The sequence below is a fragment of the Klebsiella sp. K5-306 genome (assembly GCF_051835185.1).
Taxonomy (GTDB): Bacteria; Pseudomonadota; Gammaproteobacteria; order Enterobacterales; family Enterobacteriaceae; genus Klebsiella; species Klebsiella oxytoca.
In genome coordinates this window covers 1-57036 of the sequence record NZ_JAIFJY010000007.1, presented here as the reverse complement: position 1 = coordinate 57036, position 57036 = coordinate 1, and the positions used below count along the sequence as shown (strand labels likewise).

The following is a 57036-nucleotide window of genomic DNA, read 5'->3' as shown; positions in this document are numbered from 1 at the left end:
ACAACAGAGGCCCGCGATCGTCTAATCGTGGGCCTCTTTCTATTTAATGACGGCATAAATGATTTGGCTCAATAAATAGCCATTTCAGGCGCATTTTTCGTACAAAAAAAGTTAAGGTAAGGATAAATACTGAAGTCAGTAAAAAGCATATGACCAATCAGAACACCAACGGCTGAAGGAGTATGCGTATGAAGAATAAAGACATGTATTTAATGAAGAATTTTGATTTTCTGGCCCAGAGTTTCGCCAGAATGAACGCACAAGGTCAGCCCGTCGATCTTCAGGCCATTGTCGGCAATATGGATGAAGAGCATCGTGAATGGTTTTGTCAACGCTATGAACTTTACTGCCAGCAGGCGAATAAAGCCATGACCCCTGAAGCGGAGCTGGAGCACTAATCTACTTACCCTCAACCGATACGACAACGGGCCTGACGGCCCGTTGCTTATTTTTAGAGCTTCTCTTCGGCGTCCGGCGTCGCCGGCGCGTTTAGAGGACGATTTTCCAGCTCGCTCAGACGTTGCTCCAGAAGCGCCAGCTTTTCACGCGTGCGCAGCAGCACCTGCGTCTGCACGTCGAACTCTTCGCGGCTTACCAGGTCCAGGCGAGTTAACTGCGACTGGAGCACCTGACGAATTTTTTTCTCCACGTCTTCCCCCAGATCGCGGAGCCCCTTCGGCATCGATTCATGAACCTGGCGGGCGATTTGTTCAATTTTTTTCGGGTCAATCATGGTGGTTTCCTGCTCTGGTCGGTTATTCGCTCATTGTAGTGCGATCGGCGGTACCTATAAACCATAAATGTTTGAAGCTTATGCATTGCCGACGATAGTCAATAGCGTTATAGTTACTTCGCTTATTCTCAGGGCGGGGCGAAATTCCCCACCGGCGGTAAATCAACCATAGCGTTGAAAGCCCGCGAGCGCTTTCTGTAAATGCAGAAAGGTCAGCAGATCCGGTGTAATTCCGGGGCCGACGGTTAGAGTCCGGATGGGAGAGAGTAACGGCTCAGTCGGGTTTTCGCCCGCTTGCGTTGACTTTTGCCGCTAAACCGGCGCTCCTAAGACTGCCCTGATTCTGGTAACCATACAATTAATGAGGTTTATTTACCATGAATCAGACGCTACTTTCCTCTTTTGGTACCGCTTTTGAACGTGTGGAACGTGCTTTAGATGCACTGCGCGAAGGCCGCGGTGTGATGGTACTTGACGATGAAGACCGTGAAAACGAAGGCGATATGATTTTCGCCGCAGAAACCATGACCGTTGAGCAGATGGCGTTGACCATTCGCCACGGTAGCGGCATTGTCTGCCTGTGCCTGACGGAAGATCGTCGTAAACAGCTCGACCTGCCAATGATGGTAGAGAACAACACCAGCGCCTACGGTACCGGTTTTACCGTCACCATCGAAGCTGCTGAAGGCGTGACTACCGGCGTTTCCGCCGCTGACCGCGTAACGACCGTACGTGCGGCAATTGCCGATGGCGCGAAGCCGTCAGACCTGAACCGTCCTGGCCACGTTTTCCCGCTGCGCGCTCAGCCGGGCGGCGTTCTGACCCGCGGCGGCCACACCGAAGCTACAATCGATCTGGTCACCCTGGCTGGCCTCAAACCGGCGGGCGTACTGTGCGAACTGACTAACGACGACGGCTCTATGGCGCGTGCGCCGCAGTGCATTGAGTTTGCTAAACAGCACAATATGGAAGTAGTCACCATTGAAGATTTAGTGGCTTACCGTCGCGAACACGAGCGTAAAGCCAGCTAATTGCCGCTGGTTGCTGAATAAAGCCCGCCTTATGGTGGGCTTTATTGTTTTTAGCTTTTGTTTAGCCAATCCCTACCGTTTGCAAAACCACCAGGCTTAATCCCATTACCGACATTCCGCACAACACGCCATAGCTCGGGTTGCTTTGCGGATCGAGTTCTTTCGCCAGCGGCATGAGCTCATCAACCGATAGCGCAATCATAATACCGGCAACCGCGGCCATGACCGCGCCCATCATCACCGGAGAGATCACGCTGCCCAGTACCAGCCAGGCCAGCACGCCGCCGAAGATTTCCGCCATCCCGGAAAGCCCTGCCCAGAATACCGCTTTACTCCTGGAACCCGTGGCGGCATAGACCGGCCCTGCTACTGCCAGCCCTTCCGGGATGTTATGCAGCGCGACGGCTAACGCGACCCCCATGCCCAGCTCAAGGTTATTGCTGGCCGTCACAAAAGTGGCAATACCTTCAGGAAAGTTATGTAGGCTAATGCCTAACGTCAGCAATATCGCCGTACGTCGCAGATTTCGCGGGCGGGAGATGCCGGGGTTCATCAGATCTTGCGCATGGGCGTGAGGCAGCATGCGGTCAAGCGCAAAGTAGCCGAGAAGGCCGATGATAAACATGCCGTAGCCGAGCAGCGGCGACATGCCTTCAGTCGCCAGCGCAGCGGGCAGCATCTCCATTAAGGAAATGAGTAGCATGATCCCGGCGGCGAAACCCAGAGAGAAACCCAATAAGCGGTTCGAGGGTTTCTGGCCGAGCACGCCGAATATTGCCCCAATAAAGGTGGCGCTCCCTGCCAGCAGAGTCAAAATGATGGGTGAGGACAACATTCACCTCCTTATGAAAATGATTCTTATTGAGAATATCGCTATTCATAGACGATCGCGAGTGCACGGATTCACTCTTTACCGCCCCTTACATTCAAATTTTCTGACGATCATCATCATGCTTATCTGAGTTTATCCTGAATCAAAAGCGCGTAATGTAAATACATCAACTCTCTCTCAATCAAGGATATCACTATGTCCCGTATCCGCATGCCCGCGCTATTTTTAGGCCATGGCAGCCCGATGAACGTGCTGGAAGATAACATCTATACTCGCGCCTGGCGGCATCTGGGCGAGACTTTACCGCGGCCGAAAGCCATCGTGGTTATCTCCGCTCACTGGTTCACTCGCGGTACGGGAGTGACGGCGATGGAAGCGCCGAAAACGATTCATGATTTTGGCGGTTTTCCACAGGCGCTATACGATATGCATTATCCGGCTCCGGGTTCACCTGAACTGGCCCAGCGCCTGGTTGAGCTGCTGGCGCCGGTGCCGGTGACGCTGGATAAAGAAGCCTGGGGCTTTGACCATGGTTCATGGGGCGTGTTGATTAAAATGTATCCCGACGCCGATATTCCGATGGTGCAGCTAAGTATTGATAGCACGAAACCCGCCGCATGGCATTTCGAAATGGGGCGTAAGCTGGCTCAGCTGCGCGATGAAGGCATTATGCTGGTGGCAAGCGGCAACGTGGTGCATAACCTGCGCACCGCACGCTGGCACGGCGAGAATACGGCCTATCCCTGGGCGGAGTCGTTTAATAACTACGTGAAGGCGAACCTGGCATGGAAAGGCCCCGTGGCGGAACATCCGCTGGTGAATTACCTGACGCATGAAGGCGGATCGTTATCTAACCCAACGGCCGATCACTTCCTGCCGCTGCTGTACGTACTGGGGGCCTGGGACGGCGAGGAGCCGATTACGATCCCGGTAGAAGGAATGGAAATGGGATCCCTGAGCATGCTGTCAGTGGTGATTGGCGCTTGAGAACAGATAAACCCCGGCCGTACGCGATACTGCCGGGGTTAGAGGTTACTCAACGAAAATGTGCGGATAAAAACGCGATAGATCCTGGGTGATCATCGCCCGGTCTTCGCGAATGCCAATACCCGCCGGCTGGTCGTTAATCAGCCAGCTGCCGATGAGCGTGTAGCTGTCGCCAAACTTCGGCAACGGATAGAACTCCTGCACGATGGTGCCTTCTTCACCGTACGGACCTTCTACCGCCTCCAGCACTTTGCCGTTTTCAACAATAGAAATGTTAGCGCCTTCGCGGGAGAAAATGGGCTTGATAACGTACTTGTCCATTTCCGGGTGCGCATCTTCACTGAAATAAGCGGTCAGCAGGTTCGGATGGTTGGGGAACATCTCCCACAGCAGCGGCAGCAGCGCTTTGTTGGAGATGATGCTCTTCCAGGCCGGCTCCAGCCAGCGCACGCCTGCATCTTCCAGCTTGGTGGAGAACACCTCGCGCAGCATGTATTCCCACGGATAGAGCTTGAACAGATTACCAATCACCTGATCCTGGAGGTCGGTAAACTGGCCTTTTTCACCCAGTCCAATGTCTTCGATATAGAGAAACTCAGTAGCCACGCCCGCTTCTGCGGCGCAGTCCTGTAAATACTGCACGGTGCCACGGTCTTCAACGGTATCGCGGCAGCAGGCCATGTGGAGCAACTGGAAGCCGAACTGCTCGCGAAGCTCGCTGAAGCGATCGATCAGCTTCTCCTGCAGGCTGTTAAACTGATCGCTGCCCGCGGGCAGTTGACCGGCGTTCAGCTGATCTTCCATCCAGATCCACTGGAAGAATGCCGCTTCGTACAGCGAGGTCGGCGTATCGGCATTGTTCTCCAGCAGTTTCGGCTCACCGACGCCGTCCCACGCCAGATCGAGACGCGAATACAGCGAGGGCTGATGGGTTTTCCACGACTGACGCACGAATCCCCAGGTATGTTTGGGGATGCGGAATTTGGTCATTAAATCATCGCTGGCGATGACTTTTTCAACCGCCTGCAGACACATCTGGTGCAGTTCTGCCGTGACGTCTTCGAGCTTCTCAACCTGCGCCAGCGTCAGTTTGTAATAAGCTTCTTCGCTCCAGTACGGCTCGCCGTACATGGTGTGAAAGTTAAAACCATATTCTGTCGCTTTTTCACGCCAGTCCGGGCGCTCGGTAATGCTGATTCTTTCCATGTCGCTTAGCCGCCCATCGAGCGTGATGAAGAGGAGCTCGCCGAGCTGCGCTGCATTGTTGACTGCTTGGCGACCGAGTCGCCAAATCCGCCGCGCGTCACGGTGCTGGTGGTGGCCGGTTTTGGCGCCATTGCGGTTTTCGGCACGTTCATGGTACGGCCCGGCTGCGCTGCGCCGTAGCTCTTACCGCCAGCGTCGGTATATTTACCATAGGCCGGGCTGGCCGGGTTTTTTGAGCTGAACAGCGGCTGCTGAGCGCCCATTCCGCCGCCCATCATCCGGCCCATCATGTAGCCAGCCATCAGCGGCATCCAGAAGCTGCCGCTGCTTTGCGCCTGAGCCTGGTTTTCCGGAGCCATACCGGCCTGAGCCGGCGCCTGCTGGCACTGACCTTCACCGAACTCGGCGACGCAGTCTTCGCGGGAGGCGTATTTAGGGGCTGTACGTTCCGCTTCTTTAAGCGCGTTATTGTAGGCAGTGGTGCACTCTGCGGCTTTGCTCGGGTTGGCGGCAGAGCAGTCATCGGCGTTTTGATAAAGAGAAACCGTTTCATCGCTTTGTTCACAACCGGCGAGCATAAACACGGCCGTAACGGCAAGCGCAACGGGAGTTAAATGGCGCGCGCTCCAGCTTTTGCGAAAGGAGGCGTGATTAATATTTTTTGTCCGTTTCATGATTGTCTTCCTGGACCCAGTGGTATGCGTTTTGTTAACGCTCAGGATAGAGGATGAGTGGTGGAAAATGAAGCGAATAGGGGCGGAAAGCGGGAGATCTTTACGTTGCCTTACGTTTAACGCTTCGCTTACCCGTGTGGGTAAGCGAAGCGCGGACGACGCAAGCGGACTACTGGCGGAACGGGTTGCTGCCGCTGGTGCTGCGTGCTGATGCTGGTTTTGCCGCGGCGGTGTTGCTGTAGCCGTCGGCGCTGGCATCCTGCTGAGGATTTTCCGGCGCGACGCTATCCGGTGAAGTCGGAATAGACTTGCCCAGCGTATTGTTCAGCGCAACCAGATCCTGCTCGTTCAGCGTACCGAGTGCGGATTTGATGTTCAGCTCGTTAATCAGGTAGTTATAACGCGCGTTGGACAGTTGCTGTTTTGCGTTATACAGCGTAGTGGTCGCGTCCAGGACATCGACGATGGTACGCGTACCTACCGAATAACCCGCTTCCATAGCATCCAGGGAACTTTGCGCGGAAACCACGGCCTGTTTGTAGGCATTAATGCTGCTGATAGACGCGTTCACGTTGTTAAAAGATGAACGAACGGTCTGCACCACGCTACGGTGGGCGCTTTCCAGCTGTTCGCTGGCGCCGACAAAGTTGTACTGCGCCTGTTTAACCTGAGAGTTCACCATTCCGCCCTGATACAACGGCAGGGAGAAGCTAAGGCCGATTTTGTTCTGCCCTACGTCAGCGTCCTGTGAAATGCTCTTAGAGCCGCTGTAGCGGTTATTAGATACTCCGCTGGATGCGTTCAAATTCAGGGTCGGCAGATGCCCATCCTGCGCCTGGCGAATCTGCTCGCGCGCCAGATCCTGGCTCAGACGCGCCTGCAGCAGCGACAGGTTACGGCTTTCCGCTTCTTTCAGCAGCGCGTTAACGGCTGACGGTTTGTTGGTTTTAAAACCATCCACGTTGAGCGACGCCAGTTCTGGATAGTAGTTGCCGGTCACCTGGCGCAGTTCTTCGACGGCGTTATCGAGATCGTTGCGCGCGGTCACTTCGTTCGCCAGCACAGCATCGTACTGCGAGCGGGCGTTTTGTACGTCAGTGATGGCAACCAGGCCAACGTTAAAGCGCTGGGTGGTCTGATCTAACTGACGATAAATCGCCTGTTTCTGCGCTTCGGTATAGGAGAGCGTATCGATCGCGGCCAGCACTTTAAAATAGGCGGTTGCGGTATTGAGGATCAGCGTTTGCTGGTCCGTCTGGTAGGTGACGTCCTGAATACCGGCTTGTTTTTCCTGCAGCGTCAGCGCGCGCCACTTCGACATATCGAACAGGACCTGCGTGAGCTGTAGCGAGCCGCTGGTAACGTTAGAGTTCTGGTCTTTATAATCACGGAAACCGCTGGTATAGGTATAGTCCGCACCCAGACCGAGCTGCGGCAGTAATGGGCTACGCGCTTCGTTGATCTTCTCGAATGCGGCATCACGATCGGCTGCTGATTTACGCAGATCAGGGTTACTGATACGCGCCTGCTGATAAACCTGCAGCAGGTTTTCTGCCTGGCTCATGGCGCTGAAGCCAGTCAGGCCCAGGCCGATAAGGATGGGAAAGAGTTTCTTCATTTGCATTCCTTGTTGTGAAGCATTTAGCGCTACTCAAATTCTAAAAATAATCGCTGATTGTATAGAGTCTGTTACCGTAAAAAGTTGGCGTTATGTGCCATGGGGCGGTAATTTGCACCAATCTAACATACGCGCCATAAAACGGTAGCCACACCGTCTATAAATTCATAACTTCATATTCTACAGGATATCGAAATGAGTAATGTCAATCAGCAGGAGATTACCTTCTCTAAAAACGATGTAGAAATTATTGCACGCGAAACGCTCTATCGTGGTTTTTTTTCGCTCGATTTATATCGTTTCCGCCACCGCCTGTTTAACGGTGAGATGAGCGGCGAGGTGACCCGCGAAATTTTTGAGCGCGGTCACGCAGCAGTCTTGCTACCCTTTGACCCGGTGCGTGATGAAGTGGTGCTCGTCGAGCAGATCCGTATTGCGGCGTATGATACCAGTGAGAGCCCGTGGCTGCTCGAAATGGTCGCCGGCATGATTGAAGAAGGCGAGTCGCCTGAAGATGTCGCCCGCCGTGAGGCGGTAGAAGAAGCCGGGCTTAATGTCGGCCGTATTAAGCCGGTCCTGAGTTACCTGGCCAGCCCCGGCGGCACCAGCGAAAGGCTGTCTATTATGGTGGGTGAAGTCGATGCAACGACGGCAAAGGGGATTCACGGACTGGCCGATGAAAATGAGGATATTCGTGTCCATGTGGTAAGCCGGGAACAGGCTTATCGGTGGGTAGAAGAGGGGAAAATCGACAACGCAGCCTCTGTCATTGCGCTGCAATGGCTGCAACTGCATTATCACAATTTACGAAACGAGTGGACAAAATGAAGCGTTATACACCTGACTTCCCTGAAATGATGCGCCTGTGTGAAACCAATTTTGCTCAGCTGCGCCGCCTGTTGCCGCGAACGGATGCAGCGGGAGAAAAGGTGAGTTACCAGGTGGGCAATGCGCAATACCGATTAACGATCGTCGAATCGACCCGCTACACTACCTTAGTGGCGATTGAACAGACTCTGCCAGCGGTAAGCTACTGGAGTCTGCCGTCAATGACGGTACGGCTCTATCACGATGCAATGGTCGCTGAAGTGTGTTCAAGCCAGCAGATCTTTCGCTTCAAAGCGCGGTATGATTATCCTAATAAAAAGTTGCATCAACGCGACGAAAAGCATCAAATTAATCAGTTTCTGGCCGATTGGCTGCGATACTGTTTAGCACATGGAGCGATGGCGATTCCGGTTTGTTAGCGTCGTGAAACCTAAGGACACCATTTGGAAAGCCTGTTAAACCTACCTTTGGCTGGTGAGGCCAGAGTCAGGATATTACAAATTACTGATACTCACCTGTTTGCTGAAAAACACGAAACGCTGTTAGGTATCAATACCTGGGAAAGCTATCAGGCTGTACTGGATGCTATCCACGCCTCTCAGCGAGAATGCGACCTGATTGTTGCCACAGGCGATCTGGCGCAAGATCACTCCGCCGCGGCCTATCAGCATTTTGCTGAAGGCATCGCGAGTTTTGCTGCACCCTGCGTCTGGCTACCGGGCAATCATGATTTTCAACCGGCGATGTACAGCACGCTGCAGGAATCAGGCATCTCCCCCGCTAAACGCGTATTGCTGGGCGACCACTGGCAGATATTGCTGATGGACAGCCAGGTGTTCGGTGTGCCGCACGGCGAGCTGAGCGATTTCCAGCTGGAGTGGCTTGAGCAGAAGCTGACGGAGGTTCCTGAGCGTTACACGCTGCTGCTGTTACACCATCATCCTCTGCCGTCAGGCTGTAGCTGGCTGGATCAGCATAGCCTGCGCAATGCCGGGGCGCTTGATTGCGCGCTGGCTGCTTTTCCTCGCGTTAAGCATCTGCTGTGCGGTCATATTCACCAGGAGCTGGACCTTGACTGGAACGGGCGGCGAATGATGGCCACGCCATCCACCTGCGTGCAGTTTAAGCCGCACTGCGCTAACTTCACGCTCGATACCGTCTCCCCAGGCTGGCGCTGGCTGGAACTGCATCCTGACGGCACCTTGACCACTGAAGTTTGCCGCCTTGAAGGCGTGAAATTTCACCCGGATATCGCTTCAGAAGGATACTGATGTCTACGCTTCTCTACCTGCATGGTTTTAACAGCTCACCGCGGTCGGCAAAAGCGACTGCGCTGAAAGAGTGGCTGGCGCGGACTTATCCCCACATCTCTATGGTGATACCTGAGCTCCCGGTTTATCCTGCGCAAGCGGCGGAATATCTGGAGGCCCTCGTGCTGGAACACGGCGGCGAACCGCTGGGCGTTGTCGGCTCCTCGCTGGGGGGATATTATGCGACCTGGCTATCGCAGTGTTTTATGCTGCCCGCGGTGGTAGTGAACCCTGCGGTGCGCCCGTTCGAGCTGCTGAACAATTTCCTGGGCCCCAATGAGAATCCATACACGGGGCAGCAATATGTGCTAGAGTCACGCCATATTTACGATCTCAAAGTCATGCAAATTGACCCGCTGGAAGCGCCGGATTTAATCTGGTTATTACAGCAAACGGGCGATGAAGTGCTTGATTACCGCCAGGCCGTTGATTATTTCGCCTCCTGCCGACAAACGGTAGAGGAGGGCGGTAATCACGCATTTGTTGGCTTTGAAGATCATTTCACTCAGATTATCGATTTTCTGGGCCTGCGCTAAGCGGTTCGGAACGACCTACGAATACACACCATGACGCAATCTTCATATAACGCTGATGCCATTGAGGTACTCACCGGGCTAGAGCCGGTTCGCCGCCGTCCGGGAATGTACACGGATACCACACGACCAAACCATCTTGGTCAGGAAGTTATTGATAACAGCGTGGATGAGGCTCTGGCCGGTCACGCGAAACGCGTGGAGGTCATTCTCCATGCCGATCAGTCGCTGGAAGTTATCGACGATGGACGCGGAATGCCGGTAGATATCCACCCTGAAGAGGGGGTGCCGGCAGTTGAACTGATTCTTTGCCGCCTGCACGCGGGAGGGAAGTTCTCCAATAAGAACTACCAGTTCTCCGGCGGCCTGCACGGCGTCGGGATTTCAGTGGTCAACGCCTTATCGAAACGCGTTGAAGTGAACGTGCGCCGCGACGGTCAGGTCTATAGCATCGCCTTTGAAAACGGCGACAAAGTGGAAGATCTCCACGTGACCGGCACCTGCGGTAAGCGCAATACCGGGACCAGCGTCCATTTCTGGCCGGATGAAAGCTTTTTTGATAGCCCACGTTTTTCCGTCTCGCGCCTTTCGCATTTGTTAAAAGCCAAGGCCGTTCTTTGCCCGGGCGTAGAGATTGTTTTCCGCGATTTGGTCAACGACAGCGAGCAGCGCTGGTGCTACGCCGATGGCCTGACCGACTATCTTAGCGAAGCGGTTAACGGCCTGCCTCTGCTGCCGGAAAAACCGTTCGTCGGCACCTTCTCTGGCGATACCGAAGCGGTCGACTGGGCGCTGCTGTGGCTGCCGGAAGGCGGCGAGCTGTTGACCGAAAGCTACGTCAACCTGATTCCTACCATGCAGGGCGGAACCCACGTTAACGGCCTGCGCCAGGGCTTACTGGACGCCATGCGCGAGTTCTGCGAATACCGGAACATCCTGCCGCGCGGCGTGAAGCTGTCGGCGGAAGATATCTGGGAGCGCTGCGCCTACGTACTCTCCGTGAAGATGCAGGATCCGCAGTTTGCCGGGCAAACCAAAGAGCGCCTCTCTTCACGCCAGTGCGCCGCGTTTGTTTCCGGAGTCGTCAAAGATGCCTTCAGCCTGTGGCTAAACCAGAACGTCCAGTCGGCAGAGCTGCTGGCGGAAATGGCGATCTCCAGCGCCCAGCGTCGCCTGCGCGCGGCGAAAAAAGTGGTGCGCAAAAAGCTAACCAGCGGTCCGGCGCTGCCCGGCAAGCTGGCGGACTGCACCGCCCAGGATTTGAACCGAACCGAACTGTTCCTTGTGGAAGGGGATTCGGCGGGCGGTTCTGCCAAGCAGGCGCGCGATCGCGAATATCAGGCGATCATGCCGCTGAAAGGTAAAATCCTTAACACCTGGGAAGTCTCTTCCGATGAAGTACTGGCTTCACAGGAAGTGCATGACATTTCTGTCGCCATCGGTATCGACCCGGATAGCGACGACCTGAGCCAGCTGCGCTACGGCAAGATTTGTATTCTGGCGGATGCCGACTCCGACGGTCTGCATATCGCAACCCTGCTGTGCGCGCTGTTCGTCAGACACTTCCGTAATCTGGTTAAACACGGCCATGTTTACGTGGCGCTGCCGCCGCTATACCGTATCGACCTCGGTAAAGAGGTGTATTACGCGCTGACGGAAGAAGAGAAAACCGGCGTGCTGGAACAGCTTAAGCGGAAGAAGGGTAAGCCAAACGTACAGCGCTTTAAAGGGCTGGGCGAGATGAACCCGATGCAGCTGCGTGAGACGACGCTGGATCCGAATACCCGCCGTCTGGTGCAGCTGATTATCAACGATGAGGACGAACAGCAGACGACTGCCATGATGGACATGCTGTTAGCGAAGAAGCGTTCTGAAGATCGGCGTAACTGGCTACAAGAGAAGGGCGATTTGGCTGAGCTGGACGGGTAATAAAAAAATCGGCCAGGGAACTGGCCGATTTATTTTGTGCGCTTAAATACCGGATTCCAGAATACGGATATTCATCTCCAGCACGTCGCCTTTAACGGCTTCACCGTAGGCTTTCATGTGCGGAGTCTGCAGGTGCGCTTCAAGATGGGCGACGCTTTCCCACTGCTCGACCATGACAATGGAGTCCGGCGAGGTGGTCTGAAAACTGACGCCAGCGGCGTGATCCACCAGCGGCGCATAGCCGTGACAGCCCTCTTCCTGGAGAACGGTCGGGGTAATTTTTGCGAACTGATCCAGCACCGCCTGACGATGGTGTTGCCCCGGACGAGTGCGAATTTCAGCAATCACTGTCAACATGGTTAACTCAACTCCTTCTGTGTATTCTCATCATACTTCAAGCCGCCGCCAGAGTAGCCGCGCTTGTCGTCTTTTCATAACTCAGTACAGTTAACCAAAAATTTCCGCCAGATGCTTGCGATATTCTGCCGTATAACGCGGAACATCGGGCATTTTGATCACATCGTTGGCGATGAAGGTCGGCAGGGCGCTCATCCCAAGGAACTGGTTAGCCTTATGGAACGGCAGGTAAACGCCGTCGACGCCGACGCCGTGGAAAAACTGATCTTTCTCGGTGAAGGCTTCCATCGGCGCATTCCAGGTCAGGGACAGCATATATTTTTTGCCCTGAATCAGGCCGCCGGAACCATATTTCTTACTGGCATCGGAGCGGGTGCGGCCATCGCTGGCGTACAGCGCTCCGTGACCTTCGGTAAAGACGTCGTCGATGTACTTTTTCACCGTCCAGGGCGCGCCCATCCACCAGCCCGGCATCTGCCAGATAACCACGTCAGCCCAGAGAAAATTCTGCACCTCTTCTTTTACATCGTATTCGCTCTCGGCGCGGACGACCTTGACATCATGCCCGGCGTCGCGCAGATAACCATCCGCGACCTCGGTCAGGGTGTCGTTCAGTTGGCCGTTAGAGTGGGCGAATTTTTTCGCACCGTTGATAATCAGAATGTTGCTCATTTTTTATCCTCAACCTTTCAATTTTGTGAGTCATGTTACCCCGTCGGGCAGAGCGGTAAAATGAGCAAAATGTGCAAAGTCTTTTGCTTTTTTAGCAATAATAGCGCTACCAGCGAATGCGCGCTTCGAATCCGCCGTCCCGGGCGTTGCCGAAACTGGCTGTCATTCCGTGCAGCGCGGCGATACGTTTGACGATGGATAGCCCAAGACCGCTGCCGGGTTGTTCCTGTCCCGGCGGGCGATAAAAGCGCTCGCCGATACGCGCCAGGGCTTCGGCGCTAATGCCCGGGCCGTTATCGCGCACGCGAAATTCACCAGCTTCAAGCGTGATATCGACCTGGCTTCCGGCGGCGCTATAGCGTACGGCGTTATCTAAAAGATTGCGCACCAGCAGGCTTAACAGCAGCGGCTGGCCGGTGCGTGCGACGTTATCCGCATTCAGATGCAGACGCAGCTCAACGCCGGCCTGCTGAGCGGGGTGGTACATCTCCATCACCGCCGACTGCAGCAGGTCGTCCAGGGCGACGCGCTGGATATCGTCCAGCTGCGCCAGCGAATCCAGGCGCGACAAAGTCAGAAGCTGATCGACCAGGCGGGTTGCGCGATCGATACCCTGGTGAAGCTGCGCCAGCGCTTTATCCAGCCCCTGCGGATCGTCCTTCGAAAGCTGGGCTACTTCAGTTTGCACCTTCAGCGCCGCCAGTGGACTGCGCAGTTCGTGGGCCGCATCGGATGTGAAGCGACGCTCGCGGATCATGGCATCATGCGTGCGGATAAACAGCTGATTTAGCGCGTCGACCAGCGGGCGAACTTCATTGGGCACGTTTTTATTATTCAGCGTTTCGGCGGAATCCGGCGCCCGGGCGCGCAGCGTGTTGGCCAGCTTTTTCAGCGGCGCCAGTTCCCGGCTTAACAGCACGATGAGTAGCAAAAACATAAGCGGCAGCGCAATCAGCCAGGGCGTGAGCTGGCTGGTGACGATATCCAGCGCCATCTCGCGACGGTAATCCCACTCCTGGCCGACAACGATACGATGGCGGCCGTCGCGGGTGGTGAGCCACAGAAAACGCCACTCGTCGTCATCGCCGCGCAGATAGCCGTCGCTGAATCCCTCCCGATTGCGGCCCCACGGGATATCCTGGCCATTCTCGCCATCGTTAAGCACCATCTTGCCATCGGTGGTAAAGATAGCGAAAGCCAGCGCGTCGTCGTCGAGATGACCGTGCTTGACCTTCTTCTTCTCTCGCACCTGCGAAGAGAGAGTGTGAAGCTCGTCAAAATTCATTGCGCTAAGGCGGCGGGCGAATAGCAGCTGCTGGGTATCGAAGAGCTTATCCAGCTTATCGGTCGTTTGTTGCCAGGCCACAAAGCTGGCGATGCCCCATGCGGCGCTGGTCAGCAGCAGGAAAAGGAGCGTCAGGCGAACGCGCAGGCTCAGTTTGCCCAGTCGTTTCATGCGTCCCCCAGGGTGTAGCCGATACCGTGAACGGTGCGAATGAAACCGCTGCCGAGTTTACGGCGTAGATGGTGGACGTGCACCTCTATCGCATTGCTGGAAACGTCGTCATCCCAGCTGTAGAGTTTTTCTTCGATCAGCTTACGCGGCAGCACGCGTCCGGCGTTACGCATCATCAGCTCCAGCAGAGCAAACTCCTTTGGCTTGAGCGCCAGGCTTTCGCCGTTCAGGGTGGCCGTGAGCCGGCCCGGGTCGAGAACCACGCTGCCGTGCCGCAGCTCGCTGCTGCTCTGGCCGTGGGCGCGGCGCATCAGCGCTTCCAGACGGGCGGCGACTTCAATCAGCGCAAAGGGTTTGCATAGATAGTCATCGGCGCCGAGCCGAAGCCCTTCAACCCGCTGGCTTAGCGCGTCGCGGGCGGTAAGGATCAGTACCGGTTCATGGCGGCCTTTGTCGCGCCATTCGCGCAGGATATCCAGCCCATCAATGCCGGGAAGGGTCAGGTCCAGAATAATGGCGTCATAGGGGGCGTTGTACAATGCGGCTTTTCCTTCCTCACCGCGGGTAAACCAGTCGACGCTGAATCCCATTTTTGTCAGCCCTGCCTTGAGGCCGTCACCGATCAGTTTATCGTCTTCCACCAATAAAATGCGCATTCTCCTGCTCCTGTATCCCTCGGCTATTCCAGCAGTAAAGCGCGTTGCGGCGCGCCCTGTACAGGAATAAAATTTATTTTTTCCGCTTAAGAAGTTGTTAAGTTTTGCCCGGTGTAATAGTGACGATATAAACACAAAGGGAGAACACATCATGAAGAAAATCGCCGCAATGACCGCCATCATCGCTTTAGTTTCCATGCCGGTACTGGCTGCTGAACAGGGCGGATTTTCCGGCCCTGGCTCCACGCAAACCAGCCAGACAACCTCGCAAAATGGCGGGTTTATTGGCCCGAACGGGAGCGTAACGACGGTTGCGAATGCGAAAAGCCTGCGTGACGATACCTGGGTGACCCTGCGCGGTAAAATCGTGGAGCGTATTTCCGATGATCTGTATAAATTCCAGGACAGCTCCGGCACCGTCAACGTCGATATCGATCACAAGCGCTGGAACGGCGTGACCGTTACCCCGCAGGATACGGTAGAGATCCAGGGCGAAGTCGATAAAGACTGGAACTCAGTGGAGATCGATGTAAAGCAGATTCGTAAAATCACCCCCTAATTTGCGAATCGCCTTCAGCCATAACTGAAGGATGCTCACGGAATTCCTCAACCGGCCTAACGCCCTGTGACTCAGGGCGTCAGATAGGGTATTATCGCCGGTAGTTTTGCCGTCCGAACGGCCGGTACGCAGATTGAGGATTCACGATTAATGAGCGATATGGCAGAGCGCCTTGCGCTGCATGAATTTACGGAAAACGCCTACCTTAACTACTCCATGTACGTCATCATGGACAGGGCGCTGCCGTTTATTGGCGATGGCCTGAAGCCGGTCCAGCGTCGCATCGTCTATGCGATGTCTGAACTGGGTCTGAACGCCAGCGCGAAGTTCAAAAAGTCCGCCCGCACCGTCGGTGACGTGCTGGGTAAATACCATCCCCACGGCGACAGCGCGTGCTATGAAGCCATGGTGCTGATGGCTCAGCCCTTCTCCTACCGCTATCCGCTGGTTGACGGTCAGGGAAACTGGGGGGCGCCGGACGATCCTAAATCCTTCGCCGCAATGCGTTATACCGAATCCCGTTTGTCGAAGTATGCTGAACTGCTGCTGAGCGAACTGGGGCAAGGCACCGTTGACTGGGTACCAAACTTCGACGGCACTTTGCAGGAGCCGAAGATGCTGCCTGCGCGCCTGCCCAATATTCTGTTAAACGGTACTACCGGCATTGCCGTTGGGATGGCGACGGACATTCCGCCGCACAACCTGCGTGAAGTGGCCCGGGCGGCCATTACCCTGATTGAAAAGCCGCAAACTTCGCTGGATGACCTGCTGGATATCGTGCAGGGGCCGGATTACCCGACCGAAGCGGAAATCATTACCCCCCGTGCCGAAATCCGCAAAATCTACCAGAATGGCCGCGGTTCGGTGCGGATGCGCGCGGTATGGGCCAAAGAAGACGGCGCGGTGGTGATTAGCGCGCTGCCGCATCAGGTTTCCGGCGCCCGCGTGCTTGAGCAGATCGCCGCCCAGATGCGCAACAAAAAGCTGCCGATGGTGGATGATCTGCGCGACGAGTCGGATCACGAAAACCCGACTCGCCTGGTGATCGTCCCGCGCTCTAACCGCGTCGATATGGAGCAGGTGATGAACCACCTGTTCGCGACGACCGATCTGGAAAAGAGCTATCGTATCAACCTGAATATGATCGGGCTCGATAACCGTCCAGCGGTTAAAAACCTGCTGGAAATCCTCTCGGAATGGCTGACCTTCCGTCGCGATACCGTGCGCCGTCGTCTCAGCTACCGTCTGGAAAAGGTCCTCAAGCGCCTGCATATTCTTGAAGGTTTGCTGGTGGCGTTTCTGAATATCGATGAAGTTATCGAGATCATTCGTCACGAAGATGAGCCGAAACCGGCGCTGATGTCGCGCTTCGGCCTCAGCGAGACCCAGGCGGAAGCGATTCTGGAGTTAAAACTGCGCCATCTCGCCAAACTGGAAGAGATGAAGATTCGCGGCGAGCAGAACGAGCTGGAAAAAGAGCGCGACAACCTGCAGGCCATCCTGGCCTCTGAACGCAAGATGAATAACCTGCTGAAGAAAGAGCTGCAGGCCGACGCCGACGCCTTTGGCGACGATCGCCGTTCGCCGCTGCGCGAGCGCGAAGAAGCCAAGGCGATGAGCGAGCACGATATGCTGCCGTCTGAGCCGGTGACTATTGTTCTGTCGCAGAGCGGCTGGGTACGCAGCGCCAAAGGTCACGATATTGACGCGCCGGGGCTGAACTATAAAGCGGGCGACAGTTTTAAATCGGCCGTGAAAGGGAAGAGCAATCAGCCGGTGGTCTTTATTGACACTACCGGGCGCAGCTACGCGATTGACCCGATTACCCTGCCGTCCGCGCGCGGTCAGGGCGAGCCGCTCACCGGTAAGCTGACGCTGCCTCCGGGGGCGACGGTTGAACATATGCTGATGGAAGCCGATGATCAAAAACTGCTGCTGGCTTCTGACGCAGGCTACGGATTTATCTGTACTTTCAACGATCTGGTGGCGCGTAACCGCGCCGGTAAGACGCTGATTAGCCTTCCGGATAACGCGCACGTGATGCCGCCGCTGGTAATAGAAGACGAATCGGACATGCTGCTGGCCATTACCGCTGCCGGCCGCATGCTGATGTTCCCGGTCAGTGACTTGCCGCAGCTGTCGAAAGGTAAGGGCAACAAGATTATTAATATTCCGTCGGCGGAAGCGGCTGCGGGCCAGGATGGCCTGGCGCATCTGTTTGTCCTGCCGCCGCAAAGTACGCTGACTATTCATGTCGGTAAGCGGAAAATTAAACTCCGTCCGGAAGAGCTGCAAAAAGTGACCGGCGAGCGCGGCCGCCGCGGCTCTCTGATGCGCGGATTGCAGAAAATCGATCGGATAGAGATTGATTCTCCGCGTCGCGCCTCTGCGGGCGGTAGCGAAGAGTAAGATGCACCTCCCTCGCGGTGAGGCGGGGGAGGTGAATATTTACCGCAAAAACGTTGTTTATTCAGGCATTGCGATTAACAATGTGCTCCCAGGGAACCTGTGCCCGGCCTGAATTGCGCTATGGCGTCAATCATTTGCTAAACAGCGAGTATAATTCTAAGCGGTTTGGGTTTTAGAGGTAGCTATGCTATTTATTTTTCGACTAATTATCGTTGTCATTTACTGTATTCTGGTGTGCATCTTCGGCTGTATCTATTGTCTGTTCAGTCCGCGTAATCCTAAGCACGTCGCCACCTTCGGTCACCTTTTTGGCAAGCTGTCGCCGGTCTTCGGTCTGAAGGTTGAACTCCGCAAGCCTGCCGATGCCGAAAGCTACGGCAACGCTATCTATATCGCTAACCACCAGAATAACTATGATATGGTGACGGCATCGAATATCGTACAGCCGCCGACCGTTACGGTAGGTAAAAAAAGCCTGGCGTGGATCCCTTTTTTCGGCCAGCTCTATTGGTTGACGGGGAATCTACTGATTGACCGCAATAACCGGACAAAAGCGCACGGCACCATTGCAGAAGTCGTGAATGCATTTAAAAAGCGCAAAATCTCTTTTTGGATGTTTCCGGAAGGGACTCGCAGCCGCGGTCGCGGTTTGCTGCCTTTTAAAACCGGTGCCTTTCATGCGGCTATCGCGGCGGGCGTACCCATTATTCCGGTATGCGTGTCTAATACTTCGAATAAAATTAAGCTCAATCGCCTGAATAACGGTCTGGTGATTGTCGAAATGCTGCCGCCGGTCGACACCAGCCAGTACGGGAAAGAGGGCGTACGCGCGCTGGCGACGCACTGTCGCGAGCTGATGTCCGCGAAAATTGCCGAGCTGGATAAAGAAGTTGCCGAACGCGAAGCGGCCGGCAAGAAATAACACCGGAAACGCCGCAAACGGCGCGCGTATTGCTGGCGGGAAACGAATTCCCTTATTCATTAGTCAGTGTCTCATGGAGTTAATATGTCACTCAGTCGGCGTCAGTTCATTAAAGCTACAGGCGTAGCGCTGTGCGCAGGCGCCGCGCCGCTGAAGGCACAGGCTGCTGGTCAGCAGCCCGCGCTGCCGATTCCTCCTTTGCTTGAGTCCCGCCGCGGGCAGCCGCTATTTTTGACGCTACAGCGTGCGCACTGGTCGTTTACGCCGGGCACCCGCGCATCGGTGTGGGGGATTAACGGCCGCTACATGGGGCCAACCATCCGCGTCTGGAACGGCGATGATGTGAAGCTGATCTACAGCAACCGCCTGACGGAAAACGTCGCGATGACGATACGCGGTCTGCAGGTTCCCGGTCCGCTGATTGGCGGCGCGGCGCGTATGATGTCCGCCAACGCCGACTGGGCTCCGGTGCTGCCGATCCGTCAAAGCGCGGCGACGCTGTGGTATCAGGCCAACACGCCAAACCATATGGCGAAACAGGTTTATAACGGTCTTGCCGGGATGTGGCTGGTAGAAGATGAGGTTAGCAAGAATTTGCCGATCCCTAACCACTACGGTGTGGATGATTTCCCGGTGATTATTCAGGACAAGCGCCTGGATAACTTCGGTACGCCTGAATATAGCGAACCCGGCAGCGGCGGCTTCGTTGGCGATACGCTGCTGGTGAACGGCGTGCAGGGGCCTTTTGTTGAAGTGTCGCGCGGCTGGGTGCGCCTGCGTCTGCTGAATGCGTCTAACTCCCGGCGCTACCAGCTGCAGATGAGCGATGGTCGGTTGCTGCACGTCATCTCCGGTGACCAGGGGCTGCTTCCGGCGCCGGTTTCGCTGAAGCAGCTGTCGTTGGCTCCGGGCGAACGGCGCGAAATCCTGGTCGACATGACCAACGGCGATGAGGTGTCGATAACCTGCGGGGAAGCGGCGAGTATCGTCGATCGTATTCGCGGTTTCTTCGAACCGTCGAGCATCCTGATTTCAACGCTGATTCTGACTTTGCGCCCGACGGGCCTGCTGCCGCTGGTGACCGATAGCCTGCCTGTGCGCTTGCTGCCTACGGAAATGCTGGCCGGCGCGCCGATCCGCAGCCGCGATATTACGCTTGGCGACGATCCGGGAATCAACGGCCAGCTGTGGGATCCGCAGCGTATTGATATTACGGCGCAGCAGGGAACCTGGGAGCGCTGGACGGTGCGCGCCGACCGGCCGCAGTCGTTCCATATTGAAGGCGTCATGTTCCAGGTGCGTAACGTGAACGGTTCTGCGCCGTTCCCGGAAGACCGCGGCTGGAAGGATACCGTCTGGATCGACGGGCAGGTTGAGCTGTTGGTCTATTACAACCAGCCCTCCTGGCCGCACTTTCCGTTCCAGTACTTAAGCCAGACGCTGGAGCTTGCCGACCGCGGCTCCATTGGCCAGATTCTGGTGAATCCGGCGCCGTAATTTATTTTGTCCCGGCCTGCTGCCGGCCGGGATTGGAAAAACCTCCTTCATTTCTCCCATCGTTCCGGCTTATAATCGCCGCCCTTTTTGATTATTTTTTTATCATTTTCCCCGGAAGCAATATGAGCGCAATATCCCTGATCCAACCGGATCGTGACCTTTTCTCCTGGCCGCAGTACTGGGCCGCCTGTTTTGGCCCCGCGCCTTTTCTGCCAATGTCGCGAGAAGAGATGGATCAACTTGGCTGGGATAGCTGCGACATCATCCTGGTGACCGGCGATGCTTATGTCGATCACCCGAGCTTCGGGATGGCGATTTGCGGACGCATGCTGGAATCCCAGGGATTCCGCGTGGGGATTATTTCCCAGCCGGACTGGAACAACAAAGATGACTTTATGCGTCTGGGTAAACCGAACCTGTTCTTCGGCGTGACCGCCGGTAACATGGACTCGATGATCAACCGCTACACTGCCGACCGTAAGCTGCGCCATGACGATGCCTACACGGCGGGTAACGTGGCCGGTAAACGCCCGGATCGCGCTACGCTGGTCTACACTCAGCGCTGCAAAGAGGCGTGGAAAGATGTCCCGGTGATCCTCGGGGGCATCGAAGCCAGCCTGCGCCGTACCGCGCACTATGACTACTGGTCCGATACCGTGCGCCGTTCGGTGCTGGTGGACTCTAAGGCCGATATGCTGATGTTCGGCAACGGCGAGCGTCCGCTGGTGGAAGTGGCGCACCGTCTGGCCGCCGGCGAGCCTATCGGGCAAATTCGCGATGTACGCAACACCGCCATCATGGTGAAGGAAGCGCTGCCTGGCTGGAGCGGGGTGGACTCCACGCGTCTGGACACGCCGGGCAAAATCGACCCGATCCCGCATCCGTACGGTGAAGATTTACCGTGCGCGGATAACAAAACCGTCGCGCCGCCAAAGCAGGAAGCGAAGCGCGTTACCGTTCAGCCGCCGCGTCCTAAGCCGTGGGAGAAGACCTACGTCCTGCTGCCTTCCTTTGAGAAAGTAAAAGGCGATAAAGTTCTCTACGCGCATGCCTCGCGCATTCTGCACCATGAAACTAACCCCGGCTGCGCCCGGGCGCTGATGCAGAAGCACGGCGAGCGCTATATCTGGATTAACCCGCCCGCCATTCCGCTCTCAACCGAAGAGATGGATAGCGTGTTTGCGCTGCCCTATAAGCGCGTTCCGCATCCTTCTTACGGCGATGCCCGCATTCCGGCCTATGAGATGATTCGCTTCTCCATTAACATCATGCGCGGCTGTTTTGGCGGCTGTTCGTTCTGCTCGATTACCGAGCATGAAGGTCGGATCATTCAGAGCCGTTCCGAAGATTCGATCATCAATGAAATCGAAGCGATTCGCGATACGGTGCCCGGCTTTACCGGTATTATTTCCGATCTTGGCGGCCCGACGGCCAACATGTATATGCTGCGCTGCAAGTCGCCGCGCGCCGAGCAGACCTGCCGCCGCCTGTCATGCGTTTATCCGGATATCTGCCCGCATATGGACACCAACCATGAGCCGACGATTAACCTTTACCGTCGCGCCCGCGATCTTAAAGGCATCAAAAAGATCCTCATCGCATCCGGCGTTCGTTACGACATTGCCGTTGAAGATCCGCGCTACATCAAAGAGCTGGCCACCCACCACGTCGGCGGTTATCTGAAGATTGCTCCTGAACATACCGAAGAGGGGCCACTGTCGAAGATGATGAAGCCGGGTATGGGCAGCTACGATCGCTTTAAGCAGTTGTTCGATACTTATTCGAAGCAGGCGGGTAAAGAGCAGTATCTGATTCCATACTTTATTTCCGCCCACCCGGGGACGCGAGATGAAGATATGGTGAATCTCGCGCTGTGGCTGAAGCAGCATCGTTTCCGCCTGGATCAGGTGCAGAACTTCTATCCGTCGCCGCTGGCGAACTCGACCACCATGTATTACACCGGCAAGAACCCGCTGGGTAAGATTGGCTATAAGAGTGAGGATGTGGTGGTGCCGAAGGGCGACAAACAGCGCCGCCTGCACAAGGCGCTGCTGCGCTATCACGATCCGGCCAACTGGCCGCTGATCCGTCAGGCGCTGGAAACGATGGGTAAAAAGCACCTGATCGGCAGCCGTCGCGATTGCCTGGTACCGGCGCCGACGCTGGAAGAAATGCGCGAGGCGCGTCGCCAGAACCGCCATACCCGACCGGCGCTGACGAAGCATACGCCGATTGTGCACCAGCGTTCGAACGGCGGGGCGACGGCGAAGAAGCCCGTGAAACGCGGCAAGGTTGCCGGTCGTTAAGCCTGCAGTATTGCCCGGTGGTGCCTCGCTGACCGGGCCTTATCATCCCGGGCCCGGTCAGCCGCTTGCCAAACGGCAAAGCAAATTCTATGGCTATGCTTCTCTGATTCTGGCCGCCAGCGCTGCCAGCTTTTCATCATCCGCCCGCTCGTGATCGTGGGAGGAGAGATAGCCTTCATATTGCGCAAAAAACTTAGTCTGACGCGACTCGATCGGCCGCCATTGGGACATATCCCCGGTGCCGTGCATTGGACTGAGTTTGCTGTGGACATGGTCAACGCCATAGCCTTCAAAAAACATCCCCGTACGTCCCACGTCATCGAAGGATTTATCCAGAAGCTTTGCCACCTTCTGCGTCGCCAGCACCAGGTCGGCCAGCGCCTGCGGCGGCATATCAAACGCATAGCTGGGATAGTGCTTCTTCGGGATCACGACCGTAAAACCGTCGGTATTTGGATAAATGGAGAGAAAGGCGAGGTGGTGCTCATCTTCCCACACCTTGTGGCAGGGGGCTTTCCCCTCAACAATTTGACAGAAAATACAGCTCATCAGCACGCATCCATTTGATTGCAATAAGCCATAAATGTACGTGGTTTTAGCCGGACTGCAAAGCGATGCTCCGCCGGGATCCGACGGAGCAGGAAAGATTAACCGCCGAACTGATCCGGGTCAGGTCCGAGGCGTTTGTTTTTGTCCAGCTTAGTGATTTCACTCAATTCATCTTTATCAAGACGGAAGTCCCAGACGTTAAAATTCTCGGCGATGCGCGACGGCGTCACGGATTTCGGGATCACCACCAGGCCGCTATCGAGGTGCCAGCGGATGACGATTTGCGCCGGCGTTTTGCCGTATTTGTCCGCCAGTTGGTGAATAATTTTCTGATCGAATACCCCTTCACCGCCCTGTGCCAGCGGGCTCCAGGACTCGGTCTGAATTTTATGCGTCGCATTCCAGGCATGCAGCTGACGCTGCTGCAGCAGAGGATGCAGTTCAATCTGGTTTATCACCGGGGCGACGCCGGTTTCATCAATGATTTTTTGCAGATGGTGGACCTGGAAATTACAGACGCCGATGCTTTTCGCCAGCCCTTGCTGCTGAAGCTCAATTAAGCTTTTCCAGGCATCAACGTAATGGTTCGTAGCCGGCACCGGCCAGTGAATGAGGTATAAGTCGACGTAGTCGAGTTTGAGTTTTTTAAGGCTTTCCTGCAGCGCTTCACGGGGCTGCTTTTGATCGTCATTCCACAGCTTCGTGGTGACGAACAGCTCATCGCGGGCGACGCCTGCGCTGCTCAGTGCATTGCCGACGCCGGTTTCATTCTGGTATACGGCGGCGGTGTCAAACGAGCGATAACCGACTTCCAGCGCCTTATGAATGGCGGAGACGACTTCCTCGTTGCCTGCTTTCCACACGCCGAGCCCCAGCTGCGGCATCAGGTTGCCGTCGTGTAGTTTTATAACGGTTGGATGTGTCATGCCTTCCTCCTGTTAATGAACTCAGCGGGACAGAATCCGCTGAGGGGTAGCATTAAGTCTGGACGAAATAGCTAAAAACGGTAGTTAAACTCCTCTCCTTTGCGCGAGTTTACGCGTCGGAGAGGGCGTTGATTAGCGTGCAGCCTCGTAAATACGGCGGCTGACGTCCAGAGTAATATCCTGATTTTCACCCAGTTGGGTCATACCGTGCTCCTCCAGTTTCGCCAGCAGCGCCGGGATGGAGCTACCATCCAGACCGTAGGCGGAAAGGCGAGTCGGGACGCCCATGCGTTCGAAGAAATCACGCGTTGCGGCGATGGCGGCGTCAATGCGCTCTTCCTCGGAACCTTCGGTGATGTTCCAGACGCGAGCGGCGTACTGCAGCAGTTTAGCGCGTTTAGCCTCGCGTTTTTCATTCCACAGCGCCGGCAGAACGATGGCCAGCGTCTGCGCGTGATCGAGCCCGTGCATGGCGGTCAGTTCGTGGCCCAGCATGTGGGTCGCCCAGTCCTGCGGTACGCCTGCGCCGATCAGGCCGTTCAGCGCCTGGGTGGCGGCCCACATAATATTGGCGCGAACGTCGTAGTTTTCCGGCTCTTTCAGCGCCTTCGGACCGTCTTCCACCAGGGTCAGGAGAATGCCTTCGGCGAAACGGTCCTGGATTTTACCGTCGACCGGATAGGTAACGTACTGCTCAACGGTATGGACGAATGCGTCAACGACGCCGTTAGCCACCTGGCGCGGCGGCAGGGTGTAGGTGTAAACCGGATCCAGAATAGCGAACACCGGCTGGACGTAGGTGGACATAAACGCGCGTTTGTCGCCGGTGGTTTTACGCGAGATCACCGCGCCTTTATTAGATTCGGAACCGGTCGCAGGCAGCGTCAGCACGGAGCCCATCGGGATAGCGCTGGCCACTTTGCTGCCGTAAGTTTCGAGAATTTCCCACGGATCGATACTGGCATCGTAGTGGGCCGCCGCGGCGATGAATTTAGTGCCGTCGAGAACGGAGCCGCCGCCCACCGCCAACAGGAAAGTGATCTTTTCATCACGCGCGATTTTCACCGCGTTCATCAGCGTTTCGTAGGACGGGTTTGGCTCGATGCCGCCAAATTCCCGAACGTCAATGCCGTTCAGCGCGCTGAGAACCTGATCAAGCACGCCGGTTTTCTTCACGCTACCGCCGCCGTAGGTGACAAGCACACGTGCATCCGCCGGGATTTGATCGCGCAGATTTTCAATCGCGCCTTTACCGAACAGAATGCGGGTTGGGGTATGTAGGTCGAAATTATTCATGGCTGGTGCCCTCAAATAGATAAAACCGCCAACAGAGACAATACCTCTGCCAGATGACGGACATTGTGTTCCCGCGGGCCGTTCCCCTCAATGCACATTCCTGCCGTTGTCTTGCCCATTTCTCTTTGTAGCTGGAGAAATTCGCCGGAAGTGCGCACAATGCGAAGGTATAAAAACGTTCGGAGAAGCACGATAAATGAACCGCGCTGAGATATGCCAGCTATTAACGTATAAGGTTAATCAGCTGAAAGATAAAGAAGAAATGCTTAATGGTCTGCTGCCGGATATCCGCCTGCTGTACGGCACTCAGCCGGGGACGCGTACGCCGGTCATGTACCAGCCGGGGATCGTTTTTCTCTTTTCCGGGCATAAAATTGGCTATATCAATGAGCGTACCTTCCGCTATGACACCAATGAGTATCTGCTGCTGACGGTTCCGCTGCCGTTTGAGTGCGAAACTTTTGCCACCCCGGAAGTACCGCTGGCGGGAATAAGGCTGAATGTCGATATTCTTCAACTGCAAGAACTGCTGATGGATATCGGGGAGGATGAGCAGTTTCAGCCGTCCATGGCGTCAAGCGGGATCAACTCTGCGGTGCTGTCCGAAGAGATTCTGTGCGCGGCGGAGCGGCTGCTGGATGTGATGGAACGCCCGCTTGACGCGCGCATTCTTGGCAAACAGATCATCCGCGAAATTCTCTATCACGTGCTGACCGGGCCGTGCGGGGGAGCGCTGCTGGCGCTGGTCAGCCGTCAAACCCACTTCAGCCTGATCAGCCGCGTGCTGAAGCGCATTGAAAGCCAGTACACTGAGAACCTCAGCGTCGATCAGCTGGCGGCTGAGGCCAATATGAGCGTCTCGGCGTTCCACCATAACTTTAAATCAGTTACCAGCACCTCCCCGCTACAGTATCTGAAGACTTATCGCCTGCATAAAGCGCGCATGCTGATGATCCACGACGGCATGAAAGCCAGCGCGGCGGCGATGCGGGTAGGGTATGAGAGCGCATCGCAGTTCAGCCGCGAGTTTAAGCGTTATTTCGGCATGACGCCGGGAGAAGATGCGGCACGCATCAGGACAATACAGGGGATGTAATAACGATCTCAGGGCGGCAAATCCTCGCCGCCCTGGCACCCTATCAGGCGTTGCAGTATTTCTTTTTAATCACCACGATAACTGTACCGAGCAGCCCGGCTATCAGCAGCGCGATAGGCAGAATCATCAGGCAGGTCATGACCTGATCTTCATGACGTTTTACGAAGGGAATCATACTCAACGCATAGCCCAGACCGGTAACTACCCCAACCCACAGCAGCGCGCTCAGCCAGTTGAAAAACTGGAAGCGGCGGTTCGGCAGCCCGGAAATGCCCGCCATGGTTGGCAGAAGGGTGCGAACAAACGCCAGGAAGCGTCCGGCCAGCAGCGCCAGCAGGCCGTGCTTGTCAAACATGCAGGTTGCCCGCTGATGGTATTTATGCGGCAGATGCCCAAGCCAGCGCTTAACCGTGGCGGTATTACCCAGCCAGCGCCCCTGAATATAGCTCAGCCAGCAGCCGAGGCTGGCTGCAGCGGTTAAGATAGCGACAGTCGGTACAAAGTCCATCACGCCTTTGGCGATTAGCGCGCCGGCGAGCAGCAGCAGGCTATCGCCCGGTAAAAACGAGGCGGGCAGCAGACCGTTTTCCAGAAACAGGGTTGCGAACATGACCAGATATACAACGCCCACAACGTGGGGGTTTGCCAACGCGGCAAAATCATGCTGCCACAGAGCGGCGACGATTTCTTGAATGACAACCATGGACTTTCCTAAGTGGTACCGTGTTTTTTATTTAGTGTACTCCTGAAGAGGCCCGAGCACCTTGATCCCGGGCGCAACTAAAGCGGCCGCTTTTCTTAAAAACGTCCGCTATTGTTGCCACTGACTGTCACTTTACACGATACGCGCGAAGCCCGCCGCTAAATCATCCAGCAGATCGGTAACATTTTCTAACCCGATATGTACCCGAATTAGCGTGCCGCTGAAGTCAACTTCAGCATCAGGACGGATTGCGGCAATGTGTTCCGGCTGATTGGCTAAAATCAGCGATTCAAAGCCGCCCCAGGAGTAGGCCATGCTGAACAAGCTGAAGTGGTCGAGGTAGGCGGACAGCTCGGCATCGCTCAGGCGTTTGTTCAGCACGAAAGAGAACAGACCGCTGCTACCGGTGAAGTCCCGCTTCCAGTACTCATGGCCTTTGCTGCCGGGCAGGGCGGGATGATTCACGCGCGCTACCTGCGGATGCTGTGCCAGCCATTCGGCAATCTGCAGGCTACTCTCATGATGCTGACGCAGGCGGACGGCAAGGGTGCGCAGGCCGCGGCTGGTCATGTAGGCGGTATCGGCATCCACCATTTGCCCCATCAGGTAGGCATTTTCCCGCAGCTGCGCCCAACAGCGCTCATTGGACACCGCAGTGCCGACCATCGCATCGGAATGGCCGATCAGGTACTTGGTTCCGGCCTGAATAGAGATATCGATACCAAACTCCAGCGCTTTGAACAGTACTCCCGCCGCCCAGGTGTTATCGATCATAATGATAGCTTGCGGAGCGACGCTGCGCACCGCCGCGACGATCGCCGGGACATCATGAACTTCCATGGTGATGGAGCCGGGCGATTCGAGGAATACCACTCGGGTATTCGGCTGTACCAGACGGGCAATATCGCCGCCGATAAGCGGGTCGAACCAGCCGGTGGTTACGCCGAGTTTGGCGAGGATTTTAGTGCAGAAATCCTGGGTCGGCTCGTAGGCGGTATTGGTCACCAGAATATGGTCGCCCTGCTCGACGAACGCCAGGATAGTATTTGCGACCGCCGCTGCGCCGCAGGGGAAGAGGGCGCAGCCGGCGCCGCCTTCCAGTTCGCACATCGCTTCCTGCAGGGAGAAGTGGGTTAGCGTCCCGCGACGACCGTAGAACAGTTCGCCTTTGGCGCGGTTGCGGGTGGCGTGCTTTTTCGCTTCGACGGTGTCGAAAACCAGCGATGACGCGCGCTGAATCACGCTGTTGACCGAGCCCTGAGTATATTTTTTGCTGCGCCCGGCATGAACCAGCGCAGTATCAAGATGTTTATCAGCCATGTTCAGATAACCTGTTTTTATACGTCTGGACGTCTAAACTATCATGAATGCCCGTTGATGTACCGGGTCACGGCGGATACAGGTAAAAATTTTACTAACCGCGGGGTCAGCAACTTTTTTACTGCGTAAGCGCAAGGAAAATAAACGTGATTTGCTGCACAGTGTAAATACTAATGAGAACCACTATCAATTCGATGTCGTTTTGATATTATTGTGCGCAGATTTTGTGATTTACGTCCTGGAGATACAGTGTGGGTAATAATTTGATGCAGGCGGATCTCTCCGTTTGGGGTATGTATCATCATGCCGATATTGTCGTTAAGGTAGTGATGATCGGCCTGATTCTGGCGTCGGTCGTTACATGGGCTATCTTTTTCGGCAAAGGCGCAGAAATCCTGGCCAGCAAGCGCCGCCTCAAGCGCGAACAGCAGCTGGTTGCTGAAGCACGCTCTCTCGACCAGGCCAGCGATATCGCTAACGGTTTCGATGCGAAAAGCCTGACCTCGCAGCTGATCAACGAAGCGCAAAATGAGCTTGAGCTTTCTGCGGGTTCTGAAGATAACGAAGGCATTAAAGAGCGTACCGGTTTCCGACTGGAGCGTCGCGTCGCGGCGGTAGGTCGTTACATGGGACGCGGCAACGGTTATCTGGCGACCATCGGCGCGATTTCCCCGTTCGTCGGCCTGTTTGGTACCGTCTGGGGCATCATGAACAGCTTTATCGGGATTGCCCAGACCCAGACCACTAACCTGGCGGTTGTTGCTCCGGGCATCGCGGAAGCGCTGCTGGCCACGGCAATCGGCCTGTTCGCTGCGATTCCGGCGGTCGTCATCTATAACATTTTCGCCCGAATGATTGCCAGCTACAAAGCGTCCCTTGGCGATGTCGCCGCCCAGGTTCTGCTGCTGCAAAGCCGCGATCTGGACCTGAGCGCCAGCGGCGTTAAGCCGGTACGTACCGCCCAGAAATTACGCGTAGGTTGATGCTCTATGGCGATGCATTTTAACGAAAACCTCGATGATAACGGCGAAATGCACGATATCAACGTGACGCCGTTTATCGACGTCATGCTGGTGCTGCTGATCATCTTTATGGTGGCGGCGCCGCTGGCGACCGTTGACGTGAAGGTCAATCTGCCTGCGTCCTCCAGCCAGCCGCAGCCGCGTCCGGAAAAACCGATCTATCTCTCGGTGAAGGCGGATAAAACCATGTTCCTCGGCAATGACCCCATTACTGACGAGAACATGATTGCGTCTCTGGATGCGTTGACCGAAGGTAAGAAAGACACCACGGTCTTCTTCCGTGCGGATAAAACCGTGGACTACGAGACGATGATGAAAGTTATGGATACCCTGCATCAGGCGGGTTATCTGAAGATTGGTCTGGTGGGCGAAGAAACCGTCAAAGCGAAGTAATCTCCCCTTTCCACGCATCTCCTCAGGCTGGCCTTGCGCCAGCCTTTCTTATAGTTGAAGCAAAAACTTGTAAGACCAATCGTGTAGATGTGTGACAACTTTCTCAGTTAACAGAAAACATAAACCCGATGCGAAAAATGACAATAGGATAGTTTTTATCCTCCCTCTAGAGTGAATACCACTTCATCTGAGAGGGATTATATTGTGAATCACGATAATAAACTGTCATTTGCGGAGAAGCTGGGATACGGCATGGGAGATGCAGCCTGCGGTATCGTCTACTCTTCGGTAACCATGTTTCTGACATGGTTTTATACGGATATTTACGGACTCTCCGCTGCCGCAGTCGGAGTGATGTTCCTGGTGACGCGGGTTCTGGATGCGATTACCGATCCGCTAACCGGCATCGTTGCAGACCGTGTGAAGACCCGCTGGGGCCATTTTCGCCCGTGGCTTATCTGGTTTGCCGTCCCTTATGCCGTGCTGGCGGTAATGACCTTCACTACTCCGGAATTTGGCGCATCGGGTAAACTGGTTTACGCCTACCTGACTTACACCTTACTCATGCTGTGTTACACCTTTATCAATATTCCCTACTGCGCGCTGGGCGGAGTCATCACGCGCGATGAGAAGGATCGCCTATCAGCCCAGTCATATCGTTTTACGATCTCTTCTCTGGCCGGTCTGATGGTTTCTGTCGCAACCCTGTTTCTGGTGGATTTTTTAGGTAAAGAAAATAAGCAGTTTGGTTTTCAGGCGACAATGGGAATCATGGGCGCGATCGCTATTGTAATGCTGGCTTTCTGCTTCTTCTCTACTAAAGAACGCGTGGCTCCAGCGGTTGAACAGCAGGGGAGCATACGCGAAGATCTCCGTCAGCTTCTGGCGAATGACCAGTGGCGTATTGTGGCGATAATCACTTTTTTCTCGAGTATGGCCGGGGTTATGCGCAGCGCCGCCACGCTCTATTATGCAACCTACCTGATGTTAGGCGGCGTGGAGTCCGCGGCGGGAACAGCCATGAAATCAGCATTTGTTTCCACCAGCGTCGTTGGCACGATTATCGGCAGCATCGCCGCCGGATGGCTGGCCAAGCGCTATCGCGCGGTCTCGCTGTTTAAAAATATCAACCTCCTGCTGGTTCTGGTTGGCGTCGTAATGTTCTTTGTGCCGCCGACCTGGCTGCCGGTGGTGTTCCCTTTATACTTTCTGGTCGGCTTCTTCCATCAGATGTACCAGCCGTTTAAATGGAACATGATGGCCAACGCCGCCGATTATGGCGAATGGAAGTTTGGTCGTCGCATCACGGGATTATCTTATTCCGGTAATCTGTTTGCTTTGAAAATGGGCATGGCGGTTGCTGGTGCCGCCGTAGGTTTTTCGCTTGGGCTATTTGGCTATCAGGCGGGCGTAACGGCGCAGACTCCGCTGGCGACAATGGGAATTGTTGGGCTGTTAACGCTCGGTCCATCACTATCTTACCTGCTTCTGTGGTGGCTGGCGCGTTTCTATAAGCTGGATGACAAAATGATGCAGACAATTCAGCGAGAGCTGTCCATGCGCCAGCAACAGGCGCATTCAGAGACGCAATTGCCGCTAAACGCCGTTCCGGAAAAGGCCTGAGGAGATGCGAAATATGACTCCTTCTGAATACCAGAATCCTATTTTATGCGCCGATTATTCCGACCCGGATATCGTGCGCGTAAGGGATGATTTCTTTATGGTCTCTTCCAGTTTTAACCATGTGCCCGCTTTACCGATCCTGCATTCAACGGACCTGGTTAACTGGACTATTATCAACCACGTTCTGGATGAACTGCCGCTACCGGGTTATGACCGGTATCAGCCGGGTAAGGGCGTATGGGCGCCATCGATTCGCTGGCACGATGGCAAGCTGTGGGTCTGCTTCAGCACCCCAGATGAAGGTATTTTTATCTGCCATACCGAGGACCCGTGGGGGAAATGGAGCGCTCCGCACTGCCTGCGTCAGGCCAGAGGGTGGATAGATCCCTGCCCGTTCTGGGACGACAATGGTCAGGCCTGGTTGGTACATGCTTTCGCCCATAGCCGCAGCGGCATTAAGCATAAACTGCAGTTGTTTGCGATGGCGCCGGACGCCAGCGAATTACTGGGCGAAGGGCAGATTATCTATGACGGCTGCTGCGATTTACCCACCCTTGAGGGGCCAAAGGTTTATCAACGCGCCGGTTGGTACTACATCTTTGCTCCTGCGGGCGGGGTAGAAAATGGCTGGCAGACGGTGCTGCGCGCGCGCCAGATGACGGGGCCCTGGGAAGCCAAAAACGTGCTTTTCCAGGGAAACACATCGATAAATGGACCACATCAGGGCGGCTGGGTGGAGGGCGAGAAGGGCGAATGCTGGTTTGTTCATTTCCAGGACTTACATCTCTATGGCCGCGTGGTTCACCTCCAGCCGATGTTCTGGGGTGACGACGGCTGGCCGCGTATCGGTGAGCAGATTGGCAGTTGCGGCGTCGGACAGCCGGTTTTACGTTGGCCGCGTCCGAAAGGGTTAACGCCTTCACCGGCGTTGGCGCCGCAAACCAGCGACTATTTTGCGCAAGGCCAACCGGGAATACAGTGGCAGTGGCAGGCTAACCCCAGCCCTGAGTGGCTGCTGCCGGCGGAAGGCGAACTCCGATTACGCTGCACCCCATTATCCCAAGTCGATGGACAGAGAGCGTTATACTGGGCGCCGCAGCTGTTGCTGCAGAAATTCCCGGCGCTAACTTTTAGCGCGAAAACAAGCGTAACGTTATATGCCGCTCAGGACGGTGATGCCGGAGGCCTGATCGTATACGGCGAACGCTACGCCGCTTTGCTGGTGGAGTTTGGGCAAGGGAGTTGCCGGCTCGTGTGGCGACACGGTTGGATGAGCGATGCGGGCGTTGTGCGCGAAACTCGTCAGGTTCTTGCTGAGCTTAAGCGCGGCAAGTGTCAGCTGCAGGTTGCCGTAGGCGAAGGCGGCTTGTGTCAATTTTCCTGGCGAGCTGAGGAGGAGGAGTGGCAGGGGGTTCCCCTTTGTTTTGCTGCCGGGAAGGGGAAATGGGTCGGTGCGAAATTTGGCCTGCTGGCTGCTTCAATGGATGGCCTGCAAAGCGAGGGCTACTGCTCTTTGCAGGACTTTGAGGTCATCCTATAAAGAAACCGTTTCTGGCCGTCTGCAGATAATGCGGGCGGCTGGATGTTGCATAAACGTTACCCTGTTGCGATATAATGGCGGCCGTTTATGTTAACTGACAGGATCTTATGGAACGCTTTCTGGAAAATGCTATGTACGCCTCGCGCTGGCTGCTGGCGCCGGTTTATTTTGGCCTCTCGCTCGGTCTGATTGCGCTGACCATCAAATTTTTTCAGGAGATCTTCCACATACTGCCGCATATTTTTAGCGTCAGTGAGTCGGATATGATTCTGACCCTGCTGTCGCTGGTGGATATGACCCTGGTGGGCGGTTTGCTGGTGATGGTGATGTTCTCCGGGTATGAAAATTTTGTCTCGCAGCTGGATATTAACGAGGGTAAAGAAAAACTCAGCTGGCTGGGCAAAATGGACGCGACGTCGCTGAAAAATAAGGTTGCCGCCTCCATCGTGGCGATCTCCTCTATTCACCTGCTGCGGGTGTTTATGGATGCGAAAAACGTCCCGGACAATAAGCTGATGTGGTACGTCATCATCCACCTGACCTTTGTGCTCTCGGCCTTTGTTATGGGCTACCTCGATCGTCTGACCAAAGTGAAACACTGATCCCTTCTCTCCCGGCGGCGTTAGCCGCTGGGCTTTTTTCTCCCCGTTTCTGCTTTTCTGCGCTGGCGTATGTCCGGGCTTCTGCTTTGCTTAAAGGGCGCTTAACAACGGAGGCAGGGTGATGACGCGATTAACGGCCAAAGATTTCCCGCAGCAGCTGCTCGAGTATTATGACTACTATGCCCACGGCAAAATCAGCAAACGCGAGTTTCTCCAGCTGGCGGGGAAATATACCGTCGGCGGGATGACCGCGCTGGCGCTGTTTAATCTGCTGAAGCCCGACTATGCCCTGGCAGAGCAGGTACCGTTCACCGACCCGGATATCCGCCCGGAGTATATTCATTATCCCTCTCCTGATGGCCACGGCGAAGTGCGGGCTTACCTGGTGACGCCGACGAAAATAGCCGACAAAGCGCCCGCCGTGGTGGTGGTTCATGAGAACCGCGGCCTGAACCCCTATATTGAAGACGTAGCCCGGCGGGTAGCGAAAGCGGGGTATATCGCGCTGGCGCCGGATGGCCTGAGCTCCGTCGGCGGCTATCCGGGGAATGATGATGAAGGCCGCGCGCTACAGCAGAAAGTCGATCCCGTGAAGCTGATGAATGACTTTTTTGCGGCGGTCGAATTTATGGCGAAGCATCCGCAGGCGACGGGGAAGGTCGGTATCACCGGTTTTTGCTACGGCGGCGGCGTCAGCAACGCGGCGGCGGTGGCGATCCCGGAGCTGGCCTGCGCGGTGCCGTTTTACGGCCGCCAGCCGCCGTTGAAGGAGGTCGATAAAATAAAAGCGCCGCTGCTGCTGCACTATGCCGGCCTTGATAGCGGCATTAATGAAGGCTGGCCCGCCTATGAACAGGCGCTGAAGGCGCATAATAAAGTCTACGAGGCCTATCTCTATCAGGGCGTGAATCACGGCTTTCATAATGATTCCACGCCGCGCTACGATCGGGCTGCGGCTGGCCTGGCCTGGCAACGTACGCTGGCGTGGTTTGAAAAGTATTTACGCTAGCGCAAACGCCATAAATAGCGCTACCGCTCGCTCAAAAAATCGCTATATAATTTATTATATAACGATTGGGAGAGCGCGATGGAAAATCATTTTGGAAAAGGCTTAATGGCGGGGCTACAGGCATCCCATGCTGACACCGCCGCGCATGCGGCGAATTTTTGCACCGACTATAAACGCGGGTTTGTGCTCGGCTACTCGCACCGCATGTTTGAAAAAACCGGCGACCGCCAGCTCAGCGCCTGGGAAGCGGGGATCCTCACTCGTCGCTATGGCCTGGAAAGAGACATGGTGATGGACTTCTTCAAAGAGGGCGGTTCTTCGACCGCGATGCGCTACTTTATGGCGGGCTATCGGCTGGAAAGCTAAAAACCGGAGGCGGGCGCCTCCGGTGGGCCAGAGCGTTACGCCTGGCGCTTATCTTCGGTTTGCGTTTCGAAGTCGCTGGCGGCATGGCGCTCATGAAGCTGCTCATTGAGCGGGCCAGAGGTACGGTTAACCATGCGTCCACGCTGTACGGCGGGGCGATTGCCAACATCCTGCGCCCAACGCAGCACGTTTTTATAGCTTCCGGCATCAAGGAATTCGGCGGCATTATAGACATTCCCCAGCACCACGTTGCCGTACCACGGCCAGATGGCCATATCGGCGATGGTGTACTCTTCTCCCGCCACAAAACGACCGCGGGCAAGCTGCTTGTCCAGCACGTCAAGCTGGCGTTTGGCTTCCATCGTAAAGCGGTCTATCGCGTATTCGATTTTCACCGGCGCATAGCTAAAGAAGTGGCCAAAGCCGCCGCCGAGGAACGGGGCCGCGCCCTGCAGCCAGAACAGCCAGTTGAGGGTTTCAGTGCGTCCTGCCGGATCTTTTGGCAGGAAGAAACCGAACTTTTCCGCCAGATAGAGCAGGATGCTGCCGGATTCAAAAACGCGGGTCGGCGGAGTGGTGGAATGGTCGCGGAGCGCCGGGATTTTTGAGTTTGGATTAACCTCGACAAAGCCGCTGGAGAACTGATCGCCTTCACCGATGCGAATCAGCCAGGCGTCATATTCCGCGCCGCTAACGCCTAACGCCAGCAGCTCTTCCAGCATGATGGTCACCTTCTGGCCGTTGGGCGTCCCCAGCGAATAGAGCTGAAGCGGATGCGCGCCCACCGGCAGCTCCCGCTCGTGCGTTGCGCCGGAGACCGGGCGGTTGATATTGGCGAATGCGCCGCCGTTGTTTTGCTTCCATTCCCACACTTTAGGTGGCTGGTAGTTATTCTCTGACATGCTGATCTGCCTTTTTAGTGAGGTGTTGAAGTCGTGACGTTACCGTGCCGGAGCGCCGGTCTAAGCCAGAATCCGCGCGGCCCATACGCTGACGTCGTCGCCGCTGCCGAGATCCGCCTGCACCAGGCCATTAATCATAAAGGTCGGCGACACGTGGATGCCGTTCTGGCGGGCGTATTTGCTATGCCATTTGATCTCGTTTTGCAGCTCGGGGCGGGCAAACGCTGCGGCCAGCGAGACGCGGCTGTAGCGTTCGAGACGTTCAATAATCTGCTGCGGCGTGGCGTCCATATTCGGCCCGCTACAGTGGTCGGTAAACTCAAACTCTTCGCGGTGGTCGGCGACGGCTTTAAGCACCTTATGCGCCTGCTCGCGGCCGTGCGGGAGGGTTGACGCGGCGAGAATACAGCGGACGATGACGCCGGAAAACAGATGCCACGGTTGAGACTGCAAACGTATTTTGATCGTCACGTTATCTGCGCCAACTTCATCCAGCAGGTCATCAAGCTTATTAAAGGCGCGAACGGAATAGGGGCATGTGGGTTCAAGGAACACCTCAAAGGTGCGTGGCCCATGACCCCAGACCAGCGGTTGGGCGGTCAGATGCGAAGGTGTGCTCATTGTCGGCTCCTGATAATTTTTTTATCTCAAATAACGATATCACTTTTGCCCGGGGGCGCAGGCTTATTTTCCTTAAGGGCACGATTAGCGAATCGAATGAGTGGTATCATCACTTCACCTCTGTCTGGTAAGTGCCTGCGGCAGGATAAGAAGAGGGAGTTTTGTTTCGCCAACTGCCCGGGCTGCATTAATTTGAGGTCAGGCTAAATGAGCAAAGGTTCGACAAGCAGTGACGCCCCGTTTGGTACACTATTAGGCTACGCACCGGGCGGCGTGGCGATTTATTCATCTAATTACAGTAGCTTAAATCCGCAAGATTATCCGGATGACGCCACGTTCCGCAGCTATATCGGTAATGAGTATATGGGGCATAAATGGCAGTGCGTGGAGTTCGCGCGCCGCTTTCTGTTCCTCACCTACGGTTTTGTTTTCACCGATGTCGGCATGGCCTACGAGATTTTCTCCCTGCGTTTTTTACGCGAGGTGGTCAACGACAATATTCTGCCGCTGCAGGCGTTCGCCAACGGCTCTCGTCGTCCGCCGATCGCCGGCTCGCTGCTGATCTGGCAGAAAGGCGGCGAGTTCAAGCACACGGGCCACGTGGCGGTCATTACTCAGCTGGTAGGGAACAAGGTGAGGATCGCCGAACAGAACGTGATTCACTCGCCGCTACCGCAGGGGCAGCAGTGGACCCGCGAGCTGACGCTGGAAGTGAAAAATGGCCTCTACACGATTAAAGACACCTTTGCCGATACCGAAATCCTCGGCTGGATGATCCAAACCGCCGATACCGAACACAGCCTGCCGCAGCCAGTGCTGCCGGGTGAGGCGATGGCGATTAAAGGCGCGCGGTTGCCGAACAAAGGCCAGTTTCGCGGCAACTGGCTCAACGAGAAAGATTCCCTGCAAAAAGCCTATGTCGAAGCAAACGGCCACGTCATCAATAAAGACCCTTACCAGTATTTCACTATTACCGAAAGCGCCGAGCAGGAGCTCATCAAAGCCACCAACGAGCTGCATCTGATGTACCTGCACGCTACCGACAAGGTGATGAAGGACGATAGCCTGCTGGCGCTGTTCGATATTCCGAAAATTCTCTGGCCGCGCCTGCGCCTCTCGTGGCAGCGCCGACGCCATCATATGATTACCGGTCGTATGGATTTCTGTATGGATGAGCGCGGGCTCAAGGTGTATGAGTACAACGCCGACTCCGCGTCCTGTCATACCGAAGGCGGGCTGATCCTCGAACAGTGGCTGAAGCAGGGCTACTGCGGCACCGGCCATAACCCCGCGGAAAACCTGCTCGATGAGCTTGCCGGAGCGTGGAAGCACAGCCGGGCGCGCCCATTCGTGCACATCATGCAGGATAAGGATCTGGAGGAGAACTACCACGCGCAGTTTATCCAGCGTTCGCTGACGCAGGCCGGTTTCGAGAGCAAAATTCTTTACGGCCTTGATGAGCTGCGCTGGGATGCCGCCGGGCAGTTAATTGATGCCGATGGACGCCTGGTCAACTGTGTCTGGAAAACCTGGGCATGGGAGACCGCCATTGAGCAGGTGCGCGAAGTCAGCGCCGACGAGTACGCGGCGGTGCCGATCCGTACCGGGCACCCTGATAATGAAGTGCGTCTGATTGACGTCCTGCTGCGCCCGGAAGTGTTAGTCTTCGAGCCGCTGTGGACGGTTATCCCCGGCAACAAGGCGATTTTGCCGGTGCTTTGGTCGCTGTTCCCTAATCATCGCTATCTCCTGGATACCGATTTTGTGGTCAACGAGCAGCTGGCGGAAAGCGGCTATGCGGTTAAGCCTATCTCAGGCCGCTGCGGCAGCAATATCGATCTGATTGGCCCGCAGGATGAAGTGCTGGATAAAACCAGCGGCCAGTTTTTCGATCGCAAAAATATTTACCAGCAGCTGTGGTGCCTGCCGAAGGTGGATGGCAAATACATCCAGGTTTGCACCTTTACGGTTGGCGGTAACTATGGCGGTACCTGCCTGCGCGGAGACGATTCTCTGGTGGTCAAAAAAGAGAGCGATATTGAGCCGCTAATCGTGCTAAAAGACAACGATAGCCGTTAAATTTTATCCCGGATTACGGCGGTGAGCGCCTTATCCGGGCTGCGGTTCTCGTCACCTGCGGCATTTGTAGCCCGGGCAAGGCGCATCGCGCCGCCCCCGGGGGAAGGCCGCAGGATGCTGAAGAATATCCCGGAGGCGATGCTGCGCATCTGTCCGGGCTACCGAACATACGAACCCGTAGCCCCAGTGAGCCTAGTGCGACCGGGGGAGTTATCGGTAAAAAACAGATAAAACATCACAACAACAAGACAGAAAAGGAAAATAGTATGCACGATCGGCGACTCGCCGCCCGCGCGGGTGAACTTAAGCCCTCCGCCGTCCGCGAACTCCTCAAGCACAGTAAACTGCCCGGCGTGATCTCCCTGGGCGGCGGCATTCCGGCTCCGGAGCTTTTTGATACCGAAGGCCTGAACCTGGCGGTGCAGCAGGTGATGAACGGGCGCTTTAACGATGCGTTCCAGTACGGTTTGACCGAAGGTTATCCGCCGCTGCGTCAGGCCGTCAGCGAACTGTGTCAGGCGCGCGGCGTGGACTGCCCGGCAAGCCACGTTTATATCACTTCCGGTTCGCAGCAGTCGCTGGATATCGTCGCCCGCACGCTCCTCGATCCGGGCGATGCGATTGTCGTTGAGCGCCCGACCTATCTGGCGGCGCTGCAGGTCTTCCAGCTGGCGCAAGCCAATATTCTCAGCGTGGATACCGATGATGACGGCATGCTGGTGGAACAGCTGGCCGATCTGCTGGAAACCACGCGCGTGAAAGCCGTTTACCTGGTGCCGACGTTTGGCAACCCAGGCGGGAAGACCCTCAGCGAAGCGCGCCGTCGTCGCCTGGTTGAGCTGGCGAAAAAGCACGACTTCGTGATCATTGAAGACGATCCGTACGGTGAAATCAGCTTCACCGATGAAGTGCGCCGTCCGCTGTATCAGCACGCGGTTGAACTGGGCTGTGTCGATCAGGTGGTGTATACCTCCACCTTCTCCAAGATCCTCGCGCCGGGGATGCGTATTGGCTGGATCGTGATGCCGGACTGGCTGGCGCAGCAGACGGTGATCGTCAAGCAGGCGGCGGATCTGCACACCAACATGCTATCGCAGGTCATCACTGCGGAATACCTGAGCATGAACCGTCTGGAAAAGCAGATTGCCCTGATCCGCGAAGATTACCGCAAGAAGTGCGTGGCGCTGGCCGACGCGCTGGAATCGCAGCTTGGCGAGCATCTGGAGTTCAGCCGTCCTAAAGGCGGTATGTTCCTGTGGGCTCGCTTCCGCTATCCGTTCGATACCATGGAATGGATGAAGAAAACGCTGGAAAACGGCGTGGTCTACGTGCCTGGGGAAGCGTTCTATAACGACAACCCGGATACCCGCACGCTGCGTCTCTCCTACTCTACGGTATCGGCTGACGGTCTGATGACCGCCGTCGAGCGCCTGGCGAAATCGCTGTAATCGCCTTGCTTCGCGCCGCTGGTCGGCGCGGAGCGCTCTCCGCCCACGTTTCTTCTATTAACGGCCTGAATTCAGGCTAATCCTTGCCTGTCCGGCGAGCGCAATGAGGGGAGCTGAAGTTGAATGACGTGAGCGGTTTTGGCATCGCCCGTCATCGCTGACGACGGGCGAGAGAAACGTAGTGCTGGGGTTCTGGCGGCTTATCGCCAGCCCGGGGTTTAATCCTGGTCGGCAATGCGATCGTCAAGCCAGATCAGCATCAATGAGGAGAGAAAAGCGACAGCGATGGTACCAATAGCTAACAACATAAGAAGCCTCAGGGGTTTTTATTATTTTTCTGCTTTTACCGATGAGCGATTGTTTCTGTCCGTAATGGTCACTTTTGTGGCTGATTGTGAGGTGGCGAGGGTGAAGAAATCGTCAGCATCAATATCGAAATTGAGAACGATTTCTCTGTATTTGCCACAGTTCATTAACTCTTTTGCTTCTTTCATACTACTGGCGGTAATAGTAGGCATCAGTTTCATCTCGTTTAAAAACTGAGAAGCAAAATAAGAGCTAGTCGCTACCAGATCAACTACTTTTTCTGGTAAAGGCAACCGCAGTCGTCATGAGGGCTGCGGCTGTCCATCACCTTGTGAAACATCATTTCTGTTTTACCTTTCCTTTCAGCGCTGCGTTTTACGCCGCGCGCCTGTTTAGCGTGAACGCTGTTTTTCGCTCATCAGCTGGCGGCAGCGCTGCTGATCCTGGCCGAGGCTTTTCTGCTCTTCCGGAGTGAGCTGCTGCCAGGTGTCCAGCATCCGCTGGCCCAGCGCGGGAACGTAATGGGCTTTATGCAGCGCATAATCTGAATTGCCGCCTTCAATGATATTTTCCATATCGCGGAGAAATGTCTGGCTATCCTGGTGGTCGATCACGCAGAAAACGGAGCGGTAGTACGCTTCGTCCTCTGCGGAGTAGCGCGGCGTGAACCACCAGATAAGCAGGGCGATAAGCGCGATAAGCGGGATAATAAAAGCGAGTTTCTTCAGCATGAGTGATTCAAAAAAGCAAATTGAAGAACCAGTGTAACCGCTGCAGGCACAGGATGTAAGCGCCGTCGCGGGCCGGCAGCCTGACTCCAGCCCGCTGCGGTGTCGGTCAATAGCCGACCCGATAGATCCGCCCGCTCTGAACGCCTTCCACGCTGCGACGGTAGGCCTGAGCCACGCTGGCGGCAGGGACGCTGGCAAAGCCGGGGAAGAAACCGTCGTAGGCTGCCGCCGATTCCGTTAATACAGTGGGGCTAATCAGGTTAATACGGATCCCGCGCGGCAGTTCACAAGCGGCGGCGCGAACAAACCCCTCCAGCCCGGCGTTCACGGTGGTGGCATTGACGCCCTGAGCGATAGGCTCATGCGCCACGATCCCGCTAATCAGCGTAATCGAGCCGCCATCGTTAAGATAATGCTGGCCGGTCAGCGCCAGGCGAATCTGCCCCAGGAGCTTATCCTGTAAGCCCTGGTTGAAATCGCGATCGGTCATGGTCGCCAGCGGGCCAAAGAACAGATTACCGGTGGCGGAAACAATCGCGTCTACCTGACCGATTTTCTCAAACAGGCTCTGCACGCTCTGCTGTGAGGTGATATCAACCTGATAGTCGCCCTGAGTGCGGCCGACGCGAATAACTTCATGACGCTGGTTTAATTCTTGCGCAACCGCGCGGCCAACGGTACCGCTGGCGCCAATAACGATGATTTTCATAGCAGGTTCCTCTCTCGGATGAGAGGCTATTCTTTAATAAAACAGATAGCGGATAAACTGGCTGAAAGTTAAATGATTACTAACCTGAGGTTTGTAATATGGATAAGCTACGGGCGATGGAGACCTTTATTGCGGTCGTGGAGTGCGGCAGCTTTACCGACGCCGCGGCGCGGCTCGAGATGTCGGCGGTGATGGTCGGGAGATATATCGCGCTGATCGAACGGCAGCTTAATACCCGTCTTCTTGAGCGCAATACCCGCCGCCAGAGCCTCACCGACGCCGGGCGGGTCTATTTTGACGAGGCGAAACGCGTCCTGGAGCAGGTTTCAATCGCTGAAAGCGCGGTGGAGAGGCTGCGGATCGCGCCCGCGGGCACGCTGCGGGTAAGCGCGCCGACGTCGTTTGGCGCCTGCGTCATTGCTCCGCTGACCGCCACGTTTCTGCAGACATGGCCCGACGTGCGCGTGGAGCTGGATCTGACTAACCGGATGGTCGATCTGGTGGATGAGGGGTTCGATTTGGCGATCCGCATCGGCGAGATCCGCAATAGCGATCTGGTGGCAAAATATCTCGCGCCCTACCGGATGACGATCTGCGCCGCGCCCGGGTATTTAGCCCGCTACGGTACGCCGACGACGCCTGCTGACCTGGCCGATCACCTCTGCTTGTCGCATACGGTGTGGACCGCACGCAATGAGTGGAAGCTGCCTGGCGCCGAGGAGGGTGTCCGCTGGAAGCGCGATGCCGTCCTGCGCTGCAATGACGGCTATGCCCTGCGAACGGCGGCGATCGCCGGGGCCGGACTGGTGTTGCAGCCGGAAGTCCTGCTGGCCGATGCGCTGGAGAGCGGTAAACTGGTGCGCGTGCTGGAGGCGTATACCCCGCAGCCGAGGCCGGTTCACCTGCTCTGGCGGCAGGATCTGCGGCCGCTGCCGAAGCTGACGCGCTTTGTTGAACATCTTCTGCAGGGGCAACGCCAGAACGGGCGGACCGCTTAATTCTCTGCCGGGCGGCGGCCTGACGCTATGGGGGTCTTGTTGGCCCGGCAAGGCGTCAGGCACCGCCGGGCAATCTGCTTAGTCGCGCAGCGCGTGGCGCCAGTCGGCGATCAGATCCTGCGGATCTTCGATCCCTACCGACAGACGAATCAGCTGGGGAGTAATGCCGTTGGCTAAACGCTGCTCCAGCGGGATCGATGCGTGGGTCATGCTAAACGGCTGGCTCACCAGGCTTTCCACGCCGCCGAGGCTCTCTGCGAGCGTAAACAGCTTCAGCTTGCGTATGATCCGCTCGGCGTAGCCATCGTCGCCTTTGACCACCACGGAAATCATCCCGCCGGGAAGCGCCATCTGCCTGCGCGCCAGCTGATGATGCGGATGCGAGGCCAGCCACGGGAACCAGACCCTTTCGACCTGCGGCTGCTGCTCCAGCCACTCGGCAAGCAGCAGCGCATTGCTGCTGTGGCGCTCCATACGCAGCGCCAGGGTACGAATACCGCGCAGCGTCAGGAAACTGCTGAACGGATCGAGCACGCCGCCAACCGCGTTTTGTAGATAGCCCAGCTTTTCCGCCAGCGCGGCGTTGTCGCCGACCACCGCCAGTCCGGCGACCACATCGGAGTGGCCGTTAAGGTACTTGGTCGCCGAATGCACCACGATATCAAAGCCCAGCTCAAGCGGACGATGGATGGCCGGCGAGGCGAAGGTGTTGTCGGTAACGCTGATAATATTGTGCCGCCGCGCAATGGCGGCGATGGCGCTGAGGTCGGCCAGCTTAAGCAGCGGGTTGGTCGGCGTTTCAACCCAGATCATGCGCGTGTCGGGTTGAATAGCCGCTTCGATGGCCGCCAGATCGTCGGGCTTCACCCAGCTCACCCGCAGGCCGGCGCTGCGGCGGCGAACGTTTTCAATCAGCCGGTATGTGCCGCCGTAGACATCGTCGACGGCGACCAGGTGGCTGTCTTTATCCAGCAGCTCCAGCACGGTTGAGATGGCCGCAAGGCCGGAAGCAAAGGCGTAGCCGCGCGTGCCGCTTTCCAGGTCGGCAATCGCCGTCTCCAGCGCGTGGCGCGTCGGGTTGCCGCTGCGCGAATATTCGTACCCGGTATGCTGGCCCGGCGCGGGCTGGGCAAAGGTGGAGGTGGCATAAATAGGCGGCATCACCGCGCCGTGTTCATCGGTAAATGTGCCGCTATGTACGCTCAGGGTATGCAAATTTGTCATTAAGAAGTCCTTACTGTTCGAGTCGGTTACGCCAGGTGGTCAGCACATCGCTGCGGGTAATGAGGCCAAGAAAACGATCGTTGTCGGCGATAACGGCCACCAGACCGCGATCGAAAATGGCCTTCAGCGCGCTTTCCGGCGCGTGCTTATCCAGGGTCTCCACGTTACGGGTCATCGCTTCCCTGACCGGCAGAGAAAAGCGCTGACTGTCGCCCTGGACGTGGCTAATCAGATCCCATTCGTCGACGATGCCGACGACGCGGCCGTTTTCCAGCACCGGTAGTTGTGAGATGTCGTAGAGACGCATACGCGCGAGGATGGCCGCCAGGGTATCGTCCGGCGCGGCGGTGATGGTTGCCCCTTCGTCGTGGCGCAGAGCGATAAAATCGCTGAGGTCGCCGCGCGAAGGGCGGCTTAAAAAGCCCTGCTGGCGCATCCAGTCATCGTTAAACATCTTTGATAAATATTTATTGCCGCTGTCGCAGGCGAAGGTCACCACGCGTTTAGGGGATGTCTGCGACCGGCAGTAGCGCAGGGCGGCGGTGAGCAATGTTCCGGTAGAGGAGCCTGCCAGAATGCCTTCAACCTGCAGCAGCTGGCGGGCAGTGGCGAAAGCTTCGCTATCGGTGACGCGGTATGCGCTGCGGACGCTCTCAAGATGGGCCAGCGGCGGAATAAAGTCTTCGCCGATCCCTTCAACCAGCCAGGAGCCGGTTTCACCGTAGCGCCCGGTTTCGACCTGGTCCGCCAGAATGGAGCCCGCCGGATCGGCGAGGATAAATTCCGTTTTCGGGGAGTGTTCAGCAAACCAGGCCTGTAGCCCACCGAGGGTTCCGCCGGAGCCGACGCCGACGACAATCGCGTCGATATCGCCCTCCAGCTGCCGGAAGATTTCCGGGGCAGTGGTGGTGGCATGCGCCAGCGGGTTAGCCTCGTTATTAAACTGGTCGATATAAAAGGCGCCTGGCGTTTCGTCGGCAAGACGCCGGGCGTAGTCCTGATAGTAGGCGGGATGGCCTTTGTTAACGTCCGAGCGGGTAAGCTGTACCTGCGCTCCCAGCGCGCGCAGGTGGAAAATCTTCTCGCGGCTCATTTTGTCCGGCACCACCAGGATCAGGCGATAATTTTTCTGCGCGGCGATCAGCGCCAGCCCGAGGCCGGTATTGCCGGCGGTGGCTTCGATAATCGTGCCGCCGGGTTTTAATTTTCCTTCGCGCTCTGCCTGCGTAATCATGGATAGCGCGACGCGGTCTTTTATCGAGCCGCCGGGATTTTGATTTTCCAGTTTCAGAAACAGGCTGCAGGGGCCGGTATCCAGCTTATGAAGCTGCAGCAGGGGAGTATGACCAATCAGGTCGCTAACGGAATGAAAAACTGACATAACATTTTGCCCATTCGTATCGAGATGATTTGAATGGTAGGGCTGCAAAATTGGCATTTTAAAGAACTTTTGTCTGCCGCTAAGAGCAAAAAGGAATATAAGATGCTTTTTAGCCGTCCGGAGGGAAAGGTTGTTAGCCGCCTGGGCGTGTCGATTTCCAGAATAGCGCGCTTTTGCCCGGTTTTTCGCCGAATTATCCGTTTTTACGCGCTGCTTTATCTCTATTTCAGAAAAGGATTGCCAAAAATATTCGATAGTTTCCAGCGGCAATTTTCAGGTGCCAGCGAAAATATCAGCGCCGGTATACCGGGACATTGTTCAACGGAACAAATTCAGATGGATGAATTATTCCTGATAAGATGCTCCTTCTCGTTTCAATAAAAAATATATATCAGGAACCCTTTTTCCAAAAATATCCTGCCCTGCAGGTTAATCAGCCAGGAAATTGTCTGGTACGATCCAGTTAACAGAACAGGAACATAATTTATACCTGAAAGACATATACATGTAATGATTCAGTCGTAACCAGTTACAAGGAAGCTACTATGAATAAAAACGACATGAGTCCTTTACCTACCAATACCCACGAGTGGTTTTTTAATCGTAACAGCATCATCATTTTGCTCGATATTGTTCTGTTTATCGTTCTCTACAACACGCTACCCTATGAGCCGAAGGTGGTCATGGGACTGAGTATGCTCGCTTTTATCGCCGTATTATGGTTAACGGAAGCGCTGCACGTGACCGTTACGGCAATAATGGTTCCCGTCATGGCCGTGCTGTTGGGGGTATTCAATACCCAGGCGGCGCTAAACAGTTTCGCTAACTCTACGATATTCCTTTTCCTCGGCGGCTTTGCTCTGGCGGCGGCGATGCATGTGCAGGGGCTGGATAAAGTCATTGCCGATAAAGTATTAGCGATGGCGAGGGGCAAAATGAGCCTCGCGGTCTTTATGCTGTTTGGCGTGACGGCGCTGCTGTCAATGTGGATCAGTAATACGGCGACGGCCGCAATGATGATGCCGCTGGTATTGGGGATCCTGAGTAAAGTCGATGGCAAAAACAGCCATTCGACCTATGTGTTTGTGCTCCTGGGGATTGCCTATAGCGCCAGCATTGGCGGGATGGCGACCATCGTCGGCAGTCCACCGAATGCGATTGCCGCCGCCGAGGTGGGGCTCTCCTTCTTTGACTGGATGAAGTTCGGTTTCCCGGCAATGATCGTCTTACTGCCTGTCGCTATTGCGATTCTTTACCTCGTGTTCAGGCCGGAACTTAAGGGGACCTTTGAAACGAATACTGAGCAGGTCGATTGGGATAAAGGCAAAGTTGTCACCCTGGCTATTTTTGGCCTTACCGTATTCTTCTGGATTTTCAGCGGACCCATTAACGACCTGCTGGGCGGTTTTAAATCCTTTGATACCATTGTGGCATTAGGCGCCATTATATTAGTCAATTTCGCCCGGGTGGTTCACTGGAAGGATATAGAAAAAACGGCTGACTGGGGCGTGCTGTTATTATTCGGCGGCGGTATCTGCTTAAGTAATGTGTTGAAAGAGACGGGCACCAGTCTGTTCCTGGCAAACCAGATTAGCGGGATGGTGGCTCATATGGGGATATTTATTATTATCCTGGTGATTGCAACATTCGTGGTCTTTCTGACCGAGTTTGCTAGTAATACGGCCAGCGCCGCTTTGCTTATTCCCGTATTTGCCTCAGTGGCCGAAGCGTTCGGCATGTCGCCTGTGATTCTGTCGGTATTGATTGCCATTGCGGCTTCATGCGCTTTTATGCTGCCCGTGGCGACGCCGCCAAACGCTATCGTTTTCGCCACCGGCCATATCAAGCAGCAGGAGATGATGCGCGCCGGCCTGTTTTTGAATATTGCCTGTATCGTCGTTTTGACCGGATTTAGCATGTTATTTTGGATGTAACTTAAACGCAGCGCGGCGGTCATTGCTGGCCGCCGTGTCGGGATTACTCTCTTTGAGCGACAGGCGGGGCGCGCTCTTGCCATCGGCGACATCGCCAGTATAAAGCGATGCCGGGCGTTAACGATTAAGCCAATAATCTAGGGTAGCGTAAAGGTGACCGTTGCCCTGGCGCTCCAGGCGCCTGAGGCGTTCGAGCTTTGCGCTTTCCACTGCGCCGTCAACGACTGTGGCGTCTGCACGGGGTGGGTATAGGTGGCGCCCGAACAGACGTTGGCGTTGGTATTGTCGCGCTTTATTCGAAAATCGATTTGCCCTGTTGTCGCACAGGTCCAGGATTCAAGAACGTTAAAGTTTCTTGTACTGTTAATCATAAACGGGCGGATTACATTGCCCTGCCCGGTTACGGTAAGCGGTTGTTCCATATAGGTTGTGCGCCAGGCGGAGATAGTTCCAGTGTTAAATACCGTCCCGGGGAGAATATCAATCGCGGCAATATTGCGGATATTTACGGTGGTAGTATTGATGATAGGGAGTGCCGGCGAGTAACTAATCGTCGGGGCATAAGCGGGTTTACTGGTCGCAGGCACTATCGTAAAAGAAAGGGGAAATGCAGTCCCATTGTCCAGCCTGGAGACACCACCTTGCAATACGCTGCAATAAAGATAGGTATAAGGCGGCGTTTTGGCAGATAGTGTCGCCTCCAGATTGATATCGAAAGTTGGCCAGGTGTAACTTGCTTTTCGAGTCATACTTGGATAGGTGAAAGAGGTCGTATTGACGTCTATTATACCTGTCTTGTTCAACTGGACAGAGCTTGTACCAGGGCCAAAATTAAGCCCAACAAAATCGCCAAAAATCGTTAAAGAATTTACATTACTCGATGCACTAAAAAAGGATTTACAAGAGGCGCTTTTCCCCATATAGAGTACGTCAGCATCTAAAAAGCTAAAACATCCGTTTACGGTAAGAGAAGTTCCGCTGGCGGTTGCTGTACAAGCTAATTCGGCATTAATTTCAGCGGCGGCTGATGTGGCAATAGCGGCACTCCCAGTGGCGTAGGTATGCGCTCCCCAGTACAACAAGCCTCCTCGTGCGGCAGACGTAGTAGTGCTAAGGAGAACTTTTTCACCGTTAGGAATTACCGACGCGCTGGCCGTAACGGTCTTTGGCGTCAGCGTGACGGTTATCGGATCCGTAGTATAAGCGCCGGTTACCGGATCAAACGATCCGCTATTGGCCTCAGGGGGGACCATCAGCGTTGCCGCGATGGCAACGAACATAAACACAAACCACTTCATTCTGTTCTTCCTCGTAAGGAGTGCTATTTACTTCGCCCAAGGGCGCAGAATTATTGACAGACGCTCGTCGCGTTCCAGAGACCGGACGCGCCAGCTGATTTATGGGCTATATAATCCGCCCGGCAGGCGGTTTCCTGCCCCTGGCCATTCCCCCATTTCACCTGTAGCGTCCCTTTTTGCGGTAAACCGCTCAGCAGCACTTCTCCGCCATCACCGACAATTGACGCGTTTTCTTCACTTTTAAGCAGTGACGCCATTGCGCCAAAGGGGACCGGTTTGCCGCCGGGCAGCGTTAATGTCATCAGGACACGGTGGCCAATGGCGGTTTTATACTCCGCCCTGACGATAGCCCCGCGGGTGGGAACAACTTTATTGGTCATATAGGTGATATCGGTATCGTCCCGCAGGGTTTTGCTATTCAGGCTAATATCATTGCGGCGATACGGGGTCAGATAAGGAACAACCGCATAGCCCCGGCTGTCCGTAGAGATGCCGCTATAGTTATTGATACCGACGCCTTCGGCATCCGGTGCTTTTACCAAGCCAATGGTTTCACCTAAGGGTTGTGACAGGGTGATACCATTTTCATGAACGACGAGCCCGCCGGCGATGCCGTACCCCAATTGCCGGGTATCACGGCTGTGGCTGTAAGAACCATTTACCGTTCCATAGCTTGTCTGCCAGTTGGCATTTGCTCCTACCAGTTGTTCGTTATGGCTGGAGTGAGTGGCGTTGATGCCCCAGTCAAGGCTGCCATCATCAAATGCCGAGCCGTTGAGCCTCAGGTTATGGCTGGTCCCGTTTCCACTCGTCCGGGTTGTGCCATAGGAGGCGTAAGTCTGGGGCAGGAACTTATCCAGAGGCACATTAATTTCAAAAGAGACAACATTATCCTGATCGGCATGGCCATACAGGCCGGTGTTGCGGTTCCAGGAGTAGTTCAAACTGATGCCAATGGCGTTGAAGTTTTTGTAGTACCCCAGGTTCGCCGACAGGCTGTTACGTTTGTTATGCCAGTAATCCTCACTGATCAAGGAGGCATTAAACGCGCCAAAATTGGCGCCAAGATCCTGATTCACCGACAGCTCAGCCCGGTTACGACGGCGGTCAGTAACATATGATGGAATGTTACTATCGCTTCTGTAGGTGCCGAGCGTCTCCTCCAGCGAGCGAAATCCGGAGGTTGAATAGCGATAACCGGCGATGGTGAAGTTTGTTCCCGTTTGCAGGAAATTTTTGCTATAGCGCACCCGTAGCGACTGACCCTGTTGCCTGCCCGTATCCGTCGGCGCTGACACCGAGTGGATGACATCGGCTGAAAAAGCGCCCCATGCGCCGATGTTCTTGCCCACGCCCAGAGCGTAAGACTGGTATTTGCTGCCTGCGTTTTGCACCCCACCGTACAGCGTAAAACCGAGCGGGAGACCATAAATACCGGTTCCCTGCACAAACAGATTTTTTTCCGTTTGCGGATCATAGGCGCGAAACTGACCGCCCGTTACGCTATAACGAAATTTCCCTTCGCGCTGCAGCACAGGCAAAGAGGCATAGGGGATAATCAAATGTTGTTCGCTTCCATCCGCTTCTTTAATCGTGACGTCAAGATCGCCTGCCCCGCCTGTAGAGGCGAGATCCGTTATTTCAAATGCTCCCGGCGCCACTTTGGTTTCATAAACCACGTATCCGTTCTGGCGTATGGTGACAAGGGCATTACTGCGGGCAATCCCCCGCACTACAGGCGCATAGTTGCGTACGCTGGAAGGCAGCATGTCATCATCTGAGGCTAGTTGAACACCGCGGAACGGTACGCTATCGAAGACATCAGAAGGGGCGGAACTGTCACCTAACGTCAGTTGGCTTCGCAAAGAGATAATATTCCGCTGAAGATAGCTGTAGACGTTGTCCCATTTACTTCCACTCTGATTACTATGCTCAAAGGTGGTGTAGTTGCGCAGACGCCACGGCCCGATGTTTATTCCCGGCCGCAGGTTGAGGTACGTACTTTTATAGGTATCAGCACCGTTATACTGGCTCTGATAACTGTTCATGCTGTAATTGAGTAACACGGCAGGAATCCCCTCATCCCAAAGCTCGACGGGCACTTCATCCTGACTGCGTGCCTTTAATGCCGCGTGGGGAATGCTCAGGTTTAGCCGCTGTCGGTTAAACTGAAAGTCAGTAAACGCGTCTGGAATAGCGTCCAGCTTAATGCATTCGCTGTTACTGTCCTGCAGCTCTGGAAACGGGGCGGTATTAATCCCCCACTGGGTGAGTTCCTCCAGGGTAACGCAGGGTTCCAGCTTGCCATCAGCAGTTTTCGAGAACATCACGTCACGGGCCTCGGCGGTCACCATCTCATTATTCACTGAGATATCGACCCGGTATTTTCCCGCAGGCTGACCATTGGCGACTTCAAAGACCGAGAGGTCGGTTGTACGCTCTGAAACACCATCCCGAACCTCAAGCAAGGCAGGATTAAAATACTCATCCGCAAAAGATTTATCAGGAACATTCAGAAGCGTAATGATAATCAAAAGGGATGTATATTTCGCAGTGAAATTTATCTGTCGCAAAATTCCATACCTGTTATACAAAAACATCGGTGAGAATTAATATGTGGCGTGAAACTCTTTGCCACTCGTTCCGTAGTCATTAATTATTTTCCAGTCAACACTATTGCTGGCCGCACCGGATGGAATAGTAATTAACAGCTCTGATTTGGGCGCTACATAGGTTTGTTCAGGGAGCACAGGCTTAAACATCTGACCTCCTACCTTGATCATCCCAAAGTTCATATAAAACGGCGTTGGGTTAGTAACCTGAATCTGATTACCTACTCTTTTCCAGCTAAGCAGGCTGGCGCTTTCTTCCGGTATACTCTTAATTGATGCGGGGCGGTAAATAAATTTCAGCCTTTTTTTAATCGCCAGCTGTAAAGTGTTTTCGCGCATGTCCTCTTTTTTAATTGACGGGATGCTTTTAATATTGAGCCAGAATAAAGATTCGCGATCATCCGGGAGTCGTTCGCCGCTGTAAATAGCGCGTAAGGTATTATCCTGCCCTGGTTCCAGGCGAAACAATGGTGGCGTGATCGTAAATGGAGCTTTAGATTTGTCATGCTCCCCCCGGTCTACCCAGGACTGAATAAGTACCGGAATCCCTTTGTTTGAGTTACTGACAGTAATGGAAGCCTCTTTTTCATTGCCGTTAAAAACCAGACGAGTGCCCCCGACAGAAACAGCTGCAACGCTGCTAGTGCTAACTGAGACTGAAGCCAAAAATAAAGATAAAAAAAGGAATGCTTTCATGAATACTCCACTAACGGGGGCGCTGGCACCCCCGCCATATTACATATTTACATATAAGAGATATTTACCTGGGCTACGGCGTTAGCCTGGCCCGCGGTGACAGCGGCTGAGGTACTGATATAATTAGCCGTAAAGTTGAGCTGCTGCGTAGCGGCAGATGTCAACGCAATACCAGAATCGGCGGAGTTAATATCGATATTGGTGCCGTCAGCCTTTTTGATATTAATCGATACACCGGTTGCGCCACCGCCGTTCAGTGCCAGGTCGCCTGCCGCATCCGCTGCGCCTGAAAAGGTAACCAGCGCGGCAGTCGGACCACCTGATGCCGGACAACCCGTTAAGTTAATGGAAAAAGGAACCGGGAGGGTCGTCGTTCCCACAGTCGGGAATTGCGCGATACCGAATGTGCCGAGCTGAACGTTTACAGTATTATTCGAGGTAGCTACGCTACAGGCTTCCTGAAGAATGGTTCCGCTGAAGTTAACGGTGGCATCTGCAGCCAGTGCCTGAGATGCAGACACAGATAACAGACCAAATGCAAACGCAACTGCTGATAATTTTTTCATACATCATTATCCTTAATATAAGCAACCGAAGTCATTCGGCGCATATTGCTATAAAGTTTCACAGAGCCATATCACATGAATGGCCTTGGGTAACAACATAACGATCCCGTTATTTCTATGCACCTGAAAACGTCTTATTAAGAATGTTTGATCGTTCATAATTTACGCCTGGAAAAATCCCTCTCCTGGCATATAAAAGTTGCAGCATGACTTTTTGCTGCCGGCTAAAAACGGCACAAAGCGTACTTATCAAAATGCTTAATAACATTACCTCTTCATTTATCTGGTTTTTTATTATCGAACCACAGGGGGGGGGCGGTTGAGGGCGGGCTTTATTACAGGTTAATGTCCTGGGTTTTATGTTGTAATTTTGTTTAAAAATCTCGCTTAATTTAAATAGATATTAACAAGGTGCCTTGCCTTGACTGTTTATTAATATTTCATAATACCTGTTGTTATTATTTTAATAGCGAGGGATGAAATCGATAATGTTCTTTATAATCAATCGGTTGTGATGTTCTATTTTGGGGCTTTAAATGTATTTAAGAACCTTTAAGGTTTTTTAAGGGCATTTCATGTGGCAGCACGTGACAGCTTTTAGCATTAAATGAGATGATTTCCTTGAGAAAACTGTATTTTACCTTCACGTCACGGGTTTATCCCTGACACAGGGAAACCAGGATATTACGCTATGGCTTTTTTATGATACGTCACGGGACGCGCGTTTTTGCCATGCACTCACAAATCGTGACCTGATTTTGGCTTTCAGTCATATAAAATTTAAAAGGATCAATGATGAGTAAGATTATAAGGCACGAAATTAATGAAAGCTGGGCAATATCCGGAGTGGTCGAATCCTGTGGTTTGGTCTTTGTGAGTTACTGTATTGGTAACATCGGGAAGCCCATCGAGGAACAGATAAATGGCGCTTTCGATAATTTGAGCGAAAGGCTTAACACTATCGGCCTGACGCTGGAGTCAGTCGTAAAAATTGATGCTCTGTTTCGCGACGTATGGAATATCCCATTAATGGAAAAAGTCATGCGTCAGCGATTCAACGGCCATTATCCCGCCAGAAAATCAATTCAAACCGAGTTTGCCCATGCTGGCGGGGCCACAGGTATGCTCTTTCAGCTTGATGCGATTGCCTGTCGTTAATCGATGTCGCCTCTTCTGTAATTGACAGGGGCGCGCCGTTTCGCTGTTCAACCGGGAAGCCATTGCATCGACCTCCCGGCTTGCTGACCCGCTAAAATAAATCGCTATCACACGAATAGGCATTTTATTCGGATGAATTGATTTTAAACCATCGCTTTTTTTGCCGGGTCGTAAAAAACAAAAGCGATTTTGTTTTTGTCAGGATCGCGAACGTAGGCACTGTAAAAATCAGCGCCGTAGTGCGGACGAAAAGCCGGTGGGCCTTCATCTTCGCCACCATTCTCAATCGCTAATCTATAAAGTTCCTGGATCATTTCAACGGATACCGCATTCAATGCAACCATGACGCCATTACCTCGGGTGGCGGGGAGATTATCAAACGGCATTCCAACGCATAATCCGGTAGTATGATTATCTTTGAACGTTCCCCATGCGGCGCCTTTTTCGCTACGCCCATCGAGAGGATGGCCAAGCACGCGCATCAAAGGCGCATAAAATTTATAGGAAGCTTGAGGGTCATTGGTTCCCAGCATAATATAAGAAAACATAGCATCTCCTATTTAAAAATAGAGCATAACATAGCTAAGATATAACGAATATTTACCGGGTGTGAATTCAGATATTACATGAAAAATTCCCGGATAAGGTTGGCGATAATGAATAAAGAAGAGGTAAGGATCGTGCTTAACTTATGCTGTGCTGACGCTTCCCCTCAGCGTGGCAGGCTGGAATGATAAATATTTGTTATATCCAGTCAGAAGGGAACCACGGGCTCCCGACAGTAAAAAACAATAGACTTAACGGGGATAAAAAAGATCGACGCCCGGGCGCTATGTTCTTTTGACGCTAAGGATAGCGTTGACCATTAGCGCTAACACGCCGACGGGACTGATAAAAAACACCTTCGTTGGGCAATAACTGATTGTAGTTTCAGGGTTTATTCGTTTTAAACCTACATTTTTAATCACGACGTTCCGTAAATTTTTAACCATGACCCGGCTAATACGTTTATGGGCGCGGACGTTTTTGGTGAAGTTCGACAGCCGAAAAGACTCAGCATTAAAAATTAAAACGTCACATATGTTTTTTCAATTATATAATTAGCTATAATGCATGTAATTCCAGCTACACTGATCACCTCCTTACCCTTTTAACCTCTTTTAACATATCAGCCGCGAATAGCATATGTATTGGATCATAAACAAAAATATAGAATTTTGGCCTGAAAATAAGCGGTTAATCTCGTTGAAAAACCCGGCGCTGAGCGTCACATTGACGGCTCCGGCAAGCCACTGTCTTGTTCTTTTACTGGAAGCCTCACCGGAGCTGGTCAGCCAGCAGACTTTTTTTAAAAAAGTTTGGGAAGATGAGGGGATCCTGGTTCCTGCAAATACCTTGTATCAAAACATATCGATTGTCAGGCGCGGACTGCGCGATGTCGGAGAAACGGATAACTCATTAGTCGTGACGGTGCCGCGTAAAGGTTTTCATATCAATGCCAACGTTAACATTGAAAAACGTGAAAAAATATCTTTAGATTCAGTAGGTTCTGCTGATGCATCTCTCGCGGTGCAGGATAGCGTTGCGGGAAAAAAAGCAACCACTGAATCTGTGGCTACCGTGCATACGGCTGATAAGAAAAACGCCCGCTCAAAGGCTGTCACACTCTTGATTATGGCATTGAGTTTACTGGCGGGCTTTTTTTCTCTGCATTACCTCTGGCACTTTAATGATGAAAAGCCCTTTTTTAGCAGCTATACATTAGTTGAAAGCGATCGCGGTTGTCATTTTTATACCATAGATGATAATCATGCCAGCATTGATAAATTTAATAGTTATAAGTCTTTGATTTTCAAATCCGGACTGGACTGTAAGAAGTATCCCTTTGTTTATTTTTCCATGTCGCAGATGACTCCAGGTTTTATAGTGTTTATTTGCAGGAAAAGCTACACCGCGAAGGCTTCTGCCGGATGTGTTACTCTCTCTTTTCGTGGAATTGTACATGAATAGAATAAAAATTGTGATTGGCTTTTTTATTTCTGGCGCTCTGGCAGGGGGGATCTATAATTTTGTGAACGATAAAATACATCATAAGGAAGAGTGTACGGCATCGCTCGTGGTCTTCAAGGATAATACACAAACTAATTTGACCTTAAATTTCATGTATTCACTTGCTGAAGGTAAGGGTACCGTTGCGGTCAGCGGTAGCTATCTGGATGGCGGGAAACTGCAGGGCCATATCAGAAGAGATGTCATCTATGATATGGTCAAAAATCATGAAACTCACCATTTCCACTCCAGAGAAATAAACCGATACGGTAACATTGACTCTGTGTCGGATGAGTTCCTGGCCAGCATCCTGCCTGACTTTTACGTTTATCCAAATGAAAAAATAAGCTATATTATTTCAAAGCAAAATGAGCATAGCTTTCTGATAAAAATTGGGTCACGACCGCTACTGTATTGTGCTAATTAACGGTACGGATGATGAGTCAGGCTTGCTTATCATCCACAATTATCTGGCATAATCGTCCTTTAAATGGTCTTTTATAATGAGTAAATCAGTTAGCTTCCCTGCGCCAATTTTTCGACAGGCCACATATCTGTAATTGCTGACGATCTTACTGGTGAGCGATAGAGATTCAGCGATAACATGCGTATCTTTACCTTCAAGGCTTTTGTTGAGAATGATTTTTTCAATTTTGCTTAAGCGCTGGTTTTTGGTCGGTTTACACTTAACCCGTCTGATCAGGCAGCGGAGCGCTTTCATTATAACTTCCGGCGGCGCTTTAGCATTTATCACGGTATCTGCATCACAGATGAGTGCATGCTGCGACGAACTCAGAATCAGTAATACTTTGCATCGCTGGTTTAACGAGGAAAGTTTGCTGGCGTTGCATTTGTTTTCTAAACTCAGATGCAGGATAACAATATCTTCATAGTTTAAACGATCGAGTTGCGGGTCGTCACACTGACAGCTTTTGATTTCCATCGCGTTATATTGTCCGACACAGATAATGCCATCTCGAAGATACTGGTTATTGCTGATGATGAAGATAGCCATGATAACTCCCGTAAGCATTTCACTCATGATGTGTCGTATTCAATGACTATATCTGATTGTTCAGAAATTCAAACTTATCTCGTCTTAAATTTTCTTATTTTCTCATGTTAAATGGTAAAACTTATAGTAAACAAGGAGTTGTATGATTTTTTGAGGTGTCTGATAAGATATAAATAACATTTGGAAAATTCCTTATTAAATAATAATCGTCTTTTAATGTGCTTAGGGAAGGTGCGAACAAGTTCCTGATATGAGATCATCATATTCATCCGGAGCGCATCCCAGAGGGACATCATGAGCCATCAACTCACCTTCGCCGATAGTGAATTCAGCACTAAGCGCCGTCAGA

The 57036-nt window shown here is 54.2% G+C and carries 56 protein-coding genes, 1 pseudogene and 1 riboswitch; of the genes and pseudogenes, 30 read left to right on the top strand and 27 right to left on the bottom strand.

Annotated elements, in window-relative coordinates:
- The first annotated feature begins 188 nt into the window (after positions 1 to 188).
- Complete coding sequence (gene glgS, locus K2184_RS12785) at positions 189 to 398, top strand: cell surface composition regulator GlgS (RefSeq protein ID WP_004115630.1); 210 nt, start codon at positions 189 to 191, stop codon at positions 396 to 398.
- Positions 399 to 451: 53 nt separating this feature from the next.
- On the opposite strand, the gene ubiK is transcribed toward glgS, so the two are convergent.
- Complete coding sequence (gene ubiK / locus K2184_RS12780) at positions 452 to 733, bottom strand: ubiquinone biosynthesis accessory factor UbiK (protein ID WP_017145410.1); 282 nt, start codon at positions 731 to 733, stop codon at positions 452 to 454.
- 120 nt (positions 734 to 853) lie between these two features.
- Positions 854 to 1005: riboswitch (FMN riboswitch) on the top strand.
- Positions 1006 to 1110: 105 nt separating this feature from the next.
- Here ubiK and ribB point away from each other — a divergent pair.
- Positions 1111 to 1764 carry a 3,4-dihydroxy-2-butanone-4-phosphate synthase gene (ribB, locus tag K2184_RS12775; RefSeq protein ID WP_004105870.1) on the top strand — a complete coding sequence of 218 codons (654 nt, stop codon included), beginning with the start codon at positions 1111 to 1113 and terminating at the stop codon, positions 1762 to 1764.
- 61 nt (positions 1765 to 1825) lie between these two features.
- Here ribB and zupT read toward each other — a convergent pair whose 3' ends face one another.
- On the bottom strand, positions 1826 to 2596 hold the full coding sequence (gene zupT, locus K2184_RS12770) for a zinc transporter ZupT (RefSeq protein ID WP_024274733.1): 771 nt from the start codon (positions 2594 to 2596) through the stop codon (positions 1826 to 1828).
- 195 nt (positions 2597 to 2791) lie between these two features.
- Here zupT and ygiD point away from each other — a divergent pair, with 195 nt between their 5' ends.
- The gene (gene ygiD, locus K2184_RS12765) at positions 2792 to 3583 is read left to right on the top strand and encodes a 4,5-DOPA dioxygenase extradiol (protein WP_004105868.1); all 792 of its coding nucleotides are present in this window, start codon (positions 2792 to 2794) and stop codon (positions 3581 to 3583) included.
- Between the two features lie 45 nt (positions 3584 to 3628).
- On the opposite strand, the gene K2184_RS12760 is transcribed toward ygiD, so the two are convergent.
- The 3 genes from K2184_RS12760 to tolC all read right to left on the bottom strand — a co-directional run bounded on the left by K2184_RS12760 (position 3629) and on the right by tolC (position 7081).
- Complete coding sequence (locus tag K2184_RS12760) at positions 3629 to 4789, bottom strand: glutathionylspermidine synthase family protein (protein WP_017145412.1); 1161 nt, start codon at positions 4787 to 4789, stop codon at positions 3629 to 3631.
- 5 nt (positions 4790 to 4794) lie between these two features.
- Positions 4795 to 5463, bottom strand: a complete 669-nt coding sequence (locus K2184_RS12755; RefSeq protein ID WP_004105863.1) for a DUF1190 family protein — start codon at positions 5461 to 5463, stop codon at positions 4795 to 4797.
- Between the two features lie 169 nt (positions 5464 to 5632).
- The gene (tolC, locus tag K2184_RS12750) at positions 5633 to 7081 is read right to left on the bottom strand and encodes an outer membrane channel protein TolC (RefSeq protein ID WP_004105860.1); all 1449 of its coding nucleotides are present in this window, start codon (positions 7079 to 7081) and stop codon (positions 5633 to 5635) included.
- Between the two features lie 195 nt (positions 7082 to 7276).
- Here tolC and nudF point away from each other — a divergent pair, with 195 nt between their 5' ends.
- Genes nudF through parE form a run of 5 tightly spaced genes read left to right on the top strand, consistent with a single transcriptional unit; the run spans position 7277 to position 11681 of the window.
- On the top strand, positions 7277 to 7909 hold the full coding sequence (gene nudF / locus K2184_RS12745; RefSeq protein ID WP_004105859.1) for an ADP-ribose diphosphatase: 633 nt from the start codon (positions 7277 to 7279) through the stop codon (positions 7907 to 7909).
- On the top strand, positions 7906 to 8328 hold the full coding sequence (locus K2184_RS12740) for a DUF1249 family protein (RefSeq protein WP_004105856.1): 423 nt from the start codon (positions 7906 to 7908) through the stop codon (positions 8326 to 8328). Before nudF ends, K2184_RS12740 begins: the two co-directional genes overlap by 4 nt.
- A 24-nt stretch (positions 8329 to 8352) precedes the next feature.
- Positions 8353 to 9180, top strand: a complete 828-nt coding sequence (cpdA, locus tag K2184_RS12735) for a 3',5'-cyclic-AMP phosphodiesterase (RefSeq protein WP_004105854.1) — start codon at positions 8353 to 8355, stop codon at positions 9178 to 9180.
- The gene (gene yqiA, locus K2184_RS12730) at positions 9180 to 9755 is read left to right on the top strand and encodes an esterase YqiA (RefSeq protein ID WP_004115623.1); all 576 of its coding nucleotides are present in this window, start codon (positions 9180 to 9182) and stop codon (positions 9753 to 9755) included. The genes cpdA and yqiA overlap by 1 nt, the downstream gene beginning before the upstream one ends.
- Before the next feature lie 30 nt (positions 9756 to 9785).
- A complete protein-coding gene (parE, locus tag K2184_RS12725; RefSeq protein WP_004105850.1) occupies positions 9786 to 11681 on the top strand; it encodes a DNA topoisomerase IV subunit B in 1896 nt (631 codons plus the stop codon).
- Between the two features lie 42 nt (positions 11682 to 11723).
- Here the strand turns inward: parE and K2184_RS12720 are convergent, their stop codons facing one another.
- From K2184_RS12720 to qseB, 4 genes are all read right to left on the bottom strand, one after another.
- A complete protein-coding gene (locus tag K2184_RS12720; protein ID WP_004105848.1) occupies positions 11724 to 12038 on the bottom strand; it encodes a putative quinol monooxygenase in 315 nt (104 codons plus the stop codon).
- A gap of 90 nt (positions 12039 to 12128) precedes the next feature.
- The gene (locus K2184_RS12715; RefSeq protein WP_004105846.1) at positions 12129 to 12710 is read right to left on the bottom strand and encodes an NAD(P)H-dependent oxidoreductase; all 582 of its coding nucleotides are present in this window, start codon (positions 12708 to 12710) and stop codon (positions 12129 to 12131) included.
- A 106-nt stretch (positions 12711 to 12816) separates the two neighbouring features.
- Positions 12817 to 14166 (bottom strand): quorum sensing histidine kinase QseC, encoded by a 1350-nt coding sequence (gene qseC / locus K2184_RS12710; RefSeq protein WP_017145413.1) that lies wholly within the window; start codon positions 14164 to 14166, stop codon positions 12817 to 12819.
- A complete protein-coding gene (gene qseB / locus K2184_RS12705) occupies positions 14163 to 14822 on the bottom strand; it encodes a quorum sensing response regulator transcription factor QseB (protein ID WP_004105839.1) in 660 nt (219 codons plus the stop codon). Before qseB ends, qseC begins: the two co-directional genes overlap by 4 nt.
- A gap of 151 nt (positions 14823 to 14973) precedes the next feature.
- On the opposite strand from qseB, the gene K2184_RS12700 reads away from it, so the two are divergent.
- From K2184_RS12700 to K2184_RS12680, 5 genes and pseudogenes are all read left to right on the top strand, one after another.
- On the top strand, positions 14974 to 15381 hold the full coding sequence (locus tag K2184_RS12700; RefSeq protein WP_004105835.1) for a YgiW/YdeI family stress tolerance OB fold protein: 408 nt from the start codon (positions 14974 to 14976) through the stop codon (positions 15379 to 15381).
- Positions 15382 to 15531: 150 nt separating this feature from the next.
- Positions 15532 to 17790, top strand: coding sequence for a DNA topoisomerase IV subunit A (gene parC, locus K2184_RS12695; RefSeq protein WP_004105833.1), 2259 nt, complete (start codon positions 15532 to 15534; stop codon positions 17788 to 17790).
- 184 nt (positions 17791 to 17974) lie between these two features.
- Complete coding sequence (gene plsC / locus K2184_RS12690) at positions 17975 to 18712, top strand: 1-acylglycerol-3-phosphate O-acyltransferase (RefSeq protein WP_004115619.1); 738 nt, start codon at positions 17975 to 17977, stop codon at positions 18710 to 18712.
- 84 nt (positions 18713 to 18796) lie between these two features.
- A complete protein-coding gene (ftsP, locus tag K2184_RS12685; RefSeq protein WP_004105829.1) occupies positions 18797 to 20209 on the top strand; it encodes a cell division protein FtsP in 1413 nt (470 codons plus the stop codon).
- 31 nt (positions 20210 to 20240) lie between these two features.
- Positions 20241 to 22482, top strand: a pseudogene (locus tag K2184_RS12680) (YgiQ family radical SAM protein); the annotation flags it as partial.
- Positions 22483 to 22608: 126 nt separating this feature from the next.
- On the opposite strand, the gene K2184_RS12675 reads toward K2184_RS12680, so the two are convergent.
- The 3 genes from K2184_RS12675 to yqhD form a co-directional block, all read right to left on the bottom strand.
- Positions 22609 to 23064: an HIT family protein gene (locus K2184_RS12675; protein ID WP_004105825.1), complete on the bottom strand. Its 456-nt coding sequence runs from the start codon at positions 23062 to 23064 to the stop codon at positions 22609 to 22611.
- A 98-nt stretch (positions 23065 to 23162) separates the two neighbouring features.
- Positions 23163 to 23990, bottom strand: a complete 828-nt coding sequence (dkgA, locus tag K2184_RS12670) for a 2,5-didehydrogluconate reductase DkgA (protein ID WP_004105823.1) — start codon at positions 23988 to 23990, stop codon at positions 23163 to 23165.
- 132 nt (positions 23991 to 24122) lie between these two features.
- Entirely contained in the window at positions 24123 to 25286 is a 1164-nt protein-coding gene (yqhD, locus tag K2184_RS12665) for an alcohol dehydrogenase (RefSeq protein WP_289168364.1), read from the bottom strand.
- 196 nt (positions 25287 to 25482) lie between these two features.
- Here yqhD and K2184_RS12660 point away from each other — a divergent pair, with 196 nt between their 5' ends.
- On the top strand, positions 25483 to 26382 hold the full coding sequence (locus tag K2184_RS12660) for an AraC family transcriptional regulator (RefSeq protein ID WP_004105819.1): 900 nt from the start codon (positions 25483 to 25485) through the stop codon (positions 26380 to 26382).
- A 43-nt stretch (positions 26383 to 26425) separates the two neighbouring features.
- On the opposite strand, the gene yghB is transcribed toward K2184_RS12660, so the two are convergent.
- Both yghB and metC read right to left on the bottom strand, forming a co-directional pair.
- Positions 26426 to 27085 (bottom strand): DedA family general envelope maintenance protein YghB, encoded by a 660-nt coding sequence (gene yghB, locus K2184_RS12655; protein ID WP_004105816.1) that lies wholly within the window; start codon positions 27083 to 27085, stop codon positions 26426 to 26428.
- Positions 27086 to 27217: 132 nt separating this feature from the next.
- The gene (gene metC, locus K2184_RS12650; RefSeq protein ID WP_004105814.1) at positions 27218 to 28405 is read right to left on the bottom strand and encodes a cystathionine beta-lyase; all 1188 of its coding nucleotides are present in this window, start codon (positions 28403 to 28405) and stop codon (positions 27218 to 27220) included.
- Between the two features lie 251 nt (positions 28406 to 28656).
- On the opposite strand from metC, the gene exbB reads away from it, so the two are divergent.
- From exbB to K2184_RS12615, 7 genes are all read left to right on the top strand, one after another.
- Positions 28657 to 29388: a tol-pal system-associated acyl-CoA thioesterase gene (gene exbB / locus K2184_RS12645; RefSeq protein ID WP_004105812.1), complete on the top strand. Its 732-nt coding sequence runs from the start codon at positions 28657 to 28659 to the stop codon at positions 29386 to 29388.
- 6 nt (positions 29389 to 29394) lie between these two features.
- Positions 29395 to 29820 (top strand): TonB system transport protein ExbD, encoded by a 426-nt coding sequence (exbD, locus tag K2184_RS12640; RefSeq protein ID WP_004105810.1) that lies wholly within the window; start codon positions 29395 to 29397, stop codon positions 29818 to 29820.
- Between the two features lie 204 nt (positions 29821 to 30024).
- Positions 30025 to 31443, top strand: a complete 1419-nt coding sequence (locus K2184_RS12635; protein ID WP_004105808.1) for a glycoside-pentoside-hexuronide (GPH):cation symporter — start codon at positions 30025 to 30027, stop codon at positions 31441 to 31443.
- A 13-nt stretch (positions 31444 to 31456) separates the two neighbouring features.
- On the top strand, positions 31457 to 32983 hold the full coding sequence (locus tag K2184_RS12630; protein WP_004115611.1) for a glycoside hydrolase family 43 protein: 1527 nt from the start codon (positions 31457 to 31459) through the stop codon (positions 32981 to 32983).
- Between the two features lie 107 nt (positions 32984 to 33090).
- Positions 33091 to 33585: a TIGR00645 family protein gene (locus tag K2184_RS12625; protein ID WP_004105804.1), complete on the top strand. Its 495-nt coding sequence runs from the start codon at positions 33091 to 33093 to the stop codon at positions 33583 to 33585.
- Positions 33586 to 33706: 121 nt separating this feature from the next.
- Complete coding sequence (gene yghX, locus K2184_RS12620; RefSeq protein WP_004105802.1) at positions 33707 to 34594, top strand: YghX family hydrolase; 888 nt, start codon at positions 33707 to 33709, stop codon at positions 34592 to 34594.
- A gap of 78 nt (positions 34595 to 34672) precedes the next feature.
- Complete coding sequence (locus K2184_RS12615) at positions 34673 to 34960, top strand: DUF2623 family protein (RefSeq protein ID WP_004105801.1); 288 nt, start codon at positions 34673 to 34675, stop codon at positions 34958 to 34960.
- A gap of 35 nt (positions 34961 to 34995) precedes the next feature.
- Here K2184_RS12615 and yghU read toward each other — a convergent pair whose 3' ends face one another.
- Together yghU and K2184_RS12605 are read right to left on the bottom strand one after the other, a co-directional pair.
- Positions 34996 to 35862, bottom strand: coding sequence for a glutathione-dependent disulfide-bond oxidoreductase (yghU, locus tag K2184_RS12610; RefSeq protein ID WP_004105799.1), 867 nt, complete (start codon positions 35860 to 35862; stop codon positions 34996 to 34998).
- 60 nt (positions 35863 to 35922) lie between these two features.
- Positions 35923 to 36483: a DsbA family protein gene (locus K2184_RS12605; RefSeq protein WP_004105797.1), complete on the bottom strand. Its 561-nt coding sequence runs from the start codon at positions 36481 to 36483 to the stop codon at positions 35923 to 35925.
- Between K2184_RS12605 and K2184_RS12600 the strand changes: the two genes are divergently transcribed.
- The 3 genes from K2184_RS12600 (at position 36483) to K2184_RS12590 (ending at position 40010) form a co-directional block, all read left to right on the top strand.
- On the top strand, positions 36483 to 36614 hold the full coding sequence (locus tag K2184_RS12600; protein WP_306344562.1) for a hypothetical protein: 132 nt from the start codon (positions 36483 to 36485) through the stop codon (positions 36612 to 36614). The two genes, K2184_RS12605 and K2184_RS12600, sit on opposite strands and share 1 nt — an antisense overlap.
- A gap of 76 nt (positions 36615 to 36690) precedes the next feature.
- Entirely contained in the window at positions 36691 to 38562 is a 1872-nt protein-coding gene (gene gss, locus K2184_RS12595) for a bifunctional glutathionylspermidine amidase/synthase (RefSeq protein WP_004105796.1), read from the top strand.
- A gap of 266 nt (positions 38563 to 38828) precedes the next feature.
- A complete protein-coding gene (locus tag K2184_RS12590; protein WP_004105794.1) occupies positions 38829 to 40010 on the top strand; it encodes a PLP-dependent aminotransferase family protein in 1182 nt (393 codons plus the stop codon).
- Between the two features lie 329 nt (positions 40011 to 40339).
- Here the strand turns inward: K2184_RS12590 and K2184_RS12585 are convergent, their stop codons facing one another.
- The 3 genes from K2184_RS12585 to K2184_RS12575 form a co-directional block, all read right to left on the bottom strand.
- The gene (locus tag K2184_RS12585; RefSeq protein ID WP_004105789.1) at positions 40340 to 40528 is read right to left on the bottom strand and encodes a hypothetical protein; all 189 of its coding nucleotides are present in this window, start codon (positions 40526 to 40528) and stop codon (positions 40340 to 40342) included.
- Positions 40529 to 40708: 180 nt separating this feature from the next.
- Positions 40709 to 41047 (bottom strand): hypothetical protein, encoded by a 339-nt coding sequence (locus K2184_RS12580; protein ID WP_004105787.1) that lies wholly within the window; start codon positions 41045 to 41047, stop codon positions 40709 to 40711.
- Between the two features lie 106 nt (positions 41048 to 41153).
- Entirely contained in the window at positions 41154 to 41756 is a 603-nt protein-coding gene (locus tag K2184_RS12575; RefSeq protein WP_004105785.1) for a short chain dehydrogenase, read from the bottom strand.
- A 98-nt stretch (positions 41757 to 41854) separates the two neighbouring features.
- On the opposite strand from K2184_RS12575, the gene K2184_RS12570 reads away from it, so the two are divergent.
- Entirely contained in the window at positions 41855 to 42754 is a 900-nt protein-coding gene (locus tag K2184_RS12570) for a LysR family transcriptional regulator (RefSeq protein ID WP_163524776.1), read from the top strand.
- 78 nt (positions 42755 to 42832) lie between these two features.
- On the opposite strand, the gene K2184_RS12565 is transcribed toward K2184_RS12570, so the two are convergent.
- Positions 42833 to 43978 carry a trans-sulfuration enzyme family protein gene (locus tag K2184_RS12565; RefSeq protein WP_004115602.1) on the bottom strand — a complete coding sequence of 382 codons (1146 nt, stop codon included), beginning with the start codon at positions 43976 to 43978 and terminating at the stop codon, positions 42833 to 42835.
- Positions 43979 to 43988: 10 nt separating this feature from the next.
- The gene (locus K2184_RS12560) at positions 43989 to 45359 is read right to left on the bottom strand and encodes a pyridoxal-phosphate dependent enzyme (RefSeq protein ID WP_049593885.1); all 1371 of its coding nucleotides are present in this window, start codon (positions 45357 to 45359) and stop codon (positions 43989 to 43991) included.
- A 33-nt stretch (positions 45360 to 45392) separates the two neighbouring features.
- Here K2184_RS12560 and K2184_RS12555 point away from each other — a divergent pair, with 33 nt between their 5' ends.
- The gene (locus K2184_RS12555) at positions 45393 to 45740 is read left to right on the top strand and encodes a hypothetical protein (RefSeq protein WP_224258111.1); all 348 of its coding nucleotides are present in this window, start codon (positions 45393 to 45395) and stop codon (positions 45738 to 45740) included.
- 164 nt (positions 45741 to 45904) lie between these two features.
- Positions 45905 to 47293 carry an SLC13 family permease gene (locus K2184_RS12550; RefSeq protein WP_016807993.1) on the top strand — a complete coding sequence of 463 codons (1389 nt, stop codon included), beginning with the start codon at positions 45905 to 45907 and terminating at the stop codon, positions 47291 to 47293.
- A 137-nt stretch (positions 47294 to 47430) separates the two neighbouring features.
- On the opposite strand, the gene K2184_RS12545 is transcribed toward K2184_RS12550, so the two are convergent.
- The 4 genes from K2184_RS12545 to K2184_RS12530 are packed head-to-tail and all read right to left on the bottom strand — an operon-like array spanning position 47431 to position 52465.
- Positions 47431 to 48591 carry a hypothetical protein gene (locus tag K2184_RS12545; protein ID WP_196552935.1) on the bottom strand — a complete coding sequence of 387 codons (1161 nt, stop codon included), beginning with the start codon at positions 48589 to 48591 and terminating at the stop codon, positions 47431 to 47433.
- A 50-nt stretch (positions 48592 to 48641) separates the two neighbouring features.
- Positions 48642 to 51164, bottom strand: a complete 2523-nt coding sequence (locus K2184_RS12540; protein WP_196557190.1) for a fimbria/pilus outer membrane usher protein — start codon at positions 51162 to 51164, stop codon at positions 48642 to 48644.
- 36 nt (positions 51165 to 51200) lie between these two features.
- A complete protein-coding gene (locus tag K2184_RS12535; RefSeq protein ID WP_004105771.1) occupies positions 51201 to 51899 on the bottom strand; it encodes a fimbrial biogenesis chaperone in 699 nt (232 codons plus the stop codon).
- A 47-nt stretch (positions 51900 to 51946) separates the two neighbouring features.
- A complete protein-coding gene (locus K2184_RS12530) occupies positions 51947 to 52465 on the bottom strand; it encodes a fimbrial protein (RefSeq protein ID WP_023321638.1) in 519 nt (172 codons plus the stop codon).
- Between the two features lie 792 nt (positions 52466 to 53257).
- On the opposite strand from K2184_RS12530, the gene K2184_RS12525 reads away from it, so the two are divergent.
- Entirely contained in the window at positions 53258 to 53623 is a 366-nt protein-coding gene (locus K2184_RS12525) for a RidA family protein (RefSeq protein WP_224226463.1), read from the top strand.
- Positions 53624 to 53766: 143 nt separating this feature from the next.
- On the opposite strand, the gene K2184_RS12520 is transcribed toward K2184_RS12525, so the two are convergent.
- The gene (locus K2184_RS12520; protein ID WP_004105765.1) at positions 53767 to 54171 is read right to left on the bottom strand and encodes a VOC family protein; all 405 of its coding nucleotides are present in this window, start codon (positions 54169 to 54171) and stop codon (positions 53767 to 53769) included.
- A gap of 637 nt (positions 54172 to 54808) precedes the next feature.
- On the opposite strand from K2184_RS12520, the gene K2184_RS12515 reads away from it, so the two are divergent.
- Together K2184_RS12515 and K2184_RS12510 are read left to right on the top strand one after the other, a co-directional pair.
- Complete coding sequence (locus tag K2184_RS12515) at positions 54809 to 55633, top strand: winged helix-turn-helix domain-containing protein (RefSeq protein WP_004105763.1); 825 nt, start codon at positions 54809 to 54811, stop codon at positions 55631 to 55633.
- Entirely contained in the window at positions 55626 to 56099 is a 474-nt protein-coding gene (locus K2184_RS12510; RefSeq protein WP_004105761.1) for a hypothetical protein, read from the top strand. Before K2184_RS12515 ends, K2184_RS12510 begins: the two co-directional genes overlap by 8 nt.
- 39 nt (positions 56100 to 56138) lie before the next feature.
- Here K2184_RS12510 and K2184_RS12505 read toward each other — a convergent pair whose 3' ends face one another.
- Entirely contained in the window at positions 56139 to 56687 is a 549-nt protein-coding gene (locus K2184_RS12505; protein WP_004105759.1) for a LuxR C-terminal-related transcriptional regulator, read from the bottom strand.
- Positions 56688 to 57036 lie beyond the last annotated feature (349 nt).

Coding starts and splice junctions, on each gene's coding strand:
- ygiD (WP_004105868.1), top strand. CDS start 2,792: ATGTCCCGTATCCGCATGCCCGCGCTATTTTTAGGCCATGGCAGCCCG.
- ftsP (WP_004105829.1), top strand. CDS start 18,797: ATGTCACTCAGTCGGCGTCAGTTCATTAAAGCTACAGGCGTAGCGCTG.
- metC (WP_004105814.1), bottom strand. CDS start 28,405: ATGGCTGATAAACATCTTGATACTGCGCTGGTTCATGCCGGGCGCAGC.
- K2184_RS12555 (WP_224258111.1), top strand. CDS start 45,393: ATGGTAGGGCTGCAAAATTGGCATTTTAAAGAACTTTTGTCTGCCGCT.
- parE (WP_004105850.1), top strand. CDS start 9,786: ATGACGCAATCTTCATATAACGCTGATGCCATTGAGGTACTCACCGGG.
- plsC (WP_004115619.1), top strand. CDS start 17,975: ATGCTATTTATTTTTCGACTAATTATCGTTGTCATTTACTGTATTCTG.
- yghX (WP_004105802.1), top strand. CDS start 33,707: ATGACGCGATTAACGGCCAAAGATTTCCCGCAGCAGCTGCTCGAGTAT.
- K2184_RS12625 (WP_004105804.1), top strand. CDS start 33,091: ATGGAACGCTTTCTGGAAAATGCTATGTACGCCTCGCGCTGGCTGCTG.
- qseB (WP_004105839.1), bottom strand. CDS start 14,822: ATGCGCATTTTATTGGTGGAAGACGATAAACTGATCGGTGACGGCCTC.
- K2184_RS12545 (WP_196552935.1), bottom strand. CDS start 48,591: ATGAAGTGGTTTGTGTTTATGTTCGTTGCCATCGCGGCAACGCTGATG.
- K2184_RS12590 (WP_004105794.1), top strand. CDS start 38,829: ATGCACGATCGGCGACTCGCCGCCCGCGCGGGTGAACTTAAGCCCTCC.
- K2184_RS12575 (WP_004105785.1), bottom strand. CDS start 41,756: ATGAAAATCATCGTTATTGGCGCCAGCGGTACCGTTGGCCGCGCGGTT.
- exbD (WP_004105810.1), top strand. CDS start 29,395: ATGGCGATGCATTTTAACGAAAACCTCGATGATAACGGCGAAATGCAC.
- K2184_RS12530 (WP_023321638.1), bottom strand. CDS start 52,465: ATGAAAAAATTATCAGCAGTTGCGTTTGCATTTGGTCTGTTATCTGTG.
- yghU (WP_004105799.1), bottom strand. CDS start 35,862: ATGTCAGAGAATAACTACCAGCCACCTAAAGTGTGGGAATGGAAGCAA.
- K2184_RS12700 (WP_004105835.1), top strand. CDS start 14,974: ATGAAGAAAATCGCCGCAATGACCGCCATCATCGCTTTAGTTTCCATG.
- K2184_RS12755 (WP_004105863.1), bottom strand. CDS start 5,463: ATGAAACGGACAAAAAATATTAATCACGCCTCCTTTCGCAAAAGCTGG.
- K2184_RS12550 (WP_016807993.1), top strand. CDS start 45,905: ATGAATAAAAACGACATGAGTCCTTTACCTACCAATACCCACGAGTGG.
- parC (WP_004105833.1), top strand. CDS start 15,532: ATGAGCGATATGGCAGAGCGCCTTGCGCTGCATGAATTTACGGAAAAC.
- K2184_RS12760 (WP_017145412.1), bottom strand. CDS start 4,789: ATGGAAAGAATCAGCATTACCGAGCGCCCGGACTGGCGTGAAAAAGCG.
- K2184_RS12660 (WP_004105819.1), top strand. CDS start 25,483: ATGAACCGCGCTGAGATATGCCAGCTATTAACGTATAAGGTTAATCAG.
- dkgA (WP_004105823.1), bottom strand. CDS start 23,990: ATGACACATCCAACCGTTATAAAACTACACGACGGCAACCTGATGCCG.
- K2184_RS12580 (WP_004105787.1), bottom strand. CDS start 41,047: ATGCTGAAGAAACTCGCTTTTATTATCCCGCTTATCGCGCTTATCGCC.
- K2184_RS12605 (WP_004105797.1), bottom strand. CDS start 36,483: ATGAGCACACCTTCGCATCTGACCGCCCAACCGCTGGTCTGGGGTCAT.
- K2184_RS12740 (WP_004105856.1), top strand. CDS start 7,906: ATGAAGCGTTATACACCTGACTTCCCTGAAATGATGCGCCTGTGTGAA.
- nudF (WP_004105859.1), top strand. CDS start 7,277: ATGAGTAATGTCAATCAGCAGGAGATTACCTTCTCTAAAAACGATGTA.
- K2184_RS12560 (WP_049593885.1), bottom strand. CDS start 45,359: ATGTCAGTTTTTCATTCCGTTAGCGACCTGATTGGTCATACTCCCCTG.
- K2184_RS12535 (WP_004105771.1), bottom strand. CDS start 51,899: ATGAAAGCATTCCTTTTTTTATCTTTATTTTTGGCTTCAGTCTCAGTT.
- glgS (WP_004115630.1), top strand. CDS start 189: ATGAAGAATAAAGACATGTATTTAATGAAGAATTTTGATTTTCTGGCC.
- K2184_RS12715 (WP_004105846.1), bottom strand. CDS start 12,710: ATGAGCAACATTCTGATTATCAACGGTGCGAAAAAATTCGCCCACTCT.
- K2184_RS12675 (WP_004105825.1), bottom strand. CDS start 23,064: ATGAGCTGTATTTTCTGTCAAATTGTTGAGGGGAAAGCCCCCTGCCAC.
- K2184_RS12630 (WP_004115611.1), top strand. CDS start 31,457: ATGACTCCTTCTGAATACCAGAATCCTATTTTATGCGCCGATTATTCC.
- K2184_RS12525 (WP_224226463.1), top strand. CDS start 53,258: ATGATGAGTAAGATTATAAGGCACGAAATTAATGAAAGCTGGGCAATA.
- yqiA (WP_004115623.1), top strand. CDS start 9,180: ATGTCTACGCTTCTCTACCTGCATGGTTTTAACAGCTCACCGCGGTCG.
- K2184_RS12520 (WP_004105765.1), bottom strand. CDS start 54,171: ATGTTTTCTTATATTATGCTGGGAACCAATGACCCTCAAGCTTCCTAT.
- gss (WP_004105796.1), top strand. CDS start 36,691: ATGAGCAAAGGTTCGACAAGCAGTGACGCCCCGTTTGGTACACTATTA.
- K2184_RS12505 (WP_004105759.1), bottom strand. CDS start 56,687: ATGGCTATCTTCATCATCAGCAATAACCAGTATCTTCGAGATGGCATT.
- qseC (WP_017145413.1), bottom strand. CDS start 14,166: ATGAAACGACTGGGCAAACTGAGCCTGCGCGTTCGCCTGACGCTCCTT.
- K2184_RS12720 (WP_004105848.1), bottom strand. CDS start 12,038: ATGTTGACAGTGATTGCTGAAATTCGCACTCGTCCGGGGCAACACCAT.
- K2184_RS12585 (WP_004105789.1), bottom strand. CDS start 40,528: ATGCCTACTATTACCGCCAGTAGTATGAAAGAAGCAAAAGAGTTAATG.
- ubiK (WP_017145410.1), bottom strand. CDS start 733: ATGATTGACCCGAAAAAAATTGAACAAATCGCCCGCCAGGTTCATGAA.
- ribB (WP_004105870.1), top strand. CDS start 1,111: ATGAATCAGACGCTACTTTCCTCTTTTGGTACCGCTTTTGAACGTGTG.
- K2184_RS12570 (WP_163524776.1), top strand. CDS start 41,855: ATGGATAAGCTACGGGCGATGGAGACCTTTATTGCGGTCGTGGAGTGC.
- yqhD (WP_289168364.1), bottom strand. CDS start 25,286: ATGAATAATTTCGACCTACATACCCCAACCCGCATTCTGTTCGGTAAA.
- K2184_RS12510 (WP_004105761.1), top strand. CDS start 55,626: ATGAATAGAATAAAAATTGTGATTGGCTTTTTTATTTCTGGCGCTCTG.
- K2184_RS12565 (WP_004115602.1), bottom strand. CDS start 43,978: ATGACAAATTTGCATACCCTGAGCGTACATAGCGGCACATTTACCGAT.
- tolC (WP_004105860.1), bottom strand. CDS start 7,081: ATGAAGAAACTCTTTCCCATCCTTATCGGCCTGGGCCTGACTGGCTTC.
- yghB (WP_004105816.1), bottom strand. CDS start 27,085: ATGGTTGTCATTCAAGAAATCGTCGCCGCTCTGTGGCAGCATGATTTT.
- K2184_RS12615 (WP_004105801.1), top strand. CDS start 34,673: ATGGAAAATCATTTTGGAAAAGGCTTAATGGCGGGGCTACAGGCATCC.
- K2184_RS12515 (WP_004105763.1), top strand. CDS start 54,809: ATGTATTGGATCATAAACAAAAATATAGAATTTTGGCCTGAAAATAAG.